Annotated in this window: 52 protein-coding genes (1 of these 52 cut by a window edge); 12 read left to right on the plus strand and 40 right to left on the minus strand. The window is 63.9% G+C overall.

The features are described from left to right. Positions 1–160 precede the first annotated feature (160 nt). Complete coding sequence (gene gltX, locus H567_RS0110855) at positions 161–1,570, plus strand: glutamate--tRNA ligase (protein WP_028321419.1); 1,410 nt, start codon at positions 161–163, stop codon at positions 1,568–1,570. A gap of 7 nt (positions 1,571–1,577) precedes the next feature. Here the strand turns inward: gltX and H567_RS0110860 are convergent, their stop codons facing one another. The 8 genes from H567_RS0110860 to H567_RS0110895 all read right to left on the minus strand — a co-directional run bounded on the left by H567_RS0110860 (position 1,578) and on the right by H567_RS0110895 (position 9,423). Next, positions 1,578–2,720: an acyl-CoA dehydrogenase gene (locus H567_RS0110860; protein ID WP_028321420.1), complete on the minus strand. Its 1,143-nt coding sequence runs from the start codon at positions 2,718–2,720 to the stop codon at positions 1,578–1,580. 63 nt (positions 2,721–2,783) lie between these two features. After that, positions 2,784–3,332: a helix-turn-helix domain-containing protein gene (locus tag H567_RS0110865; protein ID WP_028321421.1), complete on the minus strand. Its 549-nt coding sequence runs from the start codon at positions 3,330–3,332 to the stop codon at positions 2,784–2,786. 69 nt (positions 3,333–3,401) lie between these two features. Further along, the gene (locus H567_RS0110870) at positions 3,402–3,653 is read right to left on the minus strand and encodes a hypothetical protein (protein ID WP_028321422.1); all 252 of its coding nucleotides are present in this window, start codon (positions 3,651–3,653) and stop codon (positions 3,402–3,404) included. 215 nt (positions 3,654–3,868) lie between these two features. Next, a complete protein-coding gene (meaB, locus tag H567_RS0110875; RefSeq protein WP_028321423.1) occupies positions 3,869–4,828 on the minus strand; it encodes a methylmalonyl Co-A mutase-associated GTPase MeaB in 960 nt (319 codons plus the stop codon). A gap of 6 nt (positions 4,829–4,834) precedes the next feature. Next, a complete protein-coding gene (locus tag H567_RS0110880; RefSeq protein WP_028321424.1) occupies positions 4,835–5,245 on the minus strand; it encodes a cobalamin B12-binding domain-containing protein in 411 nt (136 codons plus the stop codon). A 251-nt stretch (positions 5,246–5,496) separates the two neighbouring features. Beyond that, on the minus strand, positions 5,497–7,182 hold the full coding sequence (locus H567_RS0110885; protein WP_084517158.1) for a methylmalonyl-CoA mutase family protein: 1,686 nt from the start codon (positions 7,180–7,182) through the stop codon (positions 5,497–5,499). A 116-nt stretch (positions 7,183–7,298) separates the two neighbouring features. Continuing rightward, entirely contained in the window at positions 7,299–8,447 is a 1,149-nt protein-coding gene (locus H567_RS0110890; RefSeq protein WP_028321426.1) for an acyl-CoA dehydrogenase, read from the minus strand. Between the two features lie 184 nt (positions 8,448–8,631). Next, positions 8,632–9,423 (minus strand): enoyl-CoA hydratase-related protein, encoded by a 792-nt coding sequence (locus tag H567_RS0110895; protein ID WP_315861782.1) that lies wholly within the window; start codon positions 9,421–9,423, stop codon positions 8,632–8,634. Between H567_RS0110895 and H567_RS0110900 the strand changes: the two genes are divergently transcribed. Continuing rightward, the gene (locus H567_RS0110900; RefSeq protein ID WP_153306148.1) at positions 9,401–9,700 is read left to right on the plus strand and encodes a hypothetical protein; all 300 of its coding nucleotides are present in this window, start codon (positions 9,401–9,403) and stop codon (positions 9,698–9,700) included. The genes H567_RS0110895 and H567_RS0110900 overlap by 23 nt on opposite strands. Here H567_RS0110900 and H567_RS0110905 read toward each other — a convergent pair. Beyond that, complete coding sequence (locus H567_RS0110905) at positions 9,667–10,950, minus strand: acetyl-CoA C-acetyltransferase (protein ID WP_028321429.1); 1,284 nt, start codon at positions 10,948–10,950, stop codon at positions 9,667–9,669. The two genes, H567_RS0110900 and H567_RS0110905, sit on opposite strands and share 34 nt — an antisense overlap. Positions 10,951–11,126: 176 nt before the next feature. After that, positions 11,127–12,317 carry an acetyl-CoA C-acetyltransferase gene (locus tag H567_RS0110910; protein WP_028321430.1) on the minus strand — a complete coding sequence of 397 codons (1,191 nt, stop codon included), beginning with the start codon at positions 12,315–12,317 and terminating at the stop codon, positions 11,127–11,129. Between the two features lie 248 nt (positions 12,318–12,565). On the opposite strand from H567_RS0110910, the gene H567_RS0110915 reads away from it, so the two are divergent. Beyond that, entirely contained in the window at positions 12,566–13,876 is a 1,311-nt protein-coding gene (locus tag H567_RS0110915) for an aminotransferase class I/II-fold pyridoxal phosphate-dependent enzyme (protein ID WP_028321431.1), read from the plus strand. Between the two features lie 50 nt (positions 13,877–13,926). After that, positions 13,927–14,643 carry a MotA/TolQ/ExbB proton channel family protein gene (locus H567_RS0110920; protein WP_028321432.1) on the plus strand — a complete coding sequence of 239 codons (717 nt, stop codon included), beginning with the start codon at positions 13,927–13,929 and terminating at the stop codon, positions 14,641–14,643. 113 nt (positions 14,644–14,756) lie between these two features. Here H567_RS0110920 and H567_RS0110925 read toward each other — a convergent pair whose 3' ends face one another. Both H567_RS0110925 and H567_RS0110930 read right to left on the minus strand, forming a co-directional pair. After that, a complete protein-coding gene (locus H567_RS0110925) occupies positions 14,757–15,731 on the minus strand; it encodes a class I SAM-dependent methyltransferase (RefSeq protein ID WP_028321433.1) in 975 nt (324 codons plus the stop codon). Further along, positions 15,728–16,942: a C45 family autoproteolytic acyltransferase/hydrolase gene (locus H567_RS0110930; protein WP_208598364.1), complete on the minus strand. Its 1,215-nt coding sequence runs from the start codon at positions 16,940–16,942 to the stop codon at positions 15,728–15,730. The genes H567_RS0110925 and H567_RS0110930 overlap by 4 nt, the downstream gene beginning before the upstream one ends. A gap of 441 nt (positions 16,943–17,383) precedes the next feature. Between H567_RS0110930 and H567_RS0110940 the strand changes: the two genes are divergently transcribed. The 3 genes from H567_RS0110940 to H567_RS0110950 are packed head-to-tail and all read left to right on the plus strand — an operon-like array spanning position 17,384 to position 18,531. Then, positions 17,384–18,046, plus strand: a complete 663-nt coding sequence (locus H567_RS0110940) for a flavin reductase family protein (RefSeq protein ID WP_028321435.1) — start codon at positions 17,384–17,386, stop codon at positions 18,044–18,046. 20 nt (positions 18,047–18,066) lie between these two features. Further along, positions 18,067–18,252: a hypothetical protein gene (locus H567_RS0110945; RefSeq protein WP_028321436.1), complete on the plus strand. Its 186-nt coding sequence runs from the start codon at positions 18,067–18,069 to the stop codon at positions 18,250–18,252. A gap of 15 nt (positions 18,253–18,267) precedes the next feature. Then, the gene (locus H567_RS0110950; RefSeq protein WP_028321437.1) at positions 18,268–18,531 is read left to right on the plus strand and encodes a hypothetical protein; all 264 of its coding nucleotides are present in this window, start codon (positions 18,268–18,270) and stop codon (positions 18,529–18,531) included. A 178-nt stretch (positions 18,532–18,709) separates the two neighbouring features. On the opposite strand, the gene H567_RS24395 is transcribed toward H567_RS0110950, so the two are convergent. Further along, positions 18,710–21,061: a PAS domain S-box protein gene (locus H567_RS24395; protein ID WP_051184732.1), complete on the minus strand. Its 2,352-nt coding sequence runs from the start codon at positions 21,059–21,061 to the stop codon at positions 18,710–18,712. A gap of 727 nt (positions 21,062–21,788) precedes the next feature. Between H567_RS24395 and mqnB the strand changes: the two genes are divergently transcribed. Both mqnB and H567_RS0110970 read left to right on the plus strand, forming a co-directional pair. Next, positions 21,789–22,487, plus strand: a complete 699-nt coding sequence (mqnB, locus tag H567_RS0110965) for a futalosine hydrolase (RefSeq protein ID WP_028321439.1) — start codon at positions 21,789–21,791, stop codon at positions 22,485–22,487. Continuing rightward, positions 22,484–23,320, plus strand: a complete 837-nt coding sequence (locus H567_RS0110970) for a 1,4-dihydroxy-6-naphtoate synthase (RefSeq protein ID WP_028321440.1) — start codon at positions 22,484–22,486, stop codon at positions 23,318–23,320. Before mqnB ends, H567_RS0110970 begins: the two co-directional genes overlap by 4 nt. On the opposite strand, the gene dmeF is transcribed toward H567_RS0110970, so the two are convergent. Beyond that, complete coding sequence (gene dmeF / locus H567_RS24405; RefSeq protein WP_051184751.1) at positions 23,301–24,284, minus strand: CDF family Co(II)/Ni(II) efflux transporter DmeF; 984 nt, start codon at positions 24,282–24,284, stop codon at positions 23,301–23,303. The two genes, H567_RS0110970 and dmeF, sit on opposite strands and share 20 nt — an antisense overlap. 97 nt (positions 24,285–24,381) lie before the next feature. Between dmeF and H567_RS28530 the strand changes: the two genes are divergently transcribed. Both H567_RS28530 and H567_RS0110980 read left to right on the plus strand, forming a co-directional pair. After that, complete coding sequence (locus tag H567_RS28530; RefSeq protein WP_153306149.1) at positions 24,382–24,612, plus strand: hypothetical protein; 231 nt, start codon at positions 24,382–24,384, stop codon at positions 24,610–24,612. Between the two features lie 223 nt (positions 24,613–24,835). After that, positions 24,836–25,114, plus strand: coding sequence for a TMEM165/GDT1 family protein (locus H567_RS0110980; protein ID WP_028321441.1), 279 nt, complete (start codon positions 24,836–24,838; stop codon positions 25,112–25,114). A 24-nt stretch (positions 25,115–25,138) separates the two neighbouring features. Here H567_RS0110980 and H567_RS0110985 read toward each other — a convergent pair whose 3' ends face one another. The 17 genes from H567_RS0110985 to lpxC all read right to left on the minus strand — a co-directional run bounded on the left by H567_RS0110985 (position 25,139) and on the right by lpxC (position 44,575). Then, positions 25,139–26,224 (minus strand): 4Fe-4S dicluster-binding protein, encoded by a 1,086-nt coding sequence (locus H567_RS0110985; protein WP_028321442.1) that lies wholly within the window; start codon positions 26,222–26,224, stop codon positions 25,139–25,141. A 77-nt stretch (positions 26,225–26,301) separates the two neighbouring features. After that, positions 26,302–27,189, minus strand: coding sequence for a DMT family transporter (locus H567_RS0110990; RefSeq protein WP_028321443.1), 888 nt, complete (start codon positions 27,187–27,189; stop codon positions 26,302–26,304). A gap of 118 nt (positions 27,190–27,307) precedes the next feature. Then, positions 27,308–28,153 (minus strand): UbiA-like polyprenyltransferase, encoded by an 846-nt coding sequence (locus tag H567_RS0110995; protein ID WP_035254120.1) that lies wholly within the window; start codon positions 28,151–28,153, stop codon positions 27,308–27,310. Then, complete coding sequence (locus tag H567_RS0111000) at positions 28,150–29,589, minus strand: menaquinone biosynthesis decarboxylase (protein ID WP_035254121.1); 1,440 nt, start codon at positions 29,587–29,589, stop codon at positions 28,150–28,152. Before H567_RS0111000 ends, H567_RS0110995 begins: the two co-directional genes overlap by 4 nt. A gap of 282 nt (positions 29,590–29,871) precedes the next feature. Further along, a complete protein-coding gene (locus H567_RS24410; RefSeq protein ID WP_051184733.1) occupies positions 29,872–31,080 on the minus strand; it encodes an amidohydrolase family protein in 1,209 nt (402 codons plus the stop codon). Beyond that, positions 31,077–32,138, minus strand: coding sequence for a cyclic dehypoxanthinyl futalosine synthase (gene mqnC, locus H567_RS24415; protein ID WP_035254122.1), 1,062 nt, complete (start codon positions 32,136–32,138; stop codon positions 31,077–31,079). Before mqnC ends, H567_RS24410 begins: the two co-directional genes overlap by 4 nt. Then, a complete protein-coding gene (gene mqnE / locus H567_RS0111015) occupies positions 32,135–33,277 on the minus strand; it encodes an aminofutalosine synthase MqnE (protein ID WP_084517163.1) in 1,143 nt (380 codons plus the stop codon). Before mqnE ends, mqnC begins: the two co-directional genes overlap by 4 nt. A 549-nt stretch (positions 33,278–33,826) precedes the next feature. After that, on the minus strand, positions 33,827–34,003 hold the full coding sequence (locus H567_RS27870) for a Trm112 family protein (protein WP_084517165.1): 177 nt from the start codon (positions 34,001–34,003) through the stop codon (positions 33,827–33,829). 108 nt (positions 34,004–34,111) lie between these two features. Continuing rightward, on the minus strand, positions 34,112–35,179 hold the full coding sequence (locus H567_RS0111030; protein ID WP_028321448.1) for a glycosyltransferase family 9 protein: 1,068 nt from the start codon (positions 35,177–35,179) through the stop codon (positions 34,112–34,114). Further along, positions 35,176–35,805, minus strand: a complete 630-nt coding sequence (locus H567_RS24420) for a D-glycero-alpha-D-manno-heptose-1,7-bisphosphate 7-phosphatase (RefSeq protein ID WP_051184734.1) — start codon at positions 35,803–35,805, stop codon at positions 35,176–35,178. Before H567_RS24420 ends, H567_RS0111030 begins: the two co-directional genes overlap by 4 nt. 1 nt (position 35,806) lies before the next feature. Beyond that, complete coding sequence (gene waaF, locus H567_RS0111040; RefSeq protein ID WP_051184735.1) at positions 35,807–36,907, minus strand: lipopolysaccharide heptosyltransferase II; 1,101 nt, start codon at positions 36,905–36,907, stop codon at positions 35,807–35,809. Continuing rightward, on the minus strand, positions 36,904–38,007 hold the full coding sequence (locus tag H567_RS27180) for a lysophospholipid acyltransferase family protein (RefSeq protein WP_161626605.1): 1,104 nt from the start codon (positions 38,005–38,007) through the stop codon (positions 36,904–36,906). The genes waaF and H567_RS27180 overlap by 4 nt, the downstream gene beginning before the upstream one ends. Then, complete coding sequence (lpxK, locus tag H567_RS24430; RefSeq protein WP_051184737.1) at positions 37,958–39,082, minus strand: tetraacyldisaccharide 4'-kinase; 1,125 nt, start codon at positions 39,080–39,082, stop codon at positions 37,958–37,960. Before lpxK ends, H567_RS27180 begins: the two co-directional genes overlap by 50 nt. Beyond that, complete coding sequence (locus H567_RS24435; RefSeq protein WP_051184738.1) at positions 39,079–40,365, minus strand: 3-deoxy-D-manno-octulosonic acid transferase; 1,287 nt, start codon at positions 40,363–40,365, stop codon at positions 39,079–39,081. Before H567_RS24435 ends, lpxK begins: the two co-directional genes overlap by 4 nt. 9 nt (positions 40,366–40,374) lie before the next feature. Then, positions 40,375–42,606, minus strand: a complete 2,232-nt coding sequence (locus tag H567_RS0111060) for a sensor histidine kinase (RefSeq protein ID WP_028321450.1) — start codon at positions 42,604–42,606, stop codon at positions 40,375–40,377. Positions 42,607–42,620: 14 nt separating this feature from the next. Continuing rightward, positions 42,621–43,295: a DUF4390 domain-containing protein gene (locus tag H567_RS0111065; RefSeq protein WP_208598365.1), complete on the minus strand. Its 675-nt coding sequence runs from the start codon at positions 43,293–43,295 to the stop codon at positions 42,621–42,623. Between the two features lie 350 nt (positions 43,296–43,645). Beyond that, a complete protein-coding gene (gene lpxC / locus H567_RS0111070; protein WP_028321452.1) occupies positions 43,646–44,575 on the minus strand; it encodes a UDP-3-O-acyl-N-acetylglucosamine deacetylase in 930 nt (309 codons plus the stop codon). A gap of 393 nt (positions 44,576–44,968) precedes the next feature. Here lpxC and mltA point away from each other — a divergent pair, with 393 nt between their 5' ends. Beyond that, complete coding sequence (mltA, locus tag H567_RS0111075) at positions 44,969–46,168, plus strand: murein transglycosylase A (protein ID WP_035254148.1); 1,200 nt, start codon at positions 44,969–44,971, stop codon at positions 46,166–46,168. 134 nt (positions 46,169–46,302) lie between these two features. Here mltA and glyS read toward each other — a convergent pair whose 3' ends face one another. The 9 genes from glyS to H567_RS24440 form a co-directional block, all read right to left on the minus strand. Next, complete coding sequence (gene glyS, locus H567_RS0111080) at positions 46,303–48,381, minus strand: glycine--tRNA ligase subunit beta (protein ID WP_028321454.1); 2,079 nt, start codon at positions 48,379–48,381, stop codon at positions 46,303–46,305. A 204-nt stretch (positions 48,382–48,585) separates the two neighbouring features. Beyond that, positions 48,586–49,464 carry a glycine--tRNA ligase subunit alpha gene (glyQ, locus tag H567_RS0111085; RefSeq protein ID WP_028321455.1) on the minus strand — a complete coding sequence of 293 codons (879 nt, stop codon included), beginning with the start codon at positions 49,462–49,464 and terminating at the stop codon, positions 48,586–48,588. A gap of 163 nt (positions 49,465–49,627) precedes the next feature. Then, a complete protein-coding gene (locus tag H567_RS0111090) occupies positions 49,628–51,262 on the minus strand; it encodes a class I adenylate-forming enzyme family protein (RefSeq protein WP_028321456.1) in 1,635 nt (544 codons plus the stop codon). Between the two features lie 41 nt (positions 51,263–51,303). Next, positions 51,304–52,056 carry an ABC transporter ATP-binding protein gene (locus H567_RS0111095; protein WP_028321457.1) on the minus strand — a complete coding sequence of 251 codons (753 nt, stop codon included), beginning with the start codon at positions 52,054–52,056 and terminating at the stop codon, positions 51,304–51,306. Then, positions 52,053–52,811 (minus strand): ABC transporter ATP-binding protein, encoded by a 759-nt coding sequence (locus H567_RS0111100; RefSeq protein WP_028321458.1) that lies wholly within the window; start codon positions 52,809–52,811, stop codon positions 52,053–52,055. The genes H567_RS0111095 and H567_RS0111100 overlap by 4 nt, the downstream gene beginning before the upstream one ends. 2 nt (positions 52,812–52,813) lie before the next feature. Further along, complete coding sequence (locus H567_RS0111105) at positions 52,814–53,824, minus strand: branched-chain amino acid ABC transporter permease (protein WP_028321459.1); 1,011 nt, start codon at positions 53,822–53,824, stop codon at positions 52,814–52,816. Continuing rightward, entirely contained in the window at positions 53,824–54,771 is a 948-nt protein-coding gene (locus H567_RS0111110; RefSeq protein WP_208598366.1) for a branched-chain amino acid ABC transporter permease, read from the minus strand. Before H567_RS0111110 ends, H567_RS0111105 begins: the two co-directional genes overlap by 1 nt. A 375-nt stretch (positions 54,772–55,146) precedes the next feature. Next, the gene (locus H567_RS0111120; protein WP_028321461.1) at positions 55,147–56,424 is read right to left on the minus strand and encodes an ABC transporter substrate-binding protein; all 1,278 of its coding nucleotides are present in this window, start codon (positions 56,422–56,424) and stop codon (positions 55,147–55,149) included. Positions 56,425–56,686: 262 nt separating this feature from the next. Beyond that, positions 56,687–57,019 carry the 3' portion of a response regulator gene (locus H567_RS24440; RefSeq protein WP_035254124.1) on the minus strand. It continues 189 nt past the right edge of the window, so only the last 333 of its 522 coding nucleotides appear in the window; the start codon falls outside the window, past its right edge — the gene reads right to left on this strand; it ends in the stop codon at positions 56,687–56,689.

Below are 57,019 nucleotides of genomic sequence, written 5' to 3' on the forward strand. Positions count from 1 at the left end.
CTTGATATTGGCCAAACCGGGACCCGCCGCGAAGCGGTGGGACTGAGCACCCGAAGGGTGTGAAGAAAAATCCTCATTTCCGGATTGGAAACCGGGTTCTACCGGGACATCATTTCCGGATGGGCACCATCTGAATATTCCCTGGAGGCTTTTCTATCTCATGACCGAACAGAAGATCGTCACCCGTTTCCCCCCGAGCCCCACCGGTTATCTACACATCGGCGGCGCCCGGACAGCCCTCTTCAACTGGCTCTTCGCCCGCCGGCACGGCGGGACGTTCATCCTGCGGATCGAGGACACCGACCAGGCGCGATCCACGGACGAGGCCGCGCAGGCGATCATCGAGTCCATGCAGTGGCTGGGGCTCGACTGGGATGCCGGCCCTTATTTCCAGTCCCGGCGCTACGACCTTTACAACCGCGCCATCGACCAACTGCTCGCCGAGGGCAAGGCCTACCACTGCCACTGCTCCCCCGAACTCCTGGAAGAAAAACGCAGCGCCGCCAAGGCCAGGGGCCTCAAACCCAAATACGACGGCACCTGCCGCGACCTCGGGCTCGGACCGGCCCCGGGCTCCGTCGTCAGGCTCAAATGCCCCGCCACCGGGACCACCCATTTCGACGACCTCATCAAGGGGCCGATCCGCATCTCGAACGAGGAGTTGGACGACCTCATCCTGCGCCGCTCCGACGGCAGCCCGACCTATCACATGGCGGTGGTGGCCGACGACATCGACCTCGGGATCACCCACGTGATCCGCGGCGACGACCACGTGAACAACACCCCCCGTCAGATCCAGATTTACAACGCCCTCGGGGTGCCCACGCCCTACTACGCCCACGTCCCCATGATCCTTGGCCCCGACAAGACCCGCCTCAGCAAACGCCACGGCGCCATGTCGGTCCTCGCCTACCGCGACATGGGCTATCTGCCGCATGCGCTGCTGAACGCCCTCGTGCGCCTGGGCTGGTCCCACGGCGACCAGGAGAAATTCACCCGGGAAGAACTCATCGAAACATTCTCGCTCGAAAACGTCGGCAAATCCGCCGGCGTCTTCAATCTCGAAAAACTCATCGACCTGAATGCACAGTACATCCGCGAAACGTCCGACCAGGATCTGGCCGGACTGCTCGCCCCCTTCCTGGACGCCATCGGCATCCGGGGGGTACCGGCCCGACAGCTCGAGGCGGCGGTCGCCACCCTCAAACCACGCAGCAGGACCCTGGTCGAGATGGCCGACGCCGCCCGGATGTACTTCGATGAAACGCTCGCCTATGAGGAGAAGGGGGACAAGAAATTCCTGGTCCCCGAGGTCCTGCCCCACCTCGAGGACCTCGCGCGGAGGCTGAAAGTCATGGGGACCTTCACGGAGGCCGCCTTGGAGGACGTGTTCAGGGCCTACCTCGGGGAGCGCGGCATCAAGCTGAAGGAAGTCGCCCAGCCGCTCCGGCTGGCCCTGACCGGCCGAACCGCCAGCCCGGGCCTGTTCGAGGTGATGGTGGTCCTCGGCCGGGACGAGGTGCTGCGGCGGATCGACCGCGTCCTGCGCCACATCGAGGCCAAACGGTAGAACGGGCTCAGCGTCCGAAGATGTGCTTTGCAATCACGCGGCGCTGGATCTCGGAGGTCCCCTCGTAGATCGTCAGGACCCGCGCGTCCCGGTAGTAGCGCTCCACCGGGAAGTCTTTCATGTACCCGTACCCGCCGTGGACCTGGATGGCCTTGTAGGCGGCCCGGTTGGCCATTTCCGAGGCGTAGAGCTTGGCCATGGAGGCCGCCGCGCCGAAGTTCTCACCCCGGTCCCGCATGGCGGCGGCGTTGAAGGTGAGCAGCCGCGCGGCCTCGATCTCGAGCGCCATATCGGCGATCATCCAGCGGATCCCCTGGAACTGCGAGATGCTCTTGTTGAACTGGACCCGCTCCCGGGCGTAGCTCACGCTGGCTTCGAGGCAGGCCTGAGCGATCCCGACCGACTGCGAGGCGATCCCGATCCGGCCGCCGTCGAGGGACGCCATGGCGATCAGGAACCCGTCCCCTTCCTGGCCGAGGAGGTTCCCGGCCGGCACCCGGCACTCATCGAAGATCAGCTCCACGGTGTCCGAGGCCCTGAGGCCCATCTTCTCCTCTTCCTTCCCGACCGAAAACCCCGGCGTCCCCTTTTCCACCACGAAGGCGCTGATCCCGCGGTGGCGCTTGCCCTTGTCGGTGTAGGCGGTCACCACCGTGACATCCGAGTTCTTGCCGGTGCTGATAAAGATCTTGTTCCCGGTGATGACGTAGCTGTCCCCGTCCCGTACGGCCTTCGTGTGCTGGTTCGCCGGGTCGGATCCCGCCGAAGGCTCGGTCAGGGCGAACGAGCCGATCTTCCTGCCGGCGGCCAGCGGTTTGAGGTAGGTCTCCTTGAGGAAATCCGACCCGAAGAGATAGATCGGCCCGCAGGCGACCGAGTTGTGGACGGACATGATGACCGCCGTCGCAGCGCAGGCATAGGCGACCTCCTGCATCGCCGCCGAGTAGCTGACGGTGTCGGCCCCCGCGCCGCCGTACTCCGCCGGGACGTTCATCCCCATCAACCCGAGCTCCCCCATCTTGCGCAGATTCTCCCGCGGAAACTCGCAGGTGCGGTCCCGCTCGGCCGCCGTCGGCAGCAATTCCTCCCGGGCGAAATCCCTGACCATCGCCTGGATCATCCGCTGTTCTTCCGTCAACTGGTAGCCCATGCCTCACCCTCGCTCAAACGGTTGGAATCAGAGAACCATCCATGCCAGCGGGCGGACTCCGCCCTAGGGGGTGTAGAGCACCACCAGGAGTTCGGCCCGCACATCGCTCAGATTCCTGAGCTTGTGGACGATGGACGAATCGAAGTGGACGTTTTGCCCCGGGGCGAGGACATTCCGGTTCTCGCCCACCATGACCTCCACCTCTCCCTGAAGCACGTAGACGAACTCTTCACCGGGGTGCTGGTAGCTGACGCCCTTGTGCTCCGAGCGCGGATCGATGAAGATCCGGAAGGCCTTCAGGTGCTTGTGCCGAGCCTCGGGGGTCAGGTTTTCGTAGGTGTAGTCCTCCGTGCGTTTGCGGTAGTCTTCCGCTGACTGTTCGTCCGCCCGCTTCTTTTCTTCCTTCAGGAGGATGCTGGAATCGACCTCGAGGGCCTTCGAAAGCTGGAGGATCACCGCGACCGGTGGGATGACCTCCCCCTTCTCGACCTGGGAGATGTATTTGGGCGCAAGCCCCGTCTCGTTGCCGAGATGTTTGAGGGTCAGGCCTTTTTTCTTCCGCAGCGCCGCGAGGCGCTTGCTGAAAGGCTTGCTCGACTGTTCTTGCGGCATGGGGTTTCCCTCCCTTGAATCCGTTCACGGGTATTGAGCCGAAGGCCCCGCCACATTCGCACTAGGGCCTCAAACCACCGGTCCGTCCGGCCGATCTTCATTTTCGGATTTCTTGAAAGCCTTGAACATCTGAAAGACAAAGCCTGCCAGAAGGGCAAGACTGATCAGGATCATCAGGTTGGACGCAAAAAAGGTCATGACAAAGGAAAAGGGATCGTTCAAATGGTAGGCGGCGATGAGAACATAGACCCCGAAGAGGAGGAAAAACAGCGCCGCCAATGCCATCACGCCCTGACGCAGCCACCAGAGACTTTTATGCATGGAAGCCCTCCCCGCCCGCCCTGCGCACGCCCATTCGTTCCCGATCCGGAAATGAGAATTCCGGGCCGATATCGAGGCGATCAAGCTTTTGCGCGGAGGCGGCCTGTTGGCCACCGCACAGGCGAAGGTGCAGATCAACGCAAAGATTGGGCCAAAAGACCATTTCCGGATGCAAAACAGCGATGAAGGGGTCTTCACCCGACGGAGGGCCTCCGCTAGATCTGAAGGTGCGGCAGGACAAGGTCGTCACAGGCGGAATAGGGATCGAGCGACCCGTCGGCGATCCGATCCACCGCCTGGTCGAATTCGCCCGAGGCGATCAGGCGCCCGATCATCTCCTCGACCAGCCGATCCTTGATCAGCTGAGCCAGTTCCTCGCGCACATGCCTTCGTTGCTGCCGGAACCGCAGAGTCCCGCACGTCTCTTCGATGTAAGCCCGGTGCCGGTCGATCGCCTCGATCAGCTCCACCACCCCTTCGTCGAAAACCGCCTGGGCCTTGAGGATGGGGGGTTTCCAGCGGCCCTCGGCGTACTTCTTCTGGTCCATGTCGATCATCAGCCGGAGATCCGTCATGGTCTTGTCGGCCCCGTCCCGATCGGCCTTGTTGATCAGAAAGATGTCGCCCACCTCTAGGATCCCCGCCTTGATGGCCTGGATGTCGTCTCCCATACCCGGAATCACGACGATCACCGTCGTGTGGGCGCTCTTGACTACATCCACCTCGTCCTGGCCCACACCCACCGTCTCGACGATGATGTAGTCCTTCCCCATGGCGTCCAAGACGTCGATGGCGCTGCGGGTCGATTGGGTCACGCCGCCGAAGTGCCCCCGCGTGGCGAGCGACCGGATGAAAACGCCCTTGTCCATGCTGTGGCGCTGCATCCGTACACGGTCCCCGAGGATCGCTCCGCCGCTGAAGGGGCTGGTGGGATCGACGGCCAGAACACCGACCGTCTTTTCCCGCTGGCGCAGGTGGCTCACCATCCGGTCGACGAGGGTGCTCTTCCCCACGCCCGGCGCGCCGGTGATGCCGATCACGTAGGCCCGGCCGGTGTAGGGGTAAAGCGCCTTGAGGATGTCCCTCACGTGCGGCATCCGGTCATCGATGTCCCGAATGAGCCGCGCTGCGGTGCGTACATCCCCGGCGATCACCTTCTCGACGATTTCATTCATCAGGCTTCAAACCTCCCTCGGGGTGACATGGTCCTTCACCCACTGAACAATCTGCTCGAGCGGCGAGCCGGGCGTGAAGATCTCCTTGATGCCGGCGGCCTTCATCTTCGGGATGTCGTCCTCGGGGATGATCCCGCCCCCTACGACGATGATATCGTCGATTCCGTTCTCCTTCAGCAGTTCCACGACACGGGGGAAAAGGTAGCGATGGGCCCCTGCGAGGCTCGAAAGCCCGATCATGTCCACATCCTCCTGGATAGCGGCCTCAACGATCTCTTCGGGGCTCTGATGAAGGCCGCTGTAGACCACCTCGAAACCGGCGTCGCGATAGGCCCTCGCAATGATCCGCGCCCCCCGGTCGTGACCGTCAAGCCCCGGCTTCGCCACCATGACCCGAACCCTTCTACCGCCTGTCATCTTGTCCTCCTCACGCTAACCTTGGAGACAAAGCGCAGCGCACCTGCAGCATCTCTTCAAGGCGCCGGCGGCCCGTCACGCCGAGCCCCGCATCCAATCAGGGTGAATTTCCCCAAACCCCCCGGCCGCGGCCGGGACACTCGCTCCGTCCTATTCACCATCCCGGGGCGGCCCCCGATCCAACCCCCGCCCCGTCTTCGACCGCACCCCTCTTTGCAGCGCCGGGGCCGGGTGCTTCGCCGCCTTCGACCTCAGTATATGCCCGGGTCCCGATAGATGCCGAACACCGATCGGTATACGTCGCAGACCTCCTGCAAAGTAGCCTGGGCCTTGACAGCCGCAATCACCGGTTCCATGACGTTGGTGTCGGCCGCACACGCCTCGCCCACCCGTTCAAGGCACTCCGCCACCCTGGTCTGGTCGCGCAGCGACTTCACGCGGTTGAGTTTTTCGATCTGGAGCCGCTCGAGCTCCTCGTCGATCTCCAGGATCTCCACCGGGACGTCCTCTTCGGTGACGTACTTGTTGACCCCCACGACGGTCTTCTCCCCCGCGTCGATCTGCCGCTGGTAATGATAAGCCGCGTCGGCGATCTCCTGCTGCGGGTAATTGCGCTCGATCGCCGCCAGCATGCCGCCCATGTCGTCGATCTTCCGGATGATCTCGAAGGCGTCCCGCTCCATCTTGTCCGTGAGCCCCTCCACAAAGTAGGAGCCTCCGAGCGGATCGATGGTATTGGCCACGCCGGATTCCTCCGCGATGATCTGCTGGGTCCGGAGTGCGATCGTGGCCGCCTCTTCGGTGGGGATGGCGAGGACCTCGTCGAGCGAATTGGTGTGCAGCGACTGCGTACCTCCCAGGACCGCCGCAAGGGCCTCCAGCGCCGTCCGCACGACGTTGTTGTAAGGCTGCTGGGCCGTCAAGGAGCAGCCGGCCGTCTGGGTGTGGAACCGGAGCCACCAGGAGCGCGGGTTCTGCGCCTTGAAGCGCTCGCGCATAATCTTGCCCCACATCCGCCGGGCGGCGCGGAACTTGGCGATCTCCTCGAAGAAATCCAGGTGGGAGTTAAAGAAAAAGGAGAAGCGCGGCGCGAACGAGTCGACCGGCAGACCGCGCTTCAAGGCCTCTTCCGTGTAGGCGATGCCGTCGGCGAGCGTGAAGGCCAGCTCCTGCACCGCCGTCGAGCCCGCCTCCCGGATGTGATAGCCGCTGATGCTGATCGTGTTCCAGCGCGGGACCTCGCGGGTGCCGAACTCGACGGTGTCGGTCACGAGCCGCACGGAAGGGCGCGGCGGGCACATGAAGGTCTTCTGGGCGATGAATTCCTTCAGCATGTCGTTCTGGATCGTGCCGCCGATCACATTCCGCGGGATCCCCCGGTTTTCCGCCATCGCGATATACATGGCCCAGACGACGGAGGCGGGGGGGTTGATGGTCATGGATGTGGTGATCTGATCGATCGGCAGGCCATCGAAGAGGTCTTCCATGTCCTTCAGGGTGTCGATGGCCACCCCGCATCGCCCACACTCACCGCGCGCCTTGGAGGCGTCGGAGTCGTAGCCCATGAGGGTCGGCATGTCGAAGGCCGTCGACAGGCCGGTCTGGCCGGCGTTGACCAGCACGTGGAACCGGCGGTTGGTGTCTTTGGCGGTGCCCAGCCCCGCGAACATGCGCATCGTCCAGAGGCGCCCGCGGTACATGGACGGCTGCACACCGCGGGTGAACGGGTATTCGCCCGGAAAGCCCAGGGCATCCATGTAACGCTGGTCCCGAACATCGAGCGGGGTATAGAGGCGGCCGATCTCGACGTCCGAAACGGTCGAGAACCGCTCCAGCCTCTCGCCGTGCTGCCTGAAAATCTCTTCCAGCTCTTTACGCCAGCGCTCTTCCGCCTTTTCGATGTCCCCGAACACCTTCGGGTTGAAGGTCATAGACATGCGGCACCCTCCTTTTTGGACCGACGATCCCTCGAACCGGCCGACGGGTCGACGCCGGTTCAGTCAGCATGTTCAGGGAATGGTTATCCAGCCCGAACCCGTTTCCAATCAGGGCGCTATTTCCCCTTCAGGAGGTTTCGCGCCACCACCAGACGCATGATCTCATTGGTTCCTTCGTAGATCTGGCAGATCTTGGCATCCCGCATGTGCCGCTCCATGGGATACTCCCGGGAGTAGCCGTAGCCGCCGAGGATCTGAACCCCCTCGATCGAGGCCCGCATGGTGATGTCCGAAGCGAACATCTTGGCCATGGCGGCCTCTTTTTCATAAGGCATGTGGTGGTCTTCGAGCCACGCCGCCCGAAGCGTCAAAAGCTCCGCGGCATCGAGCTCGGTCGCCATGTCGGCCAGCTTCCACTGGATCGCCTGGAAGCTCGAGATGGGCTTATTGAACTGCTCGCGCGTCCTGGCGTAGGCAAGGGACTCCTCCAGCACCGCGCGCCCGATGCCGATCGCCTGTGAGGCGATCCCGATGCGGCCCCCGTCCAGGGTGCTGAGCATCTGCTTGAACCCTTCGCCCTCCTGCCCGAGCAGGGCGTCCGCAGGCAGACGTGCATCCTCGAAAACCAGCTCGGCCGTGCCGGAGGCGAGGATGCCCAGTTTTTCCTCCACGCGCCCCACCTTGAAGCCGGGCGTGTCTTCGAGATCGGCCACGAAGGTGCTGATGCCCTTGTAGCCCTTGCCCTTGTCGGTCACGGCGGCGAGCACGCAGTAGGAGGCCACGTTCCCGTTGGTGATGAACTTCTTCTCACCGTTGATGATCCATTGATCACCGTCCCTGACGGCCGTCGTAAGCATCGCGGACGGGTCGGAGCCGGCCCCGGCCTCGGTCAGCCCGTAGCAGCCGAGCTTTTCCCCCGAGGCGCAGGGTTCGAGGTATTTTTTCTTCTGTTCATGGGTCCCGTAGGCCATCACCGGGAAGCAGTAGAGCGAGTTGTTGACCGACATGATGACGCCGGTCGATGCACAGGCCTTCGACACCTCGATCAAGGCCAGCACATAGCTCACATAATCCATTCCGCCACCGCCGTATTCCTCGGGCACGGCGATGCCGAGCATCTTCAGTTCGCCCAACTCCCGGACGATCGCGGCCGGGTGGGCATGCGTGGCATCCAGTTCGGCGGCCTTCGGCTTGATCTCCGCTTCAGCGAAGCGGCGCGCCATTTCACGGACCATCTGCTGTTCGTCGGTCAGTGCAAAATCCATAGCTGGCTCGTCTCCATCCGGAAAAGATTACGAAACCCAAGGTTTCCAGACCGAAAGCGGGGCTTTCGGCAGATGCGGGAGCCGGGGCGTCGGCCCGCGGAAAGCCCGATGGGCGGCATCCTCTGCGGGCGGCCTCTCCGTTCGCTCCCCGGAGTCGGCCGAAAAGACCCCTTGCGGGTGGAAATCAGCTCAACTCCCCTTTGAAATCGGGCTTGCGTTTTTCCAGAAACGCCTTCATGCCTTCACTGCCATCCGGACTCGCCATGCAGAGCGCAAAGGCGTCGGACTCGAGGTAGCAGCCGGTCCGCAGATCCACATCGAGCCCGCGGTCGATGCAGTGTTTGATCCCGCGCATGGACACCTTGCCCTTGGACGCGATCAGTTTCGCGGTCTTCATGGTCTCTTCCCACAGCGCATCGGCCGCAAAGACCTTGTTGACCAGTCCAATCTGGCGGGCCTCCTCTGCGCCGATCACGTTGCCCGCCATGCAGAGTTCCTTGGCCATGGCCTTCCCCACGAGCCGTGCGAGCCTCTGCGTGCCGCCGAAGCCCGGGATGATCCCCAAATTGCTCTCCGGCTGCCCGAACTTTGCCTTCTCCGAGGCGTAGATGAAGTCGCAGGCCATCGCGAACTCGGTCCCGCCGCCCAGGGCGAACCCGTTGACGCAGGCGATGACCGGGATGGGCAGCTTTTCGATCCGCAGCAGCAGGTCCTGCCCCTCGCGCGAAAACTTCCGGCCCTCGAGCGGCGAGAGATTCGCCATGTGGGCGATGTCTGCGCCGGCGATGAAAGACTTCTCCCCTTCGCCCGTGAACACCAGGACCTTCACCGCCCGGTTGGCCTCGATCTCGTCCAGGGCCGCGCTGACCTCAGCCAGCACCGCCGGGTTGATCGCGTTCAAAGCCTTCGGCCGATTGAATTTGATCACAGCGATATGTTCCTGAATCTCGAAGATGATGTTTTCGTATGCCATCATGGACTCCTTGAATGAGAATCGTTTCTATCCGGAAATGGCCTCTCTTGCCAATTCCGGCGTCAATCCGCGCGCTTGCCCGTGCGGCGACCTACAGGCCGCCTCCGCACAAGCGCTTGATTTTACTGATATCGGCAAACCGGGACCCGCCGCCAAGCGGTGGGACTGCGCAGGGAAGCGTGTGAAGAAAAAATACCCGTTTCCGGACAAGCGGGGTCTCGATCCATCTGCCGGCCGGAAAGCAAGTTATGCCCGCTCGATCACCATCGCCATGCCCTGACCGCCGCCGATGCAGAGCGAGGCCAGCCCGAGGTCACATCCATCGCGAAGCATCCGGTGGATCAGGGTCAGGACGATCCGCGCACCGCTGCAGCCGATCGGGTGCCCGATCGAGATGCCGCTGCCGAGCGGATTGGTCTTTTCCGGGTCGCAGCCAAGTTCGCGCAGGCACGCGATCGCCTGGACCGCAAAGGCCTCGTTCAATTCGATGGCGCCGAAATCACCCATGCCGAGCTTGGTCTGCGCCAGGAGCTTCCGGACCGCGGGGATCGGTCCGAGACCCATGTAAGCCGGATCGATCGCCGCCGAGGCGTAGGCCTTGATCCGGGCCATGGGCTTCAACCCCATCTCCTTGGCCTTTTCGGCCGACATCAGCAGCATCGCCGCAGCCGCGTCGTTGATCCCGGAGGCGTTCCCCGCCGTGACCGCCCCGTCCTTTTTGAAGGCCGGGCGGAGTTTGGCCATCTTCTCGACGCTCGTGTCCATGGGGCGCTCGTCGGTATCGAAAAAGACCGGCTCGCCCTTGCGCTGCGGGATCGGCACGGGCACGATCTCGTCCTTGAAGAGGCCGTCGACGATGGCCTTGCGGGCCCGCTGGTGGCTAAGGGCCCCCAATTCGTCCTGCTCCTGGCGGCTGATGCCGTACTTCACCCCGATGTTCTCGGCGGTGATGCCCATGTGGTAGCCGTAGAAGATCTCGAAAAGCCCGTCGAAGACCATCAGGTCCACGAGCTGCGTGTTGTTCATTCGGGCGCCCCAGCGGGCCGCAGGCATCGCGTAGGGAATGAGGCTCATGTTTTCCATGCCGCCGGCGAGCATGATGTCCGCCTCGCCGTGGCGGATCGCCTGGGCCGCCAGGGCCAGCGCCTTCATACCCGAGGCGCAGACCTTGTTGATCGTGAAGGCGGGGGTCTCCTTCGAGATGCCGGCGGCGATGGTCGCCTGCCGCGCTACGTTCTGACCCTGCCCCGCGCCGACCACGTTGCCCATGACCACTTCGTCGACCGCCACGGGCTGAAGCCCCTGGTCATAGTCATAAGACTTGCTCTCCAGTTCGATCCTGCCCGTGCCCTTGAGCGGATCCGGTGCAAACTGCAGGACGCTCTCGGAAGCCTCAGGGCGGAGCCCGGCCCGCTTGAGGGTCTCTTTCAGGACCAGGGCGCCCATCTGTACGACCGGGGTATCCTTCAACGTCCCGCCGAATGAACCGACGGGCGTTCTGGCGCCGGAAACAATCACTACATCACGCATGTCTTCTTCTCCTTCTCTCTTTTTATGGAATGATCCGCGTTCTTATCAAAAGAAGCGGTTTTTCGGAACGATTTCCCGGCGGGGCGAGCCGGCATCCCTCTGCGGATGCGGCAACCTCTCACCCATGCCATACTCACAGCCGCCGAACAAAGGCCGAAGGCCTGTACCGCCGGGGATCAGGGCTCGTTGTAGACAACCAGCGTGACGGCCTCGCCGCCTCCCAGGCAAAGCGAGGCCTGGCCGATCTCCGCCCCGCGGTCCTTCATGGCGTAGATGAGGGTCGTCAGGACCCGTGCGCCGCTCGCCCCGATCGGGTGGCCGAGGGCCACGGCCCCTCCGTGCACATTCACCCGGCCGGGGTCGATGCCGAGCTCCCGATTGATGGCGACCGACGAGGAACTGAAGGCCTCGTTGATCTCGTGCAGCCCGACGTCGGATACCTTGAGGCCGTCCTTGGCAAGGACCTTGGGTATGGAGAGGATCGGCGCCACCAGAACATATTTCATGTCGATGCCCGCGGCGCCCTGCGCGCCGACGCGCACCAGCGGGCGGCACCCCAATGTCTGCGCCCTCTCCCGGGACATCACCACCAGGGCCGAGGCCCCGTCGCTGATCTTCGAAGCGTTCCCGGCCGTCACGGTGCCGTCCTTCTTGAAAGCGGGACGGAGGGAGGCCAGCGCCTCGGCACTGGTGCGGGGCTTGCGGAGCGGAATCTCATCGGTCTCGAACCGCAGAATCTCACCCTTGCGGCCCGGAATTTCCAACGGTACCATCTCTTCGACGAATTTACCGGCCTCGATCGCCGACCAGGCCTTCTGATAGGATTCCAGAGCGAAGGCATCCATATCGGAGCGGCTGACGCCGTATTTCTCGGCAACAAGCTCCGCGCTCACCCCCATGTGAAAATCGTTCACGTGGTCCCAGAGGCCGTCGCAGACCATCCCGTCGACCACCTGGGCGTTGTTCATGCGGTAGCCCGTCCGCGCCTTGTCGAGCAGGTAGGGGCACAGGTTCATGTTCTCCATCCCGCCGGCCGCCACCACCTCCGCATCGCCGCACTGAATGGCCTGCGCCGCGAGCATGACCGCCTTCAGACCCGAGCCGCACACCTTGTTGACGGTGATCGCACCGACCTCCCAGGGGAAACCGGCCTTGACCATCGCCTGACGGGCGGGGTTCTGGCCGAGCCCGTGGGGGAGCACGTTGCCCATGATCACCTCGTCCACATCCGTGACGGCGATCCCGGCCCGCTTCACCGCCTCTTTGAGGACCAGGGCACCGAGGTCCGTCGCAACGCTGTTTTTCAGGGAGCCCGCAAAGTCCCCGATGGCCGTTCGGCAGGCACTGACGATGACCACATCCCGCATGACCGTTTCCCCTTTCCGTTGGGCGCACCCCGCCTGAAACCCGGGTGTACGAAATTGGTTCACATTGAGTTTTCGCATCTTTATATATAGGCAGCACGTTTGAAGTCAAGCACCTTTCCATCCGCCGTCCGCCTTTTTGAGGCGCGGAGCGCCTGCCGGATTGTCCGCCCGTTGAATTTTTCTTGACCATTGCGCTGACAACAGGTAATTCAAAATCCTTAACTTTTCGAACCAGAAAGGAACACTGCATGAACCCGATCGCACAGGAACTGAACGAGATCCTCCGCAGGGCGAACCCCCACGTTTTCGACATGCTGAGCCAGGTCGGCCGGAACCTGTTCTTTCCGAAAGGCATTCTGGCGCAAAGCGCCGAGGCCAAGCAGAAGGCCCATCGTTTCAACGCCACCATCGGCATGGCGACCGAAAAGGGCGAGACGATGTACCTGCCTTCGGTCATGGCATCCATCGCCGGGCTGACCGCCGAGCAGGCGCTCACCTATGCCCCGTCTTTCGGGATTCCCAAGCTCCGCCAGGTCTGGCAGGAAGGGCTCTTCGCCAAGAACCCCTCCCTGAAGGGCAAGACCGTCAGCCTGCCCATCGTGACGAACGCGATCACCCACGGCCTCAGCGTCATCGCCGACATGTGGGCCGATCCGGGCGACGTCCTGATCCTCCCGGACAAGATGTGGGGCAACTACAACATGATCTTCGGCGTTCGCAGGGGCGCTGAGGTGGTCAATTATTCGCTCTTCGACGAGGCAGGCGCCTTCAACCTGGGGGCCTTCGAGGAATGCGTGCGGAAAGAGGCGGCCGCACGGAAAAAGCTCATCATCATCCTGAACTTCCCCAACAACCCGACCGGCTACACCGTGAGCGCGGCCGAGGCCGACCGGATCGGCGAGATCCTGACCGCCGTCGCCGAGGCCGGGACCAATGTCCTCGCCGTCACGGACGATGCCTACTTCGGCCTTTTCTACGATGAAACCGCCTCGAAGGAATCGGTCTTCACCCGGCTGGTGGACCGGCATCCGCGCCTCCTGGCCGTCAAACTCGACGGCGCCACCAAGGAAAACTTCGTCTGGGGGCTCCGCGTCGGCTTCATCACCTATGGGGGCGTCTTCCTCGAGGACGAAAAGGGCGCCTGCGACGCCCTGGAGCGGAAGACGGCGGGGGATGTCCGGGGCTCCATCTCGAACGCCTCGCGTCTGAGCCAGGAGATCGTGCTGAAGGCGCTTCTTTCTCCCGGGTACCCGGCCGAAAAGGAGCAGAAGTTCCAGATCATGGCGGGGCGTGCCCGCGAGGTCAAACGCGTGCTTCAAGACCCGAAATACCAGGATGCCTGGGACGTCTACCCCTTCAACTCCGGCTACTTCATGTGCCTGAAACTGAAGACCGTCGATGCGGAACAGCTGCGCGCGCATCTTTTAGACCAATACGGGGTCGGGCTCATCGCGCTCGGCAAAACCGACCTGCGCGTCGCCTTTTCCTGCCTCGAGGAAGAGGACGTGCAGGCCCTCTTCGATGCGGTGCTGAGCGGGATCCGCGACCTGGAAAAATAGACGGCGGCGCGTCCTGCGTCTTGCACTGCCGGGAACGAGGATGAGGATCGTTGGCTGAATTCGATATCTGGCTGATGCTCAGCCGCTCCACCCTGATCATCCGGATCGATCTGGCGATCCTGCTGGCGATGTCGCTGATCAGCTGGGCGATCATCCTGACGAAGTATATTCAGTTCCGTCGGGCCGACAGGGCCGCCTCAGCCGACCTGCGCTGGCCCGGCGACATCCAGGACGTGCACGGGCATGTCAGGAAACCCGGGCGCCACAAGGACTCCCCATCAACCCTCCTCGCCCTGGAGGTCTTCAGCGAATTCAAGCGCCTGAGCGCGATGCAGAACCACTCCGTGGACAACGCTCCGCTCATTATGGAAAGCATCCGCCAGACCACCCGGGACGAGATCGCCGCTCAGACGGACCGGCTTTTCAGCACCCTGCCCTTTCTTGCCACCTGCGCGAACGCAGCGCCGCTCCTGGGCCTTTTCGGCACGGTCTGGGGGATCATGCACTCCTTTCAAAGCTTCGAAGGGCTCACCCAGAGGTCCCTCGCCGCGGTGGCGCCGGGGATGGCCGAAGCGCTCGTCACGACCGCCCTCGGACTGATCGTCGCCATCCCCGCCACCCTGGCGCACAACGTCCTGCTCGGCAGGCTCAGCGGCATCGAAAACAAGCTGAACCGCCTCGGCGCAAGATTCGTCCGGCAGATCGAGGCGACGGTCATGAAGGGAAGGCCCCACGCAGACGGAGAGGCGCCGGATGCCCGCACCTGACGTGCGGGCGATGGCCACCGGGTGCGCACACCCGGCCTCTTTCGGGAAAAGGCGGGGTCTCCAGGCCTCTGCGCAATCCAGGTTTCCAAGTCGCCGACGGGGGACGGCCCGCCTCAGCCTTTCGACCGGTGTGACAGAAGAACGGCGTCGATGATATCCCGGTCACAGTTGAATCGCCTGACGGCCGCCTGCTCTTCGAGCGCCGTGGCGGCATTCTCCAAGAGCTTTTTATAGGGGATCGCGCTGGCAAAATGCCGGAGGCGGGTATAAGCGCCGATGACCCCAAGGATCCTGGCGCAATTGCCGCTCAAATCGCTGGGCGCGGCGGGCGGTTCGGCCGATTTTCTGAACAGGATCGATATATTGCCGTTGTGCCGTTCCGTCTCCCTTCTGAAGACGCGGAATCCAGCCTTTTCACCCAGAGCGGAAAGGCTTCCGGGATTGAAGGCGTAGAGATGGGCCTTGTGGTATCGGTTTTTTGGATCCTGTCTCAGATCCTCCGCGTTGGGCACGTCGACCACCAGAAATCCACCGCTCTTCAAGAGGGCCCGGATATGCCTCAATTCGGCAAGAGGATCGATCATATGCTCGAGGACATGGTTCAAGGTAATGATATCGAAGGCGCCAAACCGGTCGATTTCCCGTGAAAAACCGGTTTCCACCGGGACGTGCAGCTCCTCGCGTGCATAGCGTGAATGACTTTCATCGGGCTCGATCCCGGAGGCCTCGGCGCCAAGGCGCCGCAAGCAGTAAACGAACACCCCATTGCCCGCGCCGATATCCAGCAACCGATCGCCTTCCTTCAGAACATCCCTGAAGAACCCGTATCGTTTCAGCGCGTTTTTAGCATGCCGGTAGACATGTTTTTTCTTGGGGCTGGTGATGCGCTTGTATTCTTTTCGATACCGCTTCGCGTAGAAGTGCTCGATCCGCTCGTCGGACGGCCGCGGATCGCTCCAGATCAGGCCGCACTCCGTGCAAATAACCGTCCTCAGGTACCGCCCTTCCCGATCCCGAAGAGAGATCTCCTCAACGGATTCAGAGCCACACAGATTGCAGGGTATCGAACAGGCGGTCCGGTTGGTCATCGAGAATCAGCCTCTGAAAACAGCCGGTCCAGGTCCACAGCGGTCCATTCCTGGAAGCCCGGCACCTTGACCCAAAACTTGCGTTCAGCAGGAACGGCGATGATCTGGTAAACCGTCTGGATCGCATCCCCCGCCGGCCAGGCAGCACCGCCCCGGTCGATGTCCGTGTCCAGGATCTCCATCATCGCCTCGACCGTTATACGACCTTTACGGCCCTCGGCAAGAGACAGGAGATTGTCCCTGCGCTCCCTGGTTTTGAACCCGCCGGTATCCTGCAGTTCGATGCCCCATCCCGGATCCACGAAGTGATTCGTCGCCACCAGCAGACCGTCGGCCTTGCCGGTCCGCCTCCGGATATCGAAGGGAAGCCATTCATAGGCAAAAGCCGCCTCCCGGTCGGCAACATTGATGATGAACGTAAAGTTCGAGCGGGTCGAGTTCAGGGCGGCGTCGAGGTGCGCCATATTCGAACAGTCCCGAAGGAACGCCAGCAGATGGACAACGGCCGGCACCCGGTTCGAGTAGGCAAGGGACCCTCCGGACGGGAACCCGTTGTTGAGTTCCAGAAAAAGCCCCTGCGCATTCATGCCGGTGGTGGCGTAGATTACGCCGGCAAAGGTGGCGATGGCCGCAGGAATGCCATCCCCTCCATTGAAAACCGTAACCGTGAGGAAGCGCGCAAAGGAGCGGTAACTTCCGAACCAGTCGTAATTGCGGCCGAAGACGAGAGGACCGCCCGCCGTATAATCCTTCCACGCGGCGATGCCCGAGCAGCCGGGAAGCAGACCGTACAGCTCGATGGCGTTGAGCAGGATGTGCTTTTCGAGGGCCAGCCCGGACGTCTCCGCCATGCCCTCGAAAAAGGTCTTGAAACGGTGGGGATAGAATGCATAGAGCGATTGGGCCGCCTGCCTCATCGCCTCCGGTGCAAGCCCTTTTTCGCCGATGAAATACCCTTCGATGGCCTCCGCATACAAACGCCGCAATTCATCCTGCAGGAGATGCCCGTACTGCCGCCCCATCTGCCTGTAGGACCCGTGCAGATCGAGGACATTCAGTTTTCCACACCGGTAAAGCCTCCCGCTTTCATACCTTTCGGCAACCTCAGACAGAGGCGCCATCTTCGGTTCGGCGCCTCCCCCCGATGGATGCAGGGAAATGCACACTGCGAGCGCCGCTGCAGCCAGGAACTTCCAGATCATTGCATGCATGTTTTTCCCGCCGCCCCTTCGATAAAACCCTCTCGCAGGATCCCGGCACAAAGAGACCATGATTCGATCATCCCATACAAGGTCTGACGAACATTCGGAGAAAACCGTTTTACAGAATTGTTTTGGCGCCGGCTTCCACCGCGGGAATCATTTCCTCCTGCCCTTTGGAAGTCCGGCTTTTCCGGACGATCAGCTCCGAATGGCTGAAACCATGGAGTTCTTGTAGCACAAACCCTGTCAATAAAACAAGGGCATGCCGGTATCCGTCCGAAGCAACGCCTCTTTGTCAACTTGACAGAGGGGAACCTAATAGAGAGAATCACGGGACGACGTGCCGGCTCAGAGGAAATCGCCGCCCGTTGACGAGACGCTCTTGTTGATCGCCGATGTCCACTTGACACGGACCATCACCGATCGAGATAACTACTCCGGGAGGGAGCCATGTACTACGATCCGCAAAAAGGCGACCACGGCCTGGCCTTCAACCCGTTCAAATCCTGCGTCGTGCCCCGGCCTATCGGGTGGATATCGACCCGCAGCAAGAAACGTACGGACAACCTCGCCCCCTACAGCCAATTCCAGAACCTCACGTTCGACCCGCCGTACGTCATGATCGCCGCCAACCAGAACACGCACGGGAAGCGGAAAGACACGGTCGTGAACATCGAGGAGACCGGAGAATTCGTATACAACATGGCCACCTACGATCTGCGCGAGGCCGTCAACCGGTCTGCGGCGGAGGTTCCCCCCGACGTGGACGAATTCGATCTGGCCGGGCTCACCAAGGCGCCGTCCCTGAAGGTGAAGCCCTTCCGGGTGGCGGAATCCCCCATCCAGTTCGAATGCGTGTACCACCAAACCCTGAGACTGCCCGGCAGCGGACCGATCGGCACCGTCGACGTCGTGATCGGCAGGGTGGTGCTGGTGCATATCCGGGACGACGCGATCACCCCGGACGGGAAACTCGACGTCCTCAAAATCCGCCCCCTGGCGCGCCTCGGCTATTATGACTACACCACGGTGGACTCCCTCTTCGAAATGGTCATTCCGGGCGAAAACGAGCTGCTGCTGACGGGCCTGGAAGGGGCGCCCGGCAGAAAATAATACGCGGGCGAGGAATTCAAATGGGAGAAGAAGCGGTTTTGGTCGCTATCGGCTGCGGCCGTCTGCCAAGGATACTCGATCTTGCCGCGCGGCGATCTTTTGTCGTTTTTGGAGCGCTAGGGGAAGAGGTCGCCGCCGGCCTCGCTGCGCACACCGGGGGCGGCACACCGGCGGCTCTGCCGGTCTACTTCTACGAAACCGGGTGAATCATCCCGCGGCGGGTGGTTGCGGTCGGCAACCTGGACAGGATCTGGCCGGCTTTTCTGGAGGATGTTGCGGATGAGGCCTGGGAAACAGCCTTTCGAGGCCGTTTCGGGGCGGCATGGACCGACGTCCTCGACGCAGCCGACCCCTCCTTGAGCTACAACGCATCGAGCGACGTCTATTTCTCCGTGCGGGATGCCCACAGGGTGGAGGATCTGACCGTTGAGCAGTTGCTGGAAAAAGAAGCGGCCGGCAGGCCGCTCGATATCATCGTCAGCTGATGTTTCGTGATCGCTCGAAGGCCGGTCCTTTCCGATGCCCATGCGGACTGTACGATTGGGGAACCGGGGGCTTTGACAAAGGGCTTTTTGAAGGGGGTGCGATAGATAGGGGGCGTCGAGCATTCGAGCGGGAGACAAAAAAGCTGCGCCCGGGCCCTTCGACCCGGGTGCTCGGATGTCAGGGTGCGGGGGGAAAGTGCAGGATAAAAACGGTCCCTCCCGAGTTGAAGCAGTCTTCCGGGGAGTCGCAGCAGGCGCAGTCGCTGATGCGGCTGGGGCAGATGTCGTCCTCCTTGGGGATGAAACGGCACCGTGTCGATTCCATTTCGATCCGGAAGTGGTAGCGTTCGGAGAAGATCTTCATGCGGAGAAGGTCTGCGCCCTTGCCGCCCGCATTGAAGTCGAAGGGCCGCTTGGACGAGTAGGCCATGGTATCGCGGGTGGTGAAAAACCCCTCGAAGATCCGCCGCTGGTGGTCGGGGGTAATCCCGACCCCGTAGTCCCTGACCCGCAGGAGGGCCCCGGTGCCCTCTTTCTTGACTGCAATCTCGATCTTCCCCTCGTTGGGGGTGTTCTCGACGGCGTTCTTCACCAAACCGTCGAAGATCTTCTGGATGGCCTCGACCGGGATCAGAATCGGGGGGACAGGCTCCACCTCCAGGAATAGTTCCACCTCCCTGGTGGGGAATTCGGCCTGCAGCACGGGCAGCCGCTCACTCACGAAGTCGTGCAGCAGAACCTTGCGGGCCACCATCTCCCGGGGCGAGAAGAGCTCCTCGATTCGCCGCCGCACCAGGGCGATGCCCGACGCCTCACCGACCATCTCCGCCAGGAGGGTCTCCAGTTCGTCCGTGCACTGCTCCACCAGCAGATTCATCATGGCGTAGATCTCGTGCGTCCGCCCCTGCATGATGTCGTCGACCTCGTCCTCGATCTCGGTGATCCGGTCGAGGTTCCTTCGCGCACGCGCCATCGTCGTTTTCCAATTCTGCTCCGGCAGCTCCTCAAGCCTCCTCTCGAGGACGTTCAGAGAACCTGAAAGAACGGAGATCGGCGTCTTGAGTTCATGGCTCAGATGGTTGATGACCTTGTCCTTCGCGCGGTTGAGGCTGCTGACCTCCCGGTACGCACGCTTCAGCTCCTCGGAAAACCGCGCGTTTTCGATCGAGAGGACGACCGTGCCCGCGATCATGCTGAGGAGGGCTTCGTCCGTCTCATCGAAATTCCCCTCGAACTTGTTGATGGCGCAAAGCGACCCGATGATGCGGTCGAAGCTTCGGAGGGGCACCAGCACCAGGTTGCGGGTGTGGTATCCGAGCTTCTTGTCCCGCTCCCGATGCAGTGAGGGGTCGACCGAGGTGTCGGTGACGATCATGGGCTCCCCGGTCTGGATGACCTTTCCCGCCACGAGCTGGTCCATCCCCCAGCGGATCTCCTTCACGCGGCGCTCTGTGGCGGTGTCGTCGTAGGCCCCGCCGAGGGCGTAAAGCTCCTTTTTCTCCTCGTCGTGCAGGATGATAAGCGCACCTTCGCTTCCCAGAAGGTGCCGCACCTCCTCGCTGATATAGTCCAGTAGTTCCTCGAGATCCGGGTACTCCGGCAGGGCTACGCTGATGCGGTGCAGAATCTCGTTGTTGCGCGCGAGCCGCTTCTCGTTCGTGATATCCCTGAGGATCACCAGTTCCCCGGCCGGCTCGCCCTCGTCATCCAGAAAAACGACCCCGCGCATGACGACATCGAGCGTACGCCCGTCCCGCGTTCGGCGCTTGGTTTCGTGGCGGAGTACCAGACGCGTCCGGATCAGTTCCTGGAGTTTTTCGCTGGTCTCCTTTTCGAGCCCCTCCGGGACGTAGGGGATGCGCTGGCCCTTCAATTCCTGAAAGGTCCAGCCGAAGGTCTCGGTAAACGCGGCATTGGCATAGGTGACCTTGCCTTCGAGCGAAAAGGCCACCATGGGGTAGGGCACAAAATCCAGCAGCGTCCGGTAGCGCCGCTCCGAATTGCGGACCACCTCCTCCGCCCGCTTCCGGTCGGTCATATCCTGCAGGGTCTCCACCGCTCCGATCACCTCGCGGTGCTGGCCATACAGGGGCGCCGCTGTAAAAAAGAGCCAGCGGCCCTTTTGCCCGAGGGCCTGGAAAAACCCCTCCGCTTCGTACGCCCCCTCGATGACGTTCGAACGACGGCACCGCTTCCCGTAAAGGCGGACGATCTCCTCTCCGGGCGCCTGATCGACGATGAAGTCGGCGAGCACCGGCCGCTCCTCGGAGTAGAAGGCCGACCACTGACGGCGCGTCCCGAGGATATCCTCCGCATTCACCCCGGTTAGATTCTCGCAGGCACGGTTGTAGTGCGTGACGCAATGGTTCTTGTCGATCACGAAGGTGGGGATGGGACTGCCTTGGATGATCTGGGAGAGAAGCTGTTCGCTGTCGCGAAGCGCGTTTTCCGCCTCCGAACGCCTTGCGGCCTCCATTTCCAGTGTCTTGACCCGTTCTACCAACTGCTCATGGGTGGAGCTCTCAGCCATGTGATTCTCTCCTAACATCAGGGGAACTTGGCGAGCCGTCCGTTCCCGTTCATACATGGACGTTGAAGACCAAAAGCAAAGGCGCTTGAGCTGCAGGTGGGTCCTTCCCTTTTACACCATGATGCGCCTTCAAGGCAATCACCTTCCTCGGGCATCATCTCACACGCATCTCCTCCATGTGCTGAATCAGATTCCTTCCGAAAGCGGTCTTTTGGGCCGATCGCGGCGTCAGTCTGCCCATTTGCTTGTGCGGCGGCCTCCGGGTCGCCTCCGCGCAAACGATTGATTTCCTGCCTATCGGCCAAACCGGGACCTGCCGCGAAGCGGCGGCCCCGAGCACGCGAAGCGTGTATAGAAAGACCCTCATTCCCGGATTGGGTACCGGGTTCCATCAGGAAAGCATGTCCGGGTGGACACGAATCAGCATGCGCTTGAGCCGAGGCAGTTTCCTAGCACCTGAATCACAAGCCTTCGAGGGTCCAGGAAGACCGTGGACCGCTGCAGCGGGGACATCCCCTTGACCGAAAACATCTCTGCATTGTGCCCTCGGGCCCTTGCTGGTAGAATAAACCCCTCAACCGGCTTCTCCCTCTTCGGCGCACGCGGAAGGGAGGCTTTGCGATGCTGCCCGCGCAGTGAGGAAGGACGCTGAAAGGCATGTCTTGACGGATCTTGGGGGGCTGTCGGCCGACCGGAGGGAAATTCATTCGAAAAGGCGGTAAGCGTCATGACCACGATCTGGATCCTGGCCGCAATGCAAGACGAACTGGATCTGCTCAAGCAGGCGCTGCACGCGGCGCCCGAAGAGCACGACCTCCCTTTGCCGGTCCATAGGGGCCGGATCGGCGAACGCCCCGTTGGACTTGCAGCCCTTGGGATCGGCGTCGCCGCGGCGTCCCTGGGGTTGGGGCTTCTTCACCGTGAGTTGAAGGGGGCCGAGGTGATCATGGTTGGCTCGGCAGGGGCCCTTCCGGGCTCCGGCCTCATCACCGGGGACCTGGCCGTGGCCGAGGCCGAATGGCTTTCGGAGCTGGGCCTTCCGACAGGGCCCGGGACCGCGGATGCCCGTGCGCTCGGCCTCCCCGGCCTCGAGCAGTCCGCCCGCTTCGACGCCCGCCTGACCGCAGCCATCCGGGACGCGGCCGAGCGGATGGCCAAGGCGACATTCGGCCCCTTCCTGACCGTCCTCAGTCCGTCGGCGGATCTCCAGCAGGCGGGGATACGCGCCGCGGCCTTCCGGGCCGTCGCCGAAAACATGGAAGGCTATGCTCTTGCCGCCGCCGCCCGCACCCTCGGCTGCCGGGCGGCGGAGATCCGGGCCATCAGCAACCAAGCCGGCGACCGTGACAAACACAACTGGGACCTGGTGCCCGCGCAGCGGCTCGCCCAGGCAGCCGTCCTGCAGTATCTGAAGGAGCAAGCATGAAAACGCTCGAGATCGGATACTCCCCCTGCCCGAACGACACGTTCATCATGGCCGCCCTCGCCGAGGGGCGCATCGACACGCCTCTCCGCTTCCAACCGGTTCTCGCGGACGTCGAGACGCTGAACGTCTGGGCGGAGAAGGGACGCCTGCCCGTGACCAAGTTGAGCTTCTTCGCACTCGGGCACGTGCTGGAGGGGTACGGCCTCCTGCACACCGGTGCGGCCCTCGGAAAAGGCTGCGGTCCCCTGCTGATCGCCCGCCCCGGCACGCCGCCGAACCGGCTCGAGAGCGCCAGTGTGGCCTGCCCGGGAAAACGCACGACCGCCGGGCTCTTGCTGAGTCTTTATCTCGGCCGCGAACCAGTCTTCCGGCAGATGGTCTACTCGGAGATCATGCCGAGCGTTGAGCGCGGGGAGTGCGAGTTCGGACTGATCATTCATGAAAGCCGCTTCACCTACCCCGCGCATGGCCTCGAGGCGGTCCTGGACCTCGGCGCCTGGTGGGAGGAAACGACGGGATGCCCGATCCCCCTCGGCGGGATCGCCGCCCGCCGCGACCTGGGGCCCGATGCGGCCCGCCTGGCGGACCAGGCGATCCGCGCCTCGCTTCTCGCTGCTAGAGCCGGTGGCGATGCGATCTCAGATTACATCCGGCGACACGCCCAGGAGATGGACCCCGAGGTGATGCGCCGGCACATCGACCTCTATGTGAACGACTACACGCTCGACCTCGGGACGGCGGGGCTCGCGGCGGTCGAGACGCTCTTCGAGCGAGCCCGGGCCGCCGGGCTGCTGCCCGCTGATGGCCGGCCGATCATGGCCTGTCCTCTCTGATCGCTTCTGCGGCGGGCGCAGCTCGATTGACCTCGACGGTCACGTGGCACACCTCCTCGAAACGGCACAGCAACGCCTTGTAGTCATCGGGTGAACGGAGATCCTGTGTCAGGACGGACAGGATGGCGGCGAATTTTCCCATCCCGATGCGCCACAGGTGGAGGTCCACGACGCGGTCCGCCCCGCCCGCCTCCACAGCCTCCCGAATGCGCGCCTGGAGCCCGATCCCGGGAACCATGTCCAGCAGCACCCGGCCGCTCTGACGCATGAGCTTCCACGACCAGCGCAGGATGACGGCCGCGCCGACGACACCCGTCATCGGATCGAGCCACACCCAGCCGAGGAAGCGACCGGCCGTGAGAGCGGCGATGGCCAGCACGGAAATCAACGCATCGGCCAGCACGTGCAGGTAGGCCGCCTTGAGATTGAGATCCGTGTGATGGTCGCCGTGATGGGGATGCCCCGGCCCCTCTTCGGAACGGTGCCCGTGTCGGCCCTCATGGCGCTCCTTCAGGATGAAGGCGCTCAGAACGTTCACCCCAAGGCCCAGGACCGCGACGCCGATGGCCTCGTCGAAGTCGATCGGCACGGGGGCCAGGAAGCGTTCGACCGATTCATAGCCCATCAGGACGGCGATGAAGGCGAGGAGATTGGCGCTCGCGAAGCCCGCCAGATCACCGACCTTGCCGGTGCCGAAGGAAAAGCGCGGGTCATCGGCGTGGCGCCGTGAAAACCCGTAGGCGAGCGCGGTGATGCCGAGGGCGGCCGTGTGGCTCGCCATGTGCCACCCGTCGGCCAGAAGCGCCATGGAGCCGAAGATCCATCCAGATACGATCTCGACCACCATCGTCACCGCCGTGAGCGCGATCACGATCCACGTGCGGCGCTCGTTGGCCGCCTCGGCGCCGTTCAAGTAGACGTGGTCATGGCAGTAGGGGGCCGGGTCGCTCCGTATCTCCGTCATGTCTTTTCTCATGGGCATGATCAACCTTCAGACCGGCCGGGGGTTCGGATCAACGATCCATTCCATTTGAAGATTCCGGCCAATGGTGGTATAGAGTTTGGTTCTTATCAGGGTCGCTGAGTGGGCGACCGCGTTGCAAACATCCTTCTACGTCCAACAAGAGCCGGTCTCCATCCAAAAGGGTTTTTTTGCCCATGTCGGCGTCAACCTGCGTATTTGCCTGTGCGGCGATCACGAGGTCGCATCCGCACAAAGGCTTGATTTACTCGATATTGGCCACGTTCATTCCGGCCGCAAAACGGTGGAATCGAGCACGCGAAGCGTGTGAAAACACCAGGACCCGCCCCGAAGCGGTGGGCCTGAGCACCCAAAGCCCGTGAAAGGACCAGAAGCCGCTGCGAAGCGCTGGGACTGAGCACTCGAAGGGTGTGAAGAAAGCGGGACCCGCCCCGAAGCGGCTGTGCTGAACACGCGAGGCGTGCGAAGAAACATTCCTCTTTCCGAATCGGAGACTGGCGCATCACCCACCCCGACCATCAGGGAGAAACACCATGGATTTCAAAGTGCTGCTCACCACCTTCGCCCTGGTCTTCCTGGCCGAACTCGGCGACAAGACCCAGCTGGCGACCTTCGCCTTCGCCGTTGAAACCAAGTCCCGCACGGCGGTCTTTCTCGGCTCGGCCGGCGCGCTCATCACGACCTCGCTCCTCGCCGTCCTCTTCGGGTCGTTCATCAGCCGTATCGTGCCTCCCCATTGCATCAAGCTCGGCGCCGGCTTGTTCTTCATCGTCCTCGGCGTGTGGATGGTGCTCTTTTCGGGCAGCAAGTAGCGGAGAGGGCGATAGTGCCTCGGGCTAGCGGTAGGCGCTGTAATCCACGCCTCGGCGGCGCCCCCGCTCCTCGAACCAGGCGTGCTCGTCTTTGGGCGGCCGCACCACCTCTTCCGGCGCCTTCCGGACGAGTTGCACCGCCCCGGCCGGGCAGGTGCCGACGCACAACCCGCAGCCGATGCAGCGCTCTTTGACGACCCGGTACCCGCCCTCGTCCTCTTCGATCGCCCCGACCTGGCAGCGCTCCTCTTTACAGATCCCGCAGCCCACGCATGCATCCGGATCGATGGACGCGAAATAAGACGAATTGACCACCAGCCCCGCCGGGATCCCGAGGTCGTTGATCCCCCGCAGGATCCCGCAGCAGCAGCCGCAGCAGTTGCAGATGAAGAAGTGGCCGTCTTCGATGTTCCAGGTGAGGTGGACGAGCCCCGCCTGCTCGGCCTGTTCGAGAACCCCGTACGCCTCCTCCCGGGTGAGGATCTTTCCGATCTTCGAGCCATCGAACACGCCCGGCACCGGCGCTATGGCCAGGCAGACCTCGAGCGGCTTCGCGCAGCGACGGCCCAGGAGGCCCTGCTCCTTTTTGCAGATGCACTCGTTCAACAGAAACGACTGTCCCTTCTCGATGATGGAAGACACCTTCTCGTAGGTCAAGGCCTGCTGCTCCGCCGGGATATCCCTTTCGATGGGAATCACCTGCATCAACGGCGGCCCCCCGCTCAAGAACTGCCGGCCATAGACCGGCATATAGACCTCGTTCAGCTCGGCCAGTTCCCGGTCCATGTGCGGAAGCTGCAGTTCATAGATCCCGAAGGCCCAAGGGACCATCTTGTAGAGCTTCAGCCCCTTAAAGGCCACGCCGAAGATCTGGCCGCGCCGCCACATCTCCTTCAGTTGGGCCTCCACCTCCTCGAGCGGTCTCCCCGCCCGCTGCGCGATCTGTCCGGGCGTCTCGAAGCTGAGCCTCAGATGCCCGAAAAAGGCGGCATCCTCCGGCCGGAAGATCTTCTCGAGGATTTTAAGCTCAACCCCGCTCTCCGTGGAAGGGAACCCGTTCGGCAAGGTGTCGAGGATCGCCGCCAGCTTCCGGTAAACCGCATCACTCATGTGTGTACCCCTTTTCGAGCGGCGGCGTTGCGCGCCCCGCCTGCAGATGGTTTGGGCCTCAGACTTTGGAGGCCAATCTACCCGCGCCGGTTGACGAGGATCATCCCGACGCTCACCAGGCACAGGGCCACAATGACGCTCAGCCCGACCGACTCCCCCAGCATCAGGGTCCCGCTCAGGAACACCCCGAAGACCGGCGTAAAAAACGAAAAGGCATGCAGGAGGCTGACCGGGTAGCGGTGGATCAGCTCGAACCAGACGAGATAGCTCAGAAAGGCCACGATGATGCTCTGAAAGAAGAGCGAAAACCAGGTATTGAACGACAGCGCGGTCAGGACGGGCTCCTCGAAGACCGCGCTCATGATGAAGAGGAGCGGGATGGAGAAGAACAGCTGATAGAAAAGGGTCTGCAGGGGTGCGGTCTGGTGGGCCAGGAAACGTTTGAGGTAAACGGTCGTGGAGGCCCACAGAAAGGCGGCGCCGAGGGCAAAGAGGTCTCCTCGCAAGGCCAGAAGCGTGAAGGCCCCCAGGTCCTCCATGAACAAGGAAGCCACCCCGACGAAGGCCAGGGTCAGCCCGGCGATCCGCCAGATGTTCAGGCGGTCCCCCTCCAGGAAAAAATGAGCCTGGAGGGACGCGAAAAACGGGGCCGTATAGAGCAGCACGTAGACACGGGAAGCGAGAGTATAATCGAGCGCCGAGTAGATGAACCCGAATTCCCCGCCGAAGAGGAGGCCGAGCACCAGCCCGTGCAGGAAGACGGCGCGGGAGGGAAAGACCGCCATCCGCTTGGCCTTCATCCAGACGAAGAGGCAGGCGGCCGCCACGAGCGAGCGGATGGCCGCCTGCAGGAGGGTCGGCATCTCCAGGGCGGCGATCTTGATGAAGGCCATGTTGGCACCCCAGACGAGGGACAGGACCAGCAGCAGGACGACCGGCTGCCATCGTAGCTCACTCTGATACATCCGCATGATTCCCTCCTGGTTGATGCCCTGAAGCCCGCTTCGCGGGTTATTCCGCTCCAGAGCAACAGAAACTCTTACGCCTCAAAAATCACGACTGATGGGGATCGCCCGATGCTGGTCAACACCACAGACCGCCGATCACCGCCAGAAGAAGGCTCAGGCTCACCATGGAATTCACCCGGAAGAACGCGAGTTCGAGCCGGGTCAGGTTGTCGGGCGCAACCAGCCGGTGCTCCCAGTAGAGAAGGGCGGCCGTGACCAGGCTGAGGGCGAAAAAGCACCACCCGAGGGAGGCCACAAGCCCGCTCAGCACGAAGAAAAGATAGGCGGCCGCATGGCTCAGGCGTGCGATCTGCATCGCCCGGGCCTCGCCGAACCGCGCCGGGATCGAAAAAAGGCCCGTCCGGCGGTCGAAGGCCACATCCTGGCAGGCGTAAAGGATATCGAAACCCCCCACCCAGAACACCACGCCGGCCCCCAGGACCGCGGGCGCCCAGCCGAAACTCCCCGTGACCGCGATCCACCCGGCGACAGGGGCGAGCCCCAGGCAGAGCCCGAGGATATAATGGGACAGAACGGTGAACCGCTTGGTATAGGAGTAGCCGGCGAGCAGCCCGAGCGCGAACGGCGAGAGCGCAAGGCAAAGCGGATTCAAGGCCCAGGCCGACAGGAAGAAGACCGCCGCCGCAACGATGGTCAGAGCCGCCGCCCTTTGAAGCGAGATCTTTCCGACCGGGATGTCCCGGTCCGCGGTCCGCGGGTTCCGGGCGTCCAGGCGCCGGTCGACGATCCGGTTGAAGGCCATCGCTACGGTCCGCGCGGCCGTAAAGGCCAGGGCGACCCAGAAGAAGACCCCGAACGGGGGCAGGCCGCGGGCCGCCATCAGGGTGCCGATCAGCGCCAGGGGCAGCGCGAAGAGGGTGTGCTCGATCTTGACGAGGCTCAGGAGGTCTCTGATCTTCATAGCTTCAACCGGTTCCAGAGTTGGTCGATCTTCGTCCGGACGCTGTCGGACATCCGGATCAACTCCGGCCATTCACGCTCGTAGCCTTCCCCGGACCACTTCCGGGTGCAGTCGACCCCCATCTTAGTGCCGAGGTTCGGGAGCGGCGCGGCGTGGTCGAGGGCGTCGACGGGCCCGCGAACGACCGTGAGGTCCCGCCCCGGATCCACATTCCCCCCGAGGCGGAAGAGGACCTCGCCGACGTTCTGCACATCGACCTCCGCGTCGAAAACGAAGATCATCTTGGTGAACATCATCTGCCCGAGGCCCCAGAGGGCGTGCATGACCTTCTGGGCGTGCCCCGGATAGCGTTTGTCGATGGCGACGAAGCAGAGATTGTGGAACACCCCCTCGACGGGCAGGTTCATGTCGACGATCTCGGGCATCTGCTGCCGGATCAACGGCAGGAAAAGCCGCTCGGTCACCTTGCCGAGGAGGCCATCTTCCATGGGCGGGCGGCCCACGACGGTGGCCGTATAGATGGGGTTGGAGCGCCGGGTGATCGCCGTGACGTGAAAGACGGGGTAGTCATCGGCCGGGGAGTAGAAGCCGGTGTGATCCCCAAAGGGGCCTTCTCGGCGTGTCTCGCCCGGGCGGACAAACCCCTCGATCACGAACTGACTCTCGGCCGGGACCTCCAGGTCGCAGGTCACGCACCGCACGAGTTTCACCGGTTTGCGGCGTAGAAAACCGGCCAGCATGAACTCGTCGATCCCGTCCGGCAGAGGGGCGGTGGCGGAATAGGTCGTGATGGGATCGGGCCCGAGGGCCACTGCGACCGGCATGGGAGCCGACCCCCGCGCCGCCTGAAGGTAGTGCGCCGCGCCGCCCTTGTGCAGATGCCAGTGCATTCCGGTGCTCTTCGCGTCGAAGACCTGCATGCGGTACATCCCTACGTTCCGCCGGCCGCTGGCCGGATCGCGCGTGACCACTACGGGCAGCGTGATGAACGGGCCGCCGTCTTCGGGCCAGCAGGTCAGGACCGGCAGCGCCCCGAGATCGCATTTTTCGGTCTCCACCACTTCCTGGCAGGGGGCGTCCTTGACGGTTTTCGGGAAAATATCCCCTAGTTCCTTCATCCTCGGCAGCAGTTTGAGCTTGTCGATCCAGCCGGTGGGCGGACGCACGTTCAGAAGCGTCTCAAAGCGCCGCCCGAGGTCGTCGAGCGAGCGGATGTCGAAGATCGCCTGCACCCGCTTTAAGGAACCGAACAGATTCGTGAGCACCGGGTACCCGTGTCCGGCCGGGCGCTCGAAGAGAAGCGCCGGGCCTCTCTTTTTCACCACCCGGTCGGTGACCTCGCTGATCTCGAGGTGCGGGCTCAGGGGCTCCTTGACGCGGACGAGTTCGCCCTGCGCCTCGAACGCCTCTATCGCCTTCTGCAAGGTTTCAAACACGACGGTCCTCCTCCTAACCGCGCAAACGGTTCCCCGATGACGACCGGGACGGGCGGGCCCGCGCGCAGTGCGCCACCGTCCTTCCCCGGGGGGATCCAGTACGGCTCCAGTCGCCTCCAGGCGCCGGGAAGCGCCCCTTCCGCTCTCCCTCGTTGACCGGAACGAGCTCCGTCATCTGCCCCGGCGTTGCCCAGCCCGGCTATCGGCCCTGCCGAGGCACCTGCCGCCCGTCTGCCGCCCTCTGACGATGACCAGGACATCCGGGGGGTGCCGGCTCGCGTTTCAGAGGCCGCCGCCTTCCTCGCCGCGGTCCATCCTGATGTCGGTCTTCTCGAGGCACCAGGACACACCCCTCCCCCTGCCGGCAGCGAGGCGCTCCAGGACCTCCCGGGGGGTACGCGCCTCCAGTTCGACGTAAAGCAGCCGGCCGAGCGCCCCCGGGCGGCAATGGCCGAGGCCGCCCACCCCCAGGGCCTCGGCCCCGTTCAGGGTCGCCATGGCGACGATCTCCCGGGGGTCGATCTCCGGAAAAGAGTGGACCATGAAGCGCATCTCGTCGAACAGATCGAGCGTCGGGGTGCTCGCGAGCGAGTCGGTCCCGAGCGCCGGGCGGATTCCGCTCTCCAGCATGGCCTCGACATCGGGGAGCCTTCCATGGAGAACGCTGTTGGAGCGCGGGCAGAGGCAGACACGGCACCCAGTCCCCGCCAGGGTCTGGATCTCTTCCCGGCTTGCCGTCAGCAGATGGACCGCCAGTGTGCCGACGTCGAGAAGCCCGAGGCGGAGCGCCCGTGCGACAGGCCTCTCCCCCCATGGGCCCCAGGCCGCGAGATCGTGGCCGCGGCGCGCCATCAAATCCGCCCACGGCCCCCGCCCGGACGCGAGAAAGGCCGTCTCTTCCTCCGATTCGGCCAGATGCAGTCCGAAAGGCCGGCCCCGGGACGCGGCGGCGCATTTGAGGGCGCGAAGCTTCTCAGGGCTCGTCGTGTGGGGCGCGTGCCCGGCCCAGCTGTAAAAGAGGCCCCGTTCATCCTCGGGCAGCGGCTCGACCGCGCTCCCCGCGCCCAGGCCCTCCAAAAAGAGCAGGCCGCGCAAACCCGCCCGGCGGATAGCCTCGGCCCCGGGCGCAAGCGCGCCCACCTCGGCCACAAGCGCCGCACCGTCCGCGTGCATGTCTGCCGCCGCGCTGCATGCCGCAGCGCCGAGCGCCTCCTCCGGCAGGGATGCCCTCAGGGCCATGAGGGCCTCCACCCAGTGCTGAAACCCTCCGGTCGACGGGACACGCCCCTTGAGGGCGGAAAGGCCGAGATGGGTGTGCGCGTTCACGAGCCCCGGCATGATCACACCCGGCCCGTGATCCACCGCCGCCGCACCCGGCCGGCAGCGCTCCACCGCCTGGATGCGCCCGTCCGCGACCAGGACCCCGGCGTTCGGCAGGACGGTTGCCGGGTCCACCATGACCCAGCCGGCCCGATGCCAACCCGCCTTCATGGGCGCACGACCTGTCCGTAAACCGGTCCCCGCTGCCGAGCCGCGAAGCCGGCCTCCTCGATCAGGCGGACCATGTCGGCCTCCCCCATGCGGTTGCGTACACCGGCGGCAGCCACCACGTTCTCCTCGATCATGGTCGAACCGAGGTCGTCCGCCCCGAAGTGCAGCGCCGCCTGCCCCACGTGGGCGCCCTGGGTAACCCAGGAGGCCTGCACGTGCGGGAAGTTGTCGAGCACGATGCGGGAAAGGGCGAGCAGGCGCAGGTAGCTCACGCCGCCGCGGGTCTCGGCCGGCAGGGTGGCCGCCCCGGGCTGATAAGGCCACGGGATGAAGGCCGTAAACCCGCCCGTCCGGTCCTGCAGGCGCCGAAGGCGGATCAAATGGGCAAGCCGGTCATCGAGGGATTCGACATGGCCGAACATCATGGTGGCCGAGGTCTTCAACCCAAGCGTGTGAGCCGTCTCCATGACCTCGAGCCACTCGCGGCTGTCGGCCTTCCCGGGGGAGATCCGCCGCCGCACCCGGTCCGTGAGGATCTCGGCGCCGCCCCCGGGGATGGAGCCGAGCCCCGCCCCCACCAGACGTTCGATCACCTCCCGGATCGTCGCACCGGCCTGCCGGGCGAAGAAGACGATCTCCGGCGGGGAGTAGCCGTGCACCTGCAGACCGAAGGAGCGGATGAACCGGACCGTGTCCTCGTGCCAGGCCAGATCGAGGGACGCGTTGAGGCCGCCCTGAAACAAGATGTGCGTGCCGCCGAGAGCCCGGGTCTCTTCGAGCTTTTGCGCCAGGGTCTCCCGGTCGAGGACGTAGGCCTCCGGGTGGCCTTCGGAGCGGTAGAAGGCGCAGAAGCGGCAGCCCGAGACGCAGATGTTGGTGTAGTTGATATTGCGGTCGACGGCGTAGGTGACGACCCCTTCCGGGTGCAGGCTCAGCCGCCGGGCATGCGCCAGGCGGCCCAGCGTGAGCAGGTCCGCCTCCCGGTCGAGGGCCCGTGCCTCCCGGAAGGAGATGCGCTCCCCGGCCAGAGCCTTTTCCGCAATCCCGCCGAGCCTCATGCCGCTTCGACCCTTTCGTGAAAGGTGTTCCGCTCGACCGGCCGGAAGCCGGCGGCGGTGATCATCGCCTCCACCTGGGCGCGCGTCAGCCCCTGGGCGGTCGCCGCCCCGGCCTGATGGGCGATCCGCTCCTGGACGATGGTGCCCTCGAGATCGTCGGCGCCGAAGTGCAGCGCCACCTGCGTGAACTTCAGCCCCAGCATGATCCAGTAGGCCTTGAGGTGGGGGATGTTGTCCAGCATCAGGCGGCTCAAGGCCATCGTCTTCAGGATGTCCACCCCGCTCGGTCCGGGCAGATGCGCCATGGGGGTGTTGGCCGGGTGGAACGGCAGGAGGATGAAGCACTGGAAGCCGCCGCTCAGGTCCTGCTGCCTCCGCAGCCTGAGGAGGTGCTCCACGCGCTCCGCATGCGTCTCGATGTGGCCGAAGAGCAGGGTCGCGTTGGTGCGAAGCCCGAGCGCATGCGCCTCGCCATGAACGGCGAGCCACTCATCGGCTCCGATCTTCCGGGGGAAGAGCGCCTGGTGGATCCGCTCGGAAAAGACCTCCGCCCCGCCGCCGGGCATGGCGGAGAGGCCCGCCCCGCGGAGCCGCTCGAGCACCTCGCGGGTCGTACAACCCGCGCGCGAGGCGATGTGCGCGATCTCGACCGCCGTGAAGGCCTTGAGCTTCAGGCCCGGCCGGGCCCGGCCGAGGGCCTCCAGCAGCGCCACATAGTAGGCCAGATCGGGCTCCGGGTTGCACCCGCCGACCACGTGGACCTCGCGCACATCGTTCGCATCCGTCGCCGTAATGCGCCCGGCGGCCTCCTCCGGGGTCATGAGGTACCCCTCAGGATCGCCGGGGGCCCGGTGGAACGCGCAGAAGCGGCAGTGGTTGATGCAGATGTTGGTGTAGTTCAGGTGCTGGTTGGCGACGTAATAGGCCTCGTCCCCGTACAGGCGCGTGCGGACGTTCAAGGCTAGGCGCCCCAGGCCTATGAGATCGTGGGTCTCGAGGCAGGCCAGCCCGTCCTCGAAATCCAGCCGCCCGCCCCGCGCGAGCTTGTCGCCGATCGATGTCAGCGCCGGATCGACGGGGGCCTCCCAGGCGGTCCGCCCCGGCGCCTGCACCTCATTTTCCTCGAAGCTTTCAGTCATGTCATCTCACCTGCCCGGTCCCCTTCCCGACCTCGATCGCTTCGGAGAAACGGTCCCGAGCCCAATTGGTACATCGAATATCAGCGCGCCTTCGAACTTCCTCCTATGCCCTTTGGCTCGCACCCATCCGGAACTGATTTCCCGTTAGAACCCCGTTTCCAATCCGGAAATGAGGATTTTTCTTCACACCCTGCGGATGCCCGGTCCCACCGCTTTGTGGTCAGTCCCGGTTTAACCAATATCAAGGAAATCAAGCAGTTTTCGCCCGGAAGTGATTTCCTGGTAGAACCCCGTTTCCAACCCGGAAATGAGGATTTTTGGCCATAACAAGGAAATCAAGCGCTTGCGCGGAGGCGACCTGCAGGTCGCCGCACAAGCAAACGTGCAGATTGACGCCGAGATTGGCCAAAAAGACCATTTCCGGATGGAAATGAGCTCAGATCGAGACGGCGATCGGTTGCACCGGGTTCCCTCGCTGAGAGATAACACAGATCCCCCGAAGAAACCGATGTGCACCGAGCGGCTTGGCCCCGTCCGGCAGGTCGGCAACTAAGGCCTGTCGAGCGGCGTGGCCTCATCGATCAGCATGATCGGGATATCGTCCCGGATCTCATAAAGCAGCCGGCAGGCCTCGCAGATCAATCCGTCGCCCTGTTCATTCAAATGCAGCTCGCCCCGGCATTTCGGGCAGGCCAGGATATCCAGCAATTCCTTGCTCACGGCCATACGATCGCTCTCCTCTGCAGAAAATAGGCACCCTCGCGGCACCCCGTGCTCCGCGCCTCATTGCCGAAAATACACCCAACCGCGACCGGCTTGCAAGGATTCCAAGCTTCAGGCAGGAATTTCCTGTCGCACTTGCAGCGCCTCGGCCGCCGCTGCAAAGACGCTCTCAACCGTAATCCCCCGCATGCACGTCCTCTCCTCACAGCGTTTCCGGAAGCAGGGGCTGCAGGCAATCCCGGTCCTGACGACGCGGTGCAGAAGGCCGTAAGGCCCGGTGCGCCATGGGGCGGTCGGCCCGAAGAGCGCCACGACCGGGCAGCCCATGGACGCCGCCATGTGCATGGGGCCCGTGTCGGTGCAGATGAGCAGCGCGGCGCGCCGATAAAGCCATGCCAAAGTCTTCAGGCCGGTGCGGCCGGCGAGGTTCGCGGCCGGATGGGACATGCCGCCCACGATGGCCTCGATGACGCCCCGGTCCTCGGGCCCGCCCGTAAACGCGATGTCCGCCTGCAGCTCCGATCCGATCCGGTCGGCCAGGGCCCCGAACCGCTCGGGCTCCCAGAGCTTGGTCGCCCACTTGGCCATCGGGTTGAGGGCGACCAGGGGCCGCAGGCCCCAGCGGTGTTCCTCGAAAAGGCGCTCGACCTCCTCCCGATCCTTTTCACCGACCGGGATCACACCATCCCACACGGAGGTGTCGCATCCGAGCGCCCTGCCCACCTCGAGATAGCGCAAAATGGCGTGGATCTCGTAATCGACAGGAACGGGGGCCTCGGTCAGGAAGAAGGCAGAGCCCTCCCGCGTGCCGCTCATTCCGACCTTCCGCCGCCCGCGTGCCAACCCCGTGACAACCCCGCTCTTGAAGAGCCCCTGAAGATCCACCACGAGGTCATAGCGCTCCCTCCGCAGGGCCCCGGCAAAGGCGGCCGCTTCACGGACGGCCGCGGCCCGGCCGGGCCCCTTCGTCAGGGCGCGCTGCCAGGCCTTCCGGCGGGAGACCCACACCCGGTCGAGCGCCGGATGCCCGAGGACGATGGGAGCCGCCGCCTCCTCGACGACCCAGTCGATTCTGGCCTGCGGCCATGTCCGCTTCACCACCTCCAGGAAGGGGAGGCTGTGCACCACGTCGCCGATGGCGCTGAGCTTCACGATCAGGATCCGCTCCGGGGCCTTCACAAGACCTCCTTGCCCGCCGGTGGCGCCTCAACGGCGGCGGCCGGGGCGGCGAGGCTCCCCTCCCCGAGGATCCAGTCCACCGCCTGGGTCAAGTCATCGACCACCACGGCAGGCCGAAGGGGATGACGAGGCAGGATATAGCGCTCCTCGCCCAGGCCGTAGCCCGTCCGGACGAGGATGCCTGGAACACCCGCCCGGTGCGCGAGTTCGATGTCGTCCATGCGGTCCCCGACGACAACGGACCTCTCAAGGTCGATGTCGAGGCGCCCTACGGCCTCGTCGATCAAGCCGGTCCGGGGTTTGCGGCAGCCGCACACCTGCGCGAAGGGCGCAACCGACCCCCCGGGGTGATGGGGGCAGAAAAAGACGCCGTCCAGAAGCGCCCCGTCCAGGGCGAGCAGGCCCCGCATGCGCTCGTGCACCTCCTCCACGAGCTCGTAAGGAAAATACCCGCGGGCGACGCCCGACTGGTTCGAGACAACGATCACCAGATGCCCGCTGCGGTTCAATCGGCGGATGGCCTTTCCCGCCCCGGGCAGCAGCACGAGGCGGCTCGGGTGGTTGATGTAGCCCATCTGCTCGTTGATCGTCCCGTCGCGGTCCAGAAAAACAGCCGGCTTCGGCATCTCACGCCCTCCCGGTCAGGGTCTCGAGCGCCCGCCAGACCTCGGCCGGCTCGATCGAAAGCATGCAGCCGTGATGACCCTTCGGGCAATCGGGCTCGAGGCAGGGTGCGCATTCGACCGGGTGACGCACCATGGCCGTCCGTGCACCCCGGGGGCCCGTCGCCTGAGGGTCGGTAGACCCGAAGACCGCCAGGGTCGGCACACCGAGGGCCGCCGCGATGTGCATCAGGCCCGAGTCGTTGGTCATGAAGGCGTTGCAGCGCCCGATCAGGCCCACCGCCGCGCCGAGGGAGGTCCGCCCGCACAGATCGATGGAGGGTCGCTGCATCGCGGCGGCCACCTGCTCGCAGATCGCGCTTTCCCTGCCGCTGCCGAAGATGAGGACCTTCGCCCCCCAGAGCCGGGCGGCCAGGTCCCCCACCGCGGCGAACCGCTCGGCCGGCCAACGCTTGGCCGAACCGTACATGGCTCCCGGGCTCAATCCCACCACGGGCGCATCGGCCCCGATCCCCTCCCGCTCGAACCAGCCTGCGGCGGCCTCCGCATCGGCATCTGCGAGAAAAAGACGCGGTTCGCGGCTTTCCGCCGCCAACCCGGCCGCCTTCAGGATCGCGAGGTAGTACTCCACCTGGTGGACCTCGAGGACCGCCGGCTCGCGGACCACGCGGTGGCTCAGCAGGGGGCCCCTCCCATCCGTGTTGTACCCGAGCCTCCGGGGAACGCCTCCGAGGAACGCCAGGAGCGCCGCCTCGAAGGCGTTCTGGAAGAGAACCGCCAAGTCGAATCCGCCTTTGCGGACCGCGCCGGCGCACCGGATGCGGGCGGCGGCATCCGCTGCGAACGCCCCGCTTTTCCGGAGCACGAGCAGATCATCCACCGCGGGGTGCCCCTGCAAGAGGGCGGAGACCCACGGAAGGGCCAGGACCGTGATCCGGGCCGACGGGAAATTTTCCCTCAGGGCCTCCAGGGCCGGCAGGCACATCACCATGTCGCCCACCCAGTTGGTCGCCCGGACCAGGACGCGGTGAACGGACCGGCGGTCGATCGGGCCGCCCCCCCGCATCGCGGGCGCGGGCACCTCACGCTTCAGCCCTTCGATCATGCCGGCCCCCCGATCGGGGACAGGGTCGGAACGTTCGCTCCATCCGTGCAAACCGTCGCTGCATCAACCGTAGAGGCGCATGCCGCCGCCCCGCCGGGTGGACCCTTTCCTGAACACCCGCCGGGCGCCGCCGCAAATGTATCGGACGGAGCGCCTCCCGCCGGAGGAAAGGCCGCCCCGGGCAGGGGGCAGAAAGGGCGCGTCTTCCAGCGCCGGTGGAACCAGAACCACTGCTCGGGGTGCCGGCGCACCCATGATTCGATGATCTCCGTAAATATACGCGTGTTCTCCTCTACATCCCGGGTTTTGTCCCCCGTTACGCATAGACGGACCTCCTCCTCGAAGACCACCCGGTAGCGGCCGTCCGCCTCCCGCAGGGCATAGATGGGGACCACCGGGGCGCCGGTCTTGAGGGCCATCAGCGCCAGCCCCTTGTTCGTGCAGGCCGGCCGCCCCATGAACGGCACGAAGACCCCGGCGTACCAGTCGACGTTCTGGTCGAGCAGGATGCCGATCGGACGGTTCTCCCGCAGGACCCGCATGATCCGGCGCATCCCGTGGTCCTTGGGGATCACCTCCGTACCGAAGCGGGTGCGGAGATCGGTGAACAGCCGTTCGACAGGCGGAAAATCCATCGGCCGGGCGACCACGGCAGCATTCGGGGCGTAGCGGAGGCACGCCGCCGCGCTCATGAGCTCCCAGTTCCCGAAATGGGCCGTCAGGATGAAGCAGCCCTTTCCCTTGGCCAGGGCCTGCTCCATCCGTTCCGGGTGGTCGAAGGTCACATAGCGCGAAAGGCTCCGCTCCGTCATCGTGAAGATGTGCGGCAGTTCGAAGAGCATGGCGCCGAAGTGCCCCATCAGCCGGCGGTACAGACGCTCGGCCTCCGGGCGTGACAGCGCGGGCCCGAACGATGCGAGCAGGTTCTCGACGGCCACACGCGGGCGCTTCAGGGGGATGCACGCGAACAGGCCTCCCATCCTGCGCCCGAGCTTCTGGCTCACCGGGAACGGGATGCGTGCCAGCAGACGGACCAGGCCCGAGAGTCCCCTATAAATCCATCGCGTCGATGGTTTTTCTCTTCCGGATCGCTTCTTCAATGACCTCGAATAGACTCCTTTCTTCACCCGGCACAGGTTCGAAACGGATCCTCAGGAATCCGATCTTCCGGGAATCCAGTTCCAGCGCCTCGATCTTCACCCAGTCCTTTTCCGTCGTCAACAGATAACGCGCGCCAACGGCCTCTCCCGCCCGGCGAAGCGACAGGATATCCCCGGCCGTGTAGCGATGATGATCTGGAAAGACGCGGAAATCCACGATATCGACACCGAGCGAGAGCAGGGTCTCCCAGAATCTCTCCGGCGCAGCGATCCCGGCAAAGCCGAGCGCCGGCACCCCGCGCAGCCGGTCGAGGGGCACAGGCCGGCCTTCGTACGGAAACATGCACTCTTCCGGCCTATGCGAGGCCTTGAATACCGGCTTGCCGGGAAAACCCCGTTCGAGGGCCCGAAGGGCGGCCTCCTCACGCCCGGACGCCCGCCCGCAGCCGGTCAGGATCAGGGCGTCGGCCCGCCGGAGCACCCGCTGCGGCTCCCTCAGCGGCCCCCACGGGAGCAGATGGCCGTTTCCGAAAGGCTCCCGTCCATCCAAAAGGACCAGATCGACATCCCGCGCCAGCCGATGGTGTTGAAATCCGTCATCCAGGATGAAAATTTCTGCGCCGAATTGCCGGTGCGCCAGCATCCCGGCCTGCCACCGGTCCGCCCCGACGATCACCGGGACCCCCTCGAGGCGCCGAGCCAGGAGGCAGGGCTCATCCCCGGCCGACCAGGGGCCTGCCAGGAGCGCTGTTCCATCCGATACCACGAGCGGACCGTTTCCGGCCGAGCGCTTGTACCCTCTGGAAAGAACCGCCGCGCTGAAGCCCCGGCTTCGCGTCCACTGCGCCAGGCAGGCCACGGCCGGCGTCTTTCCGGTCCCCCCCGCCGTGAGATTGCCCACGCTGAGGACGAACCCCGGGAGCCGGCGCGCCTTCAGGACGCCCCGCTCATAGGCCAGCCGGTGGATACATGCCATCGGGCCGTAGACGGCGGCTCCAAGGGCCAGACAAGGCGTGGCGGCCGTCCAGTCCCTGCGGGCATGAACCCGCGACCAGTCGATCCGCAGGCCTTTCATCGGACGGCCTCCGCGACGCACCGCCCGATCCGGTCGATCACCCGGTCGAGGGCCCCCCGGTTGGCCATCACGAAAGCGCGCGCAGCGGAGCCCGCCTGCCGGCGCCGGCCTTCGTCCGAGAGGATCGCCGAGACGGCCTCATGGAGGGAGGCCCGGTCCCGGATACACACCCCGCCGCCCTCTTCGCTCAAGGCATCGGCCATGTCCTCGAAGTTGTGGGTGTGCGGGCCGAACAACACCGGACAGGCGAACGCCGCCGGTTCCAGCAGGTTGTGCCCGCCCACAGGCACGAGACTGCCCCCCACGAAGGCGACGGCGGCCAACCCGTAGACCCGGCCGAGTTCACCGACGGTATCGAGCAGAATGATCCCCGCGCCTTGCCCGGCGAAGGCATCCGGAGCGCTTCTCAAGCACGCCTGAAGGCCCCTCTGACGAGCCATCGCCGCCAGTTCATCCGCGCGGCTGATATCACGGGGCGCGATCACGAGGCGCAGGCTTGGGAAGCGGCTGCGAAGCTTCCGGTAGACATCCATCAGGACCGCCTCCTCCCCTGGATGGGTGCTGCCCGCCACCCACAGCGTCTCCTCCCCTGAGAGGCTCAGCCGCCGCAGCCATGCGAGCCGCTCCTCCGCCTCCATGGGCGGCCACTCCCGGTCGAACTTGATGTTTCCGACGGCCTCGCAGCGCTCGGGATCGATGAGACGCGGCGCGAGGAGTCTCTGGCGGTCGCGCGCCGTCTGCATCAGGCAGAGCCGGAAGCAGTCGAAGATTGGGCGCAGCAGGGGGGCGGCGCGCCGGTAGCCCCGCGCGGTCCGCGGGCTCACGCGGCCGTTCACGAGCAGCGCCGGGATGCCGCGGTCCTTCAGGAGCCCGAGGATGCCCGGCCAGATGTCCGTTTCGACCAGCACGAAGACCGAAGGACGGATAAAATCCATCATGCGCCGGACCGGCCGCCAGAAATCGAACGGCATGCCGAGCACCCGGTCGGCGACCCCGGCCATCTCCGCCCGGGCCAGCGCCAATCCCTTCTCCGTGCTGGCGCTCATGACGAGCGGCCGGTCCGGGAAGACGCGCCGCAGCTCCCGGGCCAGGGGGACGGCGGACATCGCCTCGCCGACCGACAGGGCGTGGAGCCAGATGCCGCCGGGGCGCGGCGGCCTTTCATCCTCCTGCCAGATCAGGCGGCGGAGTCCCTTCGCCTTGCCGTCCATCCGGCTGAACGGGAGCATGGCCGCAGCGGCCGGGGTCCAGCAGAGGTTGTAAAAAAGGTCGAAGGTCCGCATGACGCCCCCTCAGGCCCGCACCGGCAGCTCGATGATGAAGCGCGTGCCCCTGGGCACGTTCTTCTCGACCCGGATGAACCCGTCGTGGTCGTTGACGATGGTGTTGACGATCGCCAATCCAAGCCCGGTGCCGTGCTTCTTGGTGGAAAAGTAGGGCTCGAAGAGCTTGCTCCGATGATCGGGCGAAACCCCCTTGCCGTTGTCGGCCACCTCGATCCGCACCACCTGCTGCACCGCATCGAAGGCGAGCCGCACCGTGATCTCGCCGTCCCCCTCCACGGCCTCGATGGCATTGTCGAGGAGGTTGATGAGGACCCGCTTCATCTGCTCCCGATCCAGAGGGAACACAGGAAACTCGGGCGCATCCTCGAAGCGGAACACCACCTCGCGGTGGGCCTCGCGGTACAGGCTCAGGGACTCCTCGACAATCCCGCGCAGGTCGGACGGAGCACGGTTTGCGGCCGGCATCCGGGCGAAGTTGGAAAACTCGTTGACGAGCCCCTTCAGCTCCTCCACCTGGCGGACGATCATCCCCGTGCACTCGTTGAATATCCGGTAGTCCTCTCCGGAGAGCTTCTCCCCGTAGCGCTTCTTAAGCCGCTGCGCGGAGAGCTGGATGGGGGTGAGGGGGTTCTTCACCTCGTGCGCGATGCGGCGCGCCACCTCGCGCCATGCCGCCATCCGCTGGGCCTTTTCGATTTCGCTCAGGTCCTCGAACACCGCCACCAGACCGAGATACCGCCCCTGGTCGTCCCGCAGGACATTGAGGGAGACCAGCAGAGTCAGCCGGCTGCCTCCGGCGGAGAGGCGGATCTGCTTTTTCAGAAATCCCTTTGCAAAAAGACGCCTGTCGCCCAGGAAGCCGTCCACGATGTTGATGTAATCCTGATCCAGCACCTCCTTGTAGCGCTTGCCGATGATATGCTCCGCCTCGATGTTCAGCATCTTTTCCGCGGACTTGTTGATGGTCAGGATCTTCCCGTTCGCATCGGCCGACACCACCCCGGCCGCGACGTTGGCCAACACGAACTCCATGTATTGACGCCGCTGTTCGAGTTCGATGTTGCTCTTGACCAGTTCCCGGTTGGCCTCTTCGAGCTTCTCCTTGCTGTTCTTCAGGTCGAGGGTCATCCGGTTGAAGGAGTTGACGAGCACCCCGATCTCGTCGGTCGACTCCAGGTCGATGAAAAAACTGTAGTCCCCGGAGGCGATGCGGTTGGTTCCCTCCGCCAGTTCCTGGATGGGGATCGTGATCTCCTTCGATAGATAGAACCCGAACCAGACCGAGGAGAAGATGATCAGGAGCGTCACGATCGACAACGTGATCATATGGCTGATCTTGATCGGCTTTTTGAGCATCTTCAATTGACGGTACTCCTGGAGGCCGCTGCTGATCGCCTTCAGACGGTTGACGAACGTGGCCGGGACGAATTTTCCGAGGACGATCAGACCGACGACGGCCCTGGTCTCGGCCCCGGAAAAGATCGGGATGATCCCGCTGACAAGGTCGCCGTGGGAGGAGCTCTCGATGTCCTGGGAGTCGGTGCCGAGATCGAGGCTTCGGCGCAGGCTCTCCGCCCCCGGCCCTTCGAAGCCGCTCAGATCGAGCCGCTGATCCGTCGAGGCGCTCTTCGGCAGCAGCGTCTCGGTGTAGACCCTGATCGAGGCCAGGCCGTACTCCTTCTGCTTGTCCGCAACCAGCTTCTCGAGCTGACCCCCCTTCTCCGGCTGCAGAAAACCTTCATAGGTGATGACCCGGCTCAGGCCGTTGCCGAGCTGGAGGACCTCCTCCGCCGTCCGGCTGTAATACTCCTGGCCGACCTCCAGGGCGTTCTTGAGCGACTGCTCGATCTGGACGTTGAACCAGTACTCGATCGAGGAGGAGATGAACTGCACCGAAACGAAGAAGAGGATGATCGTCGGGAGAAGGGACAGGGTCACGAACGCCAGGACGAGCTTGCTCCGCAGCTTGGCCCCCATGATCCGCTTGCGGCGCTCGAACAGGAGCTTCACCAGATTTCTGAGCGTCAGGAAGACCAGAAGGAGCAGGAGGATGACGTTGATGTTGATGAGGGCGAAGATCAGGATGCTGTTGGACAGCGAAATGTCCGGACCCATGTCCAGAAAGCGTGTCCCGTAGTAGACGAGGCCCGAAATCAATACGAAGAGGCCGACAATGAGATAGCGCTCTCGACGTCTTCGCTTCAGATCCTGTTGCCGAGCTTCCCGGTAGGTATTCATGGCTGGGGTGGCGGTCAGTACCTAAAATCCACGGAGTACCAGTCCGTTTCGAAATCCCAGAGGGAGAGGAAAAAAAGGACGTAATGAAAGTATAAAGGCAACTTGATCGTGTCGAGTTCGGCCATCATGCGGACCCGGTAATAAGCATCCTTCTCGAGGCGGTCGAGGGAGGTCACCTTGAGACCGACGATCTCGGACATCAGCGTCTTGGCCTCTTCAAAATCCTTCACGATCAGTTCCTTCCGGTCGTCTTCCGAAAAGCGCAGGATGTATACCTTTTTGAGGCTGTCGTAGGTGATCTCGTGGCTTACCTTCAAATCCGCGATCTTCTTGTCCCACCAGGACGATCGAACCTTCAGCAGCTTCACGAAAAAGGTGAACGTCGTCGGGATCCCGTTGTGGATCGCCCGCTCCATGTCTTCCGTAAAACAGTCGACCACCGTAAAATAGGCCAGCAGATCGTCCTGCGTGGTCGTGATCACGATATCGCTGAGCGCGGCCTCTTCCGCCCGGACCCGTCCTTCTGCGCCGCTCAGGAACAGGCAAACGGCCACGGCAAAATAGATGCATCGTTTGATCATATCCGCGTCAACCAAACCTCCCGAGTCCTTGGCCTGCCCCGATTGCCGCGCCGAACCGCAACGTGCCCTCCGCCGGCTTCCCGTCCGCTCCACCAGGGCTGCTGGCACGTTTCTCTCCACGGAACCATGCCCGGATCCAATGAATGAAGATTCACCATTGTTTGGCAAAAAGGGCGGCGACCTCCATTCACCCGCTTCCGAAAAGAGGTCTCAAAGGCCTAAAAGCGTGATTTTAGTTGATTAGCGGGGCAAAAGCAAGCGCAAAGCCATCACAAACCGACGCGATCGCTTCTACGCCGTTTCCCCGGGAGGAGGAGCGGAATCAGAAGAAAATGATCCCGCTCCGTGCGGGGCAGGGGACAAAGACCAAGGACCTATGCGAACATGAGATCGTATCCATCCGGAAATGATTTCCCGGTAGGACCCAGTTTCCAATCCGAAGATGAGACCGATTATCCTCAGGCGGCCAGGGGTTCCAGGCGACCGAAGGCCGGGATCCTAACCCGGTTCTCCCGGCACGCTTCCGGCGATTCGAAGGTGACCCATCGCCAGTGGCGTTCGGAGCCCATCAATTTGCGCAGCATGAACTGGTTCAGGTAGTGCCCGGACTTCTTGACCACGAAGTGGCCGATGACCGGAGACCCGACGATGGAAAGATCCCCTAAGAAATCGAGCAGTTTGTGACGCACGAATTCGTCCTTGTAGCGAAGGCCGTCCTCGTTGAGGATCCTGAACTCGTCGACCACGACGACATTGTCCAGAGAGCCGCCCTTGGCGAGCCCGTGCTTTTTCAGCGTTTCGACGTCCTTCAGAAAACCGAAGGTACGCGCCCGGCTGATATCCCGCACAAAATCCCGCCCGGAAAAGGTCAGTTCGTGGGTCTGGTTGCGCAGCATCGGGTGCTGAAAATCGATCATGCAGGTGATCTTGAGCTCCTTCGAAGGATAGATGGCGATCGAGCGATTGCCGTCATCGACCTTGAACGGCCGTCTGATGAGCAAAAAACGCTTCGGGGCGCTCTGCTCCCGGATGCCGGCGCTCTTGATCAAAAAAACGAATGGGGCCGCGCTGCCGTCCATGATCGGGACCTCGGGCCCATCGAGTTCCACCACGGCATTGTCGATGCCTAAACCGAAAAAGGCTGCCATCAGGTGTTCGATGGTGCCGATCCGGCATCCGTCGATGCCGACGGTCGTAGCCAGGGTCGTGTCCAATACATGCTCGAAGCCGGCGGGCACCCTGGGACGGCCCGCAAGATCGCTCCGCACAAAACAGAGCCCGCTGTTCGGCGCAGCGGGACGAAGGACCATATGAACTTTTTCGCCAGAATGGAGTCCGATGCCCGTACAGTCGACCGGCTCCTTCAATGTGCGCTGTCTGTAATCCACGCGTTTCTCCTCGATATCGGTGCAACAACCGGAATAGGAATCAGGGTTTTCCCTGCTCGCCGCCTTGGATTGCAAGGACCATGCCCTCCCGCCCGCAAAGCCGCAAAAACAACGATCATCCTGTCTAACTTATGGACATCCAATACTTTTATCAGGCCAAACTTTTTCGCGAACAACAAATGGATGCGCACCCAGCATCCGAAACTGTAGCAAAAAAAACACAGCCCCTAACAAAAAAACAACAACTGCCGGTGCTTGAACTCTGCCGCGGGATTGCCTAAAATACCGGTTTTGAAACCAGGCGCCACCCCTCGCCCTGCGGGGGTGTGCGTCCAAATCCATCCACCTTCATCCACCGTCGTGTCTTCATCCGGACGGGAGGATCTTTGCCTTATGCCTCTAAGCCGCTGCCTTTGGCTGACTGCCGCGCTCTTCGCCTCCGCGTTCCTCGCGTGCCGCCCGGCCGTGGAGAAACGGGTCGAGAAGCCCGAACCGGCCCTCCAACTCGTGCAATCCCATCTCCCGTCCTTTTCGGACGACCTGGACCGGGCCTCCCTCATCCAGGCCGTCGAGCGGACCTTCGCCTATCTCGACCGCCTGCCGGACGAAGCCCCGTTCGACTACGGCGAACGGAGGTTCACCGCCCGGCAGGTGCGGGAAAGCCACGCCCTGTTCCTGGCCCTTCTGCGTGAAGAAACGAGCCCCGATGCCCTGGCGGCGGCGGTCAAACGCCATTTTCTGGTCTTCAAGGCCAGCGGGAGGACGCCTTCGGGAGAGGTCCTTTTCACCGGCTACTTCGAGCCGCTCTATCCGGCCAGCACCCGGCCGGACGACGTCTTTGCCCATCCGATCTACCGGAGGCCGAAGGACCTCCTGCGCATCCGTCTCGAGGCCTTCCATCCCAAGTTCAAAGGCGAGAGCATCGTCGCCCGGATCGAGGGCGGGCGGGTTCTCCCCTACTACAGCCGGGCTGAGATCGAATCCGAAAAACCGCTCGACGGGAAGGGCCTCGAAATCGCCTGGCTGAAGGATCCGGTGGACGTCGCCTTCCTGCAGATTCAGGGGTCCGGCCGCCTGCGGCTGACGGACGGGCGAGAACTCCCCGTCGGATACGCTGAGGCCAACGGGCGCCCTTACCGGGCCATCGGGGGCTACATGATCGAAAAGGGCTATCTGACCCGCGAAGAGATGTCCATGCAGCGCATCCGAAGCTACCTCGAGGAGCACCCCGAAAAGGTCCAGGAGGTCCTGGACGCCAACCCCTCCTACATCTTTTTCCGCCCCCTCCAGGACGGCCCCTATGGGAACATCGGCGTCCATCTGACGCCTGAAAGATCGCTCGCCGCCGACGCCGCCCTCTTCCCGAAAGGGTCCCTCGCCTTCATCTCCTGCAGCAAGCCAAGGGCCGGATCGGAGGCGGCAGACCTCGAATGGCAGCCCTTCTCCCGTTTCATGGTCATCCAGGACACCGGGGGCGCCATCAAGGGCCCGGGGCGCGCGGACATCTTCTGGGGCAACGGCCCCTATGCGGAGCTCGCCGCGGGGCACCTCCGCCACACCGGTGATCTCTACGTCCTCATTAAAAAACCCTGAACCATGCAGCTGGTTCAGGGTTTTTTTCCCTATCGGCCCTGAATGGCAGGGATGATCCAGGGGCCTGTCCACTTTTAAACAGGCTGCATCTCCGAAGCCGCATCCGGAGAAACCCGTTTCGAAAGAACCGCCCCCTACACGCCGAATTTCGAGAAATCCGCGACCCGCAGGAACAGGCTCTCGAGATCCTGCAGAACCGCGATCCGGTTTTCGCGCAGGGCGGGGTCATCCTTCGTCATGACCTCCACCTGGTCGAAGAAGCGGTCCACCGGAGCGCGGAGTTCCTTCAACCGCTGCATCGCGGCGTAGTACTCCTCCCGCTCGACGCAGCGGATCACCTCGGACCGCACCGCCTCGATCGCATCCCAGAGGGCGCCCTCGCTCGGCTCCTTGAAGAGCGCCGGATTCACCTTGAAACGCTCTTCCGTCTTCTTGAGGATGTTGCTGACGCGCTTGAACGTCATTGCGGCCGTCTCGAAATCCCCCGATTCCGCGACAAAGCGCTGGAGCTGTTCGAGCCTGCGCGGAATGCGTGTCACGGGATCGAAGGCGACCGAAAGGACGGCCTCCACGAGATCCGCGACATAGCCGGAGCGGAGCATCATCTGGCGGCAGCGCTCCATGAAAAAGGCCTGCACCTTTTCGAAGACCGCAGCCCGGTCAAACGCGATCTCTTCTCCCAGAAACTCCAGGGACCGGTCGATCAGGTCGTCCAGGGAGATGTTCCATGCGAATTCCTCCAGGATCCGGATGATCGCCAGGGCGTGCCGGCGCAGGGCGAAGGGGTCGGCGCTCCCGCTCGGTTCGAGCCCCACGGCGAAGCAGCCCGTGATGGTGTCCATCCGGTCGGCCACACCCACAAGCGCGCCGATCTTCGAGCGAGGCATCTCGCCCCCGGCGCGGTTCGGGAGATAGTGTTCTCCCAGGGCCTCGGCCACCTCTTCCGGATACCCCTCGATCCGGGCGTATTCCGTGCCCATCACGCCCTGCAGGGTCGGGAACTCCCCGACCATGTGGCTCACGAGATCGCACTTGCACAGGCGCGCGGCGGTCTCGACAGACGAGGTCTTTTCCGGCAGGACCCGCTCCGCCAGATAGCGGGCTAGGCGCCCGAAGCGCTGCACCTTGGCGTAGGACGTCCCGAGGTCGGCCTGGTAGATGACGCCCTTCAAATCCTCCAGCCGTTCGATGAGCGGCCTTTTACGGTCCTCCTCGAAGAAGAAGCGGGCATCCGACAGGCGCGCCCGCAGCACACGCTCATGCCCCCGGCGCACGACCCGTTCGTCGCGCGCACGGGTGTTGTTGACGGCGATGAAGTGCGGCATCAGGTTGCCGGCCTGGTCATAGACCGCGAAGTACTTCTGGTGCTCGCGCATGGCGGTGATGAGGACGGCCGGGGGCACGGCGAGAAACGCCTCGTCGAAGTGCCCGGCCACGGCCGAAGGGTATTCGACCAAATTGGCGTTGATCGAGACGAGTTCCGGATCATCGGACGGGCGGCCGCCCACCGATGCCGCGGCCGCTTCCACCTGCTCCCTCACCCGCTCTTCGCGCTCCGCCGGGTCGATGACCACGAACCGCTCGGCGGTGTCCTTCAGATAGCGCTCCCAGCCGGCGACCTCGAAAGGCTCCGGGGCCATGAAGCGGTGCCCCGCGGAACGGCTGCCGCTCCGGATCCCCGCCAGCTCGAACGGGACCACGGCGCCTTCGAAAAGGGCCACGATCCAGTGGATCGGCCGCACGAACGGGACGTTCTCGCTCCCCCAGCGCATGGACTTGGGCCAGGGAACGGCCGCGATCAGCGCCGGCAGGTTCTCGGCCAGGATCTCGGCCGCCGGTCTTCCGGCGATGGCATGCTTCACATGCAGGTACTCGCCCCTGGGCGTCGAGATGGTCCCGAGGGCCTCGACCGCCACCCCCTGCTTCTGGGCGAATCCGAGCGCCGCCTTGGTCGGGCGGCCATCCTTGTCGTAGGCCACCTGCCTGGGGGGGCCCGTAACCTCCTGCACCCGGTCGCGCTGTTTCCGCTCGACGCCCGCAGCCCGCAGGACAAGCCTTCGAGGCGTGCCATAAACGGCGGGCCGTTCGGCGAAACCGATCTCGTTCTTCGCCAGCAGCTCTTCCCAGAGCCTCCTCAGGTTTTCGAGGCCGTCGGCCAGATAGCCCGCCGGGATCTCCTCGGTGCCAATTTCCAATATGAATTCTGAAGACATATCTTCATCCTCATCGATGATCGGGGGAGGCTCGCAGCGCCCATCCTGAACATCTTTCCAGAACGGATTCCGATCCTTCTCCCAACCCTTCTCGAAAGATGCGGTCAAGCGATCTTCTCCACCCGGTCTTCTCCGCTCCCCTGTTTGCACGGATACCGGCTCGGCCCGCCATCCGCCAGTCCTGGATGCCGGACCGGACGAGGCTCACGCGGCGGCCTTAGCCAGCAGCGGGAACCCCATCTCCTCGCGCTGCTGCAGGTACGTCTTCGCGCTCAGACGCGCCAGGTTGCGGATCCGCTCGATGTAGTGGGTCCGCTCCGTCACGCTGATCGCACCGCGCGCATCGAGGATGTTGAAGGTGTGCGAACACTTGAGGCAGTAGTCATAGGAGGGGAGGACGAGCCCCTTGGCGGCGGTCCTCTTCGCCTCGCTCTCGTAAAGCGAAAAGAGCTGCAGCATCATCTCCACATCGGCTTGCTCGAAGTTGTAGACCGAGAGCTCCCACTCGCCCTTGCGATGGACATCCCCATAAGAGACCCGCCCGTTCCAGTCGAGATCGTAGACGTTTTCCTTCTCCTGCAGGTACATGGCAATCCGCTCGAGCCCGTAGGTGATCTCGACCGAAATGGGATCGAGGCGTATGCTTCCGGCCTGCTGAAAATAGGTAAACTGCGTGATCTCCATCCCGTCGAGCCAGACCTCCCACCCGAGCCCCGAGGCCCCCAGCGTCGGGGATTCCCAGTCGTCTTCTACGAAGCGGATGTCGTGGTCGAGGGGATCGATCCCCAGGGCCTCGAGGCTTCCGAGATAGAGCGCCTGAACCTCCAGGGGGGACGGCTTGAGGATGACCTGATACTGGTAGTAGTGCCCGAGCCGGTTGGGGTTCTCCCCGTACCGCCCGTCCGTGGGGCGCCTCGAGGGCTCCACGTAGGCGACCGCCCAGGGCTCCGGCCCGAGGACGCGCAGCAGGGTCGCCGGGTTGAAGGTCCCCGCCCCCACCTCGAGGTCGTAGGGCTGCTGAATCAGGCAGCCCCTGTCGGACCAGTACCGCTCGAGGGCGAAAATGAGTTCCTGAAATGTCATGTCCAGCGCCTCCTCCGATGCGGCCTCCGCCGGGCGATCCAGGCCGGCCGCGCAGTTTCGATCGAAATGGATACGATTAGCACTGGTTAGAGGTCTTGTCAAGCGCGGCGTCCAAGGTGTTGGAACCTGCAGGGAGCGGCCGGGGATTCCGGGGGCGGGCGTTTCACTTCTTCATCTTGCGGCGCTCCTCGTCGCGGATGTCGCGGCGCAGCAGCTTGCCGACCTTGGATTTGGGGAGCATGTCGCGGAATTCGATGTACTGGGGGATCTTGTACTCGGCCAGACGCTCCCGGCACCAGCGGGTGAGATCCGCGCCGCTGACGCCCCGCGCGTCCTGCTTGAGCACCACGATCGCCTTGATGCGCTCGCCGAGCTTCTTGTCCGGCACGCCCACCACGCAGGCCTCGATCACCGCCTCGTGGTCCAGGAGGCAGGACTCGATCTCCGAGGCCGAAACCCGGTAGCCCTTGCACTTGATGATGTCGGCGCTGCGGTCCACGTAGTAGAGGAGCCCCGTTTCGTCGCGCCGCACGAAGTCGTTCATGCGGTACCACCGGCGGCCCTCGATGTCGATATACGCCTTGGCCGTTTCATCGGGCTTGCGCCAGTAGCCGTCCGAGATGTGGCGGAAGGTCACCAAAAGCTCCCCCGGCTCGCCCTCATCGACCGGCTCGAGGGTCTCGTGGTCCACGATCATCACCTCGCGCGAAGGCAGCGGCATCCCGATGCTGCCCGGCACCGGCTCGCGGTCGAGGGGGCTCATGCAGGTGAAGCCCACCTCGGTGGCCCCGTAGGCCTGGTAGATCGGGATTTCCAGGAGCTTCTTCCAGCGTTCGAAGGTCTCGAGCGGCAGGACGTCGCCGCCGCTCCAGCAGTAGCGGAGGGAGTGCAGGTCGAACAGGTCGAGCCGGTCGTTTTCGAGGATCATGCGGTAGAGGGTCGGGGCCCCTAGAAAAAGCGTGGCCCTGTGCCGCTCGATGGCGTCCAGGATGGCGTCCACCTGCGGAATGGGCATCAGGATGCAGGTGTTCCCCCGGCTCAGCACCATGCCGAGGAGGACCCCCTGGGCGAGCTGGTGGAAGAGCGGGTTGACCATGACAAAGGCCTCTTCCTCGTCCCGGATGAAGCCCTCGCCGACCTCCCGGATCTCCTCCACGAACGAGACCATGCCCGCATGGCTCATGACGCAGCCCTTGGGAAACCCCGTGGTGCCGCCGGTGTAAAGGATGTAGCAGGGATGGTCGATCGGGTCCACCTCGACCTGGGGGGGGCTGGGCGGGTATTGCCTGAGGAGCGCGCCGAACCGGTGCAGGTTCTCGCCCTTTTCGGTCGTCCCGCGCGGGACGAGGTCGAACATCCACCCGAAGAGGCGTTTGTAGGCGGGCAGCATCTCGTCGTGGGTGGTCACGATCACGCGCTTCAGGGCCGTCTCGGGCCAGACCTCTTTGACGTAGCGGTAATTGGTGTCGAGGCAGACCACGGTCTTCGCCCCGGTGTCGTTCAAGAGGTAGCGGATCTCGTGCGGCGTGTAGATGGGCGAGACCGGGACGGGCACGGCGCCGACCACCTGCGCGCCGAAGTAGGCGATCAGGAACTGGGGCAGGTTCGGCAGGTAGATCATGATCCGCTCCCCCGGGCGCACCCCGAGGGCGTGCAGCGCCGTCGCGAACCGGTCGATCAGCTCCCGCATGCGGCGGTAGCTGAACCGCTGACCGAGGTAGATGACGGCCGTGCGCTCCGGCCAGCGTTCGCACGCCCGGTCGAAGGAGGAATAAACCAGTTCGGGTGTCTGGGGCATCGATCGACCTTTCTCTTCCGTCCACCGCCGCAGGGCGGCCGCTACATCCCGAAATACGCCGATTTCACGTCCGGGTTGTCCATCAGTTCCTGGGCCCGCCCCATCACCACCACCCCGCCGTTTTCCATGACGTAGCCGAAGTCGATGAGGGGCAGCACAGGCCTCGCGTACTGCTCGGCCAGGACCACGCTGATGCCGGTCTCCTGGTTGATGTTCTCGACGGCTTCTGTCAGCATGGTCTCCATGAGAGGGCTCAGCCCCAGCAGGGGTTCGTCCAGCAGGAGCAGCTTCGGCTGGGCCATCAGGGCGCGGCCGATGGCGAGCATCTGCTGTTCGCCGCCGCTCAGGAAGCCGCCCTCCCGCTTCCGCAGGAGCTTCAACTTCGGAAAGATGCGGAACACGTAGTCGAGCGTGCGCACCGCCTGGGCCCGGGTGGCGAGGACACCGCCGATGCGGAGGTTTTCCATCACCGAGCTCTCCTTGAAGATGCGGCGCCTCTCCGGGCACAGGACCATCCCGAGGCGGGCCCGCTCGCTCGCCTCCAAGTGACGGATCTCGCGGCCTTCGAAGAGGATGCTACCCAGAATGGTCAGGCGCTGGCCGCCCCGCATGCGCTCCTTTTTCTGCACGTCCAGGATGACCCCCGACGCGGTGTACATGAGGGTGGACTTCCCGGCGCTGTTGGCCCCGAAAACGCCCGTGATCCCGCCCTTCTCCACGCTGAGCGAGACGTTGTTGATGGCGAGGGCGTTCTCGTAGAAGACCATGAGGTCCTTGATCTCCAGATGGTTCATTTCCGGTCCTCCGCGCCCATGTAAGCCTTCTTGACGGCCGGGTCCTCCATCACCTCCGCGGGCGGCCCGTCGGCGATCTTTTCGCCGAAGTTGATCACCATGACCCGGCCGGCCAGCTTGAAGAGCTCCCGCAGGCGGTGCTCCACCATCATCAGGGTGATGCCGTTCATCTGCATCTTTTCGAGCAGCGGGAGCATGCTGGCGATCTCCGACATGCTCATGCCCGAAAACACCTCGTCGCACAGGACCACCACGGGCTGGAGCGCCAGGCACCGGGCCAGTTCGAGCCGCTTCAGATACCCGAGGGGGAGCGACCCCGCCGTCTTGTAAGGCACCCGGGCGTCGCGCTCGAAGCCGATCTCCTCGAGGATGTCGATGGCGACGGAGTCGAGGTCGCCGAGGGCCCCGGAGCGGGTCTTCCGGACGCGCGGCGAGTTGAGCGGCACAATGAGATTCTTGTAGGCAGCCATGGTGTGGAAGGGACGCATGACCTGGAAGGTCCGGACCAGCCCGCGCAGCGCGATCTTGTGAGGGGGCAGGCCGTCGATCCGTTCGCCCATGAAGGTGATCCGCCCGTCGTCCGGCTTGACGAAGCCGGTCAGAAGGTTCACGAGCGTCGTCTTTCCCGCCCCGTTCGGGCCGATGATCCCGACCACCTCGCCCTTGTGCAGGTCGAAGCTGACGCCGCTCATGGCATGGACCCCGCCGAAGGACTTCCAGAGATTCGTGACTTCCAGGATGCGTTCTCCGGTCATGGCTACACCTTTTCCCAGCGCTCGAACTGGAAGTACTTCCGTTCGAGGTAGTTCAGGATCCCTTCGGGCTTGTAGAGGATGAAGGCGAGGAGGATGAGGCTGTAAAGCACCACCCGCAGCTGCCCGAAGCCCCGCAGGGCCTCCGAGAGCGGCGTCAGGACGAAGGCCCCGATCACCGGGCCGGCGAGGGTGCCCATCCCGCCCATGACCGTCGCGGCGATCGGCAGGATGGAAAAGTCCATGGCGAACATGGACAGCCCCAGCCAGCCGTAGAGGTGGCTCAGGTACGCGCCGCAGAAGGACCCGATCAGGGCGGCCAGAAAAAGGGCCTTGATTTTGTAGGCGGTGATGTCGATGCCCGAGGCCTTCACCGCCTGATCGTTGTCCTTGACCGCCTGCAGGATGATCCCGAAATCCTCGGTCATCAGCCGGCGGAGGCCGAAGAGCGCGACCAGCAGCGCCCCCACCAGCAGGTACTGCTCCACCCAGATGTTGGGCAGGTAGTCGAGGCTGCTGATCCCCTCGGTGCTTCCGAGGATGCTGGTCGCGATGATGAAGGAGACCAGGAAGAGCGGCAGCATGAAGCTGACGATGGCGAAATAGACCCCGCGCAGCCGCAGACAGAGGACCAGCGCGAGGGTGCCGAGCGCCGCCCCGGCCACCGAGGCCAGGGGGATGGTGACCCAGATGGGCCATCCCCAGTAGTGGTTGAGGCTTCCGGAGACGTAGCCCCCGAGGCCGATGAACATGGAGAGGCCGAGGCAGACGAGCCCCGCGTACTGGGCCAGAAAATCGAAGGCCAGGGCCAGCATGGCATAGGTGGCGGCCGCGCAGAACACGCGCTGCCAATACATGTCGAGCATCAGGGGGAGCGCGCAGAGAAGAGCCACCAGAGCCACGCGCGGGAGGAGCAGAAAGGTCATCTCCCGCCAGGAACTGAGGGCATAGAGCCCGCGGCTTCTGACCGTAATGCTCCGGTCGAGGCGCTTTTTGCGCCGTTCGGACATCTCCATCAGACCCTTTCCTCCAGTTCCTTCTGCTTGCCGAGGAGCCCGGAGGGCTTGAGCAGAAGGATGAGAATGATCGTCCCGACAAGCACCATCGACTCCCAGACGGTCCCCAAGAGCGTGCTGCTGATGATCACCGTGTAGCCGAGCACCAGGGAGGCCAGGATCGTCCCGGCCCAGCTTCCGAGCCCTCCCACGATGCAGACGGCGAGCGCCCGGATCAGGACGTGGTATCCCTGCTCCACCGCCAGGTTCCCCAGGGGGAGGACCAGGACCGCCGCCATCCCCGCCAGGGCTGACCCGACCGCCAGGGACAGCATCGCGGTCCGGTCCGGATGGATCCCCAGCATCATGGCCGCCTGTTCGTCCTGCGCGATCGCCCTCAGCTTCAACCCCGCCTTGCTGTAATGGGTGAAGAGATAGATGGCCACGAGGATCAGGCTGCCGAAGCCCAGGATGAAGAGGCGCTGGAAGTCCACGAAGACCCCGGCGACGTTGATCTTGGCGTCGAAAAACGGCGGGAGGGAGTAGAACGGCCCGATGAACCCCTTGAACCCGGCGATGCCCTGCAGCCGGAGCCCTTCGAGAATGACCAGGCTGACGGCGAAGGAGGCGATGATCTCCGAGGTGGGCATCCCCCGCAGCCGGATCAACACGAGACGGTAAATGATCAGCCCCAGCAGCGCGGACACGACGAGCGCCAGGAGGATCGCCAGGATGTAGGGCAGCTTCAGGTCGTTCAGGAAGCTCCAGGTCAGGAAGCCCACAAGCACGTAAACCGCGCCGTGGGCGAAATTGGGGATGCGGCTGACGCCGTAAACCAGCGCGAATCCGGCGGCCAGCAGCATGAAAATCATGCTGTTCACCGCCCCGTAGATCAGGATCTCCATGCCCGCACCTCGGCTGTGGGTTGTCGGTCCTGCAGCCGACATCCACTTCCGCTGCAGAACCATGAACCATCAACGTCCTGAAATGGCCTGTTCAGCACGATCCCGTTTCCAGGCCGGAAATGAGGATTTTTTTCACACGCTGCGCGTGCTCAGTCCCGCCCTTGCAGCGCGGGTCCCGGTTTCTTCACACCCTGCGGGTGCCCAGTCCCAACGCTTCGTGGCGGGTCCCGGTTCAACCAATTTCAAGCAAATCAATCAGTTTTCATCCGAAAACGATTTCCTGGTAGAACCCCGTTTCCAATCCGGAAATGAGGATTTTTGGCCAATATCAAGGAAATCAAGCGTTTGCGCGGAGGCGACCTGCAGGTCGCCGCACAAGCAAACGTGCAGATTGACGCCGAGATTGGCCAAAAAGACCATTTCCGGATGGAAACCGGGCTACTTCTTCATCCAGGGCGGGAGCTTCAGTTCCCCGGTGGCGGCGGCCTTCGGGAAGATGGTCACCCGCTGGCCGTCCTGCCATTGGATCCAGTTCCCGAGCACGCTCGTCTGGGGGTCATAGCCGTAGACGATCTGATGGTTCTCGTCGAAGCGGACCGTCCCGCGCACCAGTTGGAGGTCGGTCTTCAGGAGGGCGTCGATGACGGCCTCCTTGTCGAGGGTCCCGGCCCGCTGGATGGCGTCCGTCAGGATGTACATGGTCTCGTACCCGCTCACGGACCCGGTGCTGCGCGGCGGCACGCCCCAGCGCTTCTCATAGGCCTCGTAATAGGCGCGGGACTTCGGGGTGACATCGGAGGGGGTCGCGCCGGCCTCCGAGAGGTTCACCACCACATAGGCGGTCTTCCCGCCCGTGGCCTCCCAGAAACCGGGGTCTTCAGCCGCCCCGATGAAGCCGAGCGGCAGCGCCGGCACTTCGAGGTCCGCCCATTGCCGGATCATGATGGAGGTCTCGGGGGCATACGCCCAGACGAAGAGCACCTGCGCGCCCGACTTCTTGCACTCGGTCAGGGGCACCGTGTAGTCCGTGGTGCCGATCGGGTGCTTGTCGTATCCGGTGATCTCCCATCCCATGGCCTTCGCCTTCTCTTCCACGATCTGCGCAGCCTTCCGGCACATGAGGCTGTCGTCGATGGAGATGAACAGCCTATTGAAGCCGTGGTTTTCCTTGAGGCTGGTCAGGAGGTCCAGGGCCTCTTTGACATACCACTTCACGCTGCCGCTCGCCCGGAAGGAGTGCTTGTATTTTTCCCGGTTCTCGGCGACTTTCTGATCCCAGGTGGGGGTGTAGGAACCGATCCCCACGATGTCCACGATCCCGTACCGGGCGTAAAGGTCCATCGCGGCGATCGAGCACTCCGACATACAGGGGCCGCCGGCGATGAAGTGGGCCTTGGTGTCGAGGATCAGCTTCTCGATCGCCAGGAGCACGTCGCGGGCCGGCACGCCCGGCTCTTCATCCCGGCTGTCGATGATCTCGAGTTTGATGGGCCGTTTCTCGCCGCCCACATTGACGCCCCCGGCGGCATTGATCTCCTCGGTCGCGAGCACCATCCCCCGCTCGCCGTTCTGCCCATAGCCGCTCGCCCTCGGAATCGGCGCGCCGACGATGATGGGATCCGCGGCCGCAGCCGGATCAGGGCCCGCGGGAACCGACCAGAGGGCCGCGCACACCAGCACCAAAAAGACCTTCCCCAGACAGCTCGCTACCTTCATACCAGCCTCCTTTTTTGGACAACACTTGGAAAAAACGGTTGACGGTCCAATGAAACATCGGGATCACCCCTCTTCGATCGGCCTCAGGGGCGCCGACGAAACGCAAGCTCGACGGGTCCACGCCGGGCGGCGCTCATCCCGCCCATGAATGCCGCGGCGATCGGAGGGATGAAAAACCTCATGGCGAACAGAGGCACGCCCGGCCAGCCGCAGATGATCGGCCGCGGCCAGGCTCACCAGCGGGGATAGCGCCGGCTGCGGGCTATCGCTTGAGAATGGTCGGTGAAGGCTCGTACCGCCCCTCCTGAACATCTTGCCAGAACTGCTTCCGATCCTTCTCCCAGCCCTTCCCGAAGGACGATGCAAAGACCCCGCCCAGCCGTTCGAAGAGCCGCTTCCATCCGGCCTGATGGCTCAGGGTGAGCACGTCTTCCAGAAAGGGGACGATCTGAGAGAGCTTTTCTTTCGGCAGATAGGCCCGGGCGCCGAGCTCGATCGATTTTTGGAGGGCCTCCCGGTTGAAGGCCTGCGCGGTCAGCATCACCGCCGGGAACCCCATGTGGACGGCGGTGTCGAGGAGTTCGAAGCCGCGCAC

The sequence above is a fragment of the Desulfatiglans anilini DSM 4660 genome, from assembly GCF_000422285.1.
Lineage (GTDB): Bacteria > Desulfobacterota > DSM-4660 > Desulfatiglandales > Desulfatiglandaceae > Desulfatiglans > Desulfatiglans anilini.

Bases quoted from the DNA above. Each gene is read 5' to 3' on its own strand.
- gltX (WP_028321419.1), top strand. From the start codon at position 161: ATGACCGAACAGAAGATCGTCACCCGTTTCCCCCCGAGCCCCACCGGT.
- H567_RS0110860 (WP_028321420.1), bottom strand. From the start codon at position 2,720: ATGGGCTACCAGTTGACGGAAGAACAGCGGATGATCCAGGCGATGGTC.
- H567_RS0110865 (WP_028321421.1), bottom strand. From the start codon at position 3,332: ATGCCGCAAGAACAGTCGAGCAAGCCTTTCAGCAAGCGCCTCGCGGCG.
- H567_RS0110870 (WP_028321422.1), bottom strand. From the start codon at position 3,653: ATGCATAAAAGTCTCTGGTGGCTGCGTCAGGGCGTGATGGCATTGGCG.
- meaB (WP_028321423.1), bottom strand. From the start codon at position 4,828: ATGAATGAAATCGTCGAGAAGGTGATCGCCGGGGATGTACGCACCGCA.
- H567_RS0110880 (WP_028321424.1), bottom strand. From the start codon at position 5,245: ATGACAGGCGGTAGAAGGGTTCGGGTCATGGTGGCGAAGCCGGGGCTT.
- H567_RS0110885 (WP_084517158.1), bottom strand. From the start codon at position 7,182: ATGTCTATGACCTTCAACCCGAAGGTGTTCGGGGACATCGAAAAGGCG.
- H567_RS0110890 (WP_028321426.1), bottom strand. From the start codon at position 8,447: ATGGATTTTGCACTGACCGACGAACAGCAGATGGTCCGTGAAATGGCG.
- H567_RS0110900 (WP_153306148.1), top strand. From the start codon at position 9,401: ATGATGTTTTCGTATGCCATCATGGACTCCTTGAATGAGAATCGTTTC.
- H567_RS0110895 (WP_315861782.1), bottom strand. From the start codon at position 9,423: ATGATGGCATACGAAAACATCATCTTCGAGATTCAGGAACATATCGCT.
- H567_RS0110905 (WP_028321429.1), bottom strand. From the start codon at position 10,950: ATGCGTGATGTAGTGATTGTTTCCGGCGCCAGAACGCCCGTCGGTTCA.
- H567_RS0110910 (WP_028321430.1), bottom strand. From the start codon at position 12,317: ATGCGGGATGTGGTCATCGTCAGTGCCTGCCGAACGGCCATCGGGGAC.
- H567_RS0110915 (WP_028321431.1), top strand. From the start codon at position 12,566: ATGAACCCGATCGCACAGGAACTGAACGAGATCCTCCGCAGGGCGAAC.
- H567_RS0110925 (WP_028321433.1), bottom strand. From the start codon at position 15,731: ATGACCAACCGGACCGCCTGTTCGATACCCTGCAATCTGTGTGGCTCT.
- H567_RS0110930 (WP_208598364.1), bottom strand. From the start codon at position 16,942: ATGCATGCAATGATCTGGAAGTTCCTGGCTGCAGCGGCGCTCGCAGTG.
- H567_RS0110940 (WP_028321435.1), top strand. From the start codon at position 17,384: ATGTACTACGATCCGCAAAAAGGCGACCACGGCCTGGCCTTCAACCCG.
- H567_RS0110945 (WP_028321436.1), top strand. From the start codon at position 18,067: ATGGGAGAAGAAGCGGTTTTGGTCGCTATCGGCTGCGGCCGTCTGCCA.
- H567_RS24395 (WP_051184732.1), bottom strand. From the start codon at position 21,061: ATGGCTGAGAGCTCCACCCATGAGCAGTTGGTAGAACGGGTCAAGACA.
- mqnB (WP_028321439.1), top strand. From the start codon at position 21,789: ATGACCACGATCTGGATCCTGGCCGCAATGCAAGACGAACTGGATCTG.
- H567_RS0110970 (WP_028321440.1), top strand. From the start codon at position 22,484: ATGAAAACGCTCGAGATCGGATACTCCCCCTGCCCGAACGACACGTTC.
- dmeF (WP_051184751.1), bottom strand. From the start codon at position 24,284: ATGACGGAGATACGGAGCGACCCGGCCCCCTACTGCCATGACCACGTC.
- H567_RS0110980 (WP_028321441.1), top strand. From the start codon at position 24,836: ATGGATTTCAAAGTGCTGCTCACCACCTTCGCCCTGGTCTTCCTGGCC.
- H567_RS0110985 (WP_028321442.1), bottom strand. From the start codon at position 26,224: ATGAGTGATGCGGTTTACCGGAAGCTGGCGGCGATCCTCGACACCTTG.
- H567_RS0110990 (WP_028321443.1), bottom strand. From the start codon at position 27,189: ATGTATCAGAGTGAGCTACGATGGCAGCCGGTCGTCCTGCTGCTGGTC.
- H567_RS0110995 (WP_035254120.1), bottom strand. From the start codon at position 28,153: ATGAAGATCAGAGACCTCCTGAGCCTCGTCAAGATCGAGCACACCCTC.
- H567_RS24410 (WP_051184733.1), bottom strand. From the start codon at position 31,080: ATGAAGGCGGGTTGGCATCGGGCCGGCTGGGTCATGGTGGACCCGGCA.
- mqnC (WP_035254122.1), bottom strand. From the start codon at position 32,138: ATGAGGCTCGGCGGGATTGCGGAAAAGGCTCTGGCCGGGGAGCGCATC.
- mqnE (WP_084517163.1), bottom strand. From the start codon at position 33,277: ATGACTGAAAGCTTCGAGGAAAATGAGGTGCAGGCGCCGGGGCGGACC.
- H567_RS27870 (WP_084517165.1), bottom strand. From the start codon at position 34,003: ATGGCCGTGAGCAAGGAATTGCTGGATATCCTGGCCTGCCCGAAATGC.
- H567_RS24420 (WP_051184734.1), bottom strand. From the start codon at position 35,805: ATGCCGAAGCCGGCTGTTTTTCTGGACCGCGACGGGACGATCAACGAG.
- waaF (WP_051184735.1), bottom strand. From the start codon at position 36,907: ATGATCGAAGGGCTGAAGCGTGAGGTGCCCGCGCCCGCGATGCGGGGG.
- lpxK (WP_051184737.1), bottom strand. From the start codon at position 39,082: ATGAAAGGCCTGCGGATCGACTGGTCGCGGGTTCATGCCCGCAGGGAC.
- H567_RS24435 (WP_051184738.1), bottom strand. From the start codon at position 40,365: ATGCGGACCTTCGACCTTTTTTACAACCTCTGCTGGACCCCGGCCGCT.
- H567_RS0111060 (WP_028321450.1), bottom strand. From the start codon at position 42,606: ATGAATACCTACCGGGAAGCTCGGCAACAGGATCTGAAGCGAAGACGT.
- mltA (WP_035254148.1), top strand. From the start codon at position 44,969: ATGCCTCTAAGCCGCTGCCTTTGGCTGACTGCCGCGCTCTTCGCCTCC.
- glyS (WP_028321454.1), bottom strand. From the start codon at position 48,381: ATGTCTTCAGAATTCATATTGGAAATTGGCACCGAGGAGATCCCGGCG.
- glyQ (WP_028321455.1), bottom strand. From the start codon at position 49,464: ATGACATTTCAGGAACTCATTTTCGCCCTCGAGCGGTACTGGTCCGAC.
- H567_RS0111090 (WP_028321456.1), bottom strand. From the start codon at position 51,262: ATGCCCCAGACACCCGAACTGGTTTATTCCTCCTTCGACCGGGCGTGC.
- H567_RS0111095 (WP_028321457.1), bottom strand. From the start codon at position 52,056: ATGAACCATCTGGAGATCAAGGACCTCATGGTCTTCTACGAGAACGCC.
- H567_RS0111100 (WP_028321458.1), bottom strand. From the start codon at position 52,811: ATGACCGGAGAACGCATCCTGGAAGTCACGAATCTCTGGAAGTCCTTC.
- H567_RS0111105 (WP_028321459.1), bottom strand. From the start codon at position 53,824: ATGGAGATGTCCGAACGGCGCAAAAAGCGCCTCGACCGGAGCATTACG.
- H567_RS0111110 (WP_208598366.1), bottom strand. From the start codon at position 54,771: ATGGTTCTGCAGCGGAAGTGGATGTCGGCTGCAGGACCGACAACCCAC.
- H567_RS0111120 (WP_028321461.1), bottom strand. From the start codon at position 56,424: ATGAAGGTAGCGAGCTGTCTGGGGAAGGTCTTTTTGGTGCTGGTGTGC.